The sequence below is a fragment of the Streptococcus sp. 68 genome, assembly GCF_013277415.1.
In the GTDB taxonomy this organism is placed as follows: Bacteria; Bacillota; Bacilli; order Lactobacillales; family Streptococcaceae; genus Streptococcus.
Genome location: NZ_VMMX01000010.1, coordinates 115,343 through 173,013, shown reverse-complemented (window position 1 = coordinate 173,013; position 57,671 = coordinate 115,343). Strand labels below are relative to the sequence as shown.

Annotated in this window: 33 protein-coding genes (2 of these 33 running past the window's edge); 5 read left to right on the top strand and 28 right to left on the bottom strand. The window is 39.8% G+C overall.

Going from position 1 to position 57,671, the window contains the following annotated elements; all coding sequences use genetic code 11:
• The 3 genes in view from blpA to blpC are tightly spaced (at most 56 nt apart) and all read left to right on the top strand, a layout consistent with a single transcriptional unit that may run on beyond the window.
• Positions 1-1,317, top strand: partial view of a peptide cleavage/export ABC transporter BlpA gene (gene blpA, locus HT720_RS05550; protein WP_173274928.1) — the 3' portion only. The gene continues 837 nt to the left of window position 1, outside the view; only the last 1,317 of its 2,154 coding nucleotides appear in the window; its start codon lies off the left edge, out of view; it ends in the stop codon at positions 1,315-1,317.
• 10 nt (positions 1,318-1,327) lie between these two features.
• Positions 1,328-2,689 carry a bacteriocin secretion accessory protein gene (locus HT720_RS05545; RefSeq protein ID WP_173274927.1) on the top strand — a complete coding sequence of 454 codons (1,362 nt, stop codon included), beginning with the start codon at positions 1,328-1,330 and terminating at the stop codon, positions 2,687-2,689.
• A 56-nt stretch (positions 2,690-2,745) separates the two neighbouring features.
• Positions 2,746-2,886: a quorum-sensing system pheromone BlpC gene (blpC, locus tag HT720_RS05540; protein WP_164226699.1), complete on the top strand. Its 141-nt coding sequence runs from the start codon at positions 2,746-2,748 to the stop codon at positions 2,884-2,886.
• Positions 2,887-2,992: 106 nt separating this feature from the next.
• Here the strand turns inward: blpC and HT720_RS05535 are convergent, their stop codons facing one another.
• Genes HT720_RS05535 through HT720_RS05525 form a run of 3 tightly spaced genes read right to left on the bottom strand, consistent with a single transcriptional unit; the run spans position 2,993 to position 5,424 of the window.
• Positions 2,993-4,327: a GHKL domain-containing protein gene (locus tag HT720_RS05535; protein WP_173274926.1), complete on the bottom strand. Its 1,335-nt coding sequence runs from the start codon at positions 4,325-4,327 to the stop codon at positions 2,993-2,995.
• Between the two features lie 3 nt (positions 4,328-4,330).
• The gene (locus HT720_RS05530) at positions 4,331-5,080 is read right to left on the bottom strand and encodes a response regulator transcription factor (protein WP_173274925.1); all 750 of its coding nucleotides are present in this window, start codon (positions 5,078-5,080) and stop codon (positions 4,331-4,333) included.
• The gene (locus HT720_RS05525) at positions 5,077-5,424 is read right to left on the bottom strand and encodes a LytTR family DNA-binding domain-containing protein (RefSeq protein ID WP_173273195.1); all 348 of its coding nucleotides are present in this window, start codon (positions 5,422-5,424) and stop codon (positions 5,077-5,079) included. The genes HT720_RS05530 and HT720_RS05525 overlap by 4 nt, the downstream gene beginning before the upstream one ends.
• 183 nt (positions 5,425-5,607) lie before the next feature.
• Here HT720_RS05525 and HT720_RS10225 point away from each other — a divergent pair, with 183 nt between their 5' ends.
• A complete protein-coding gene (locus tag HT720_RS10225) occupies positions 5,608-5,994 on the top strand; it encodes a hypothetical protein (protein WP_240149943.1) in 387 nt (128 codons plus the stop codon).
• A gap of 148 nt (positions 5,995-6,142) precedes the next feature.
• Here the strand turns inward: HT720_RS10225 and HT720_RS05515 are convergent, their stop codons facing one another.
• The 12 genes from HT720_RS05515 to HT720_RS05460 all read right to left on the bottom strand — a co-directional run bounded on the left by HT720_RS05515 (position 6,143) and on the right by HT720_RS05460 (position 27,180).
• Positions 6,143-7,621: an ABC transporter substrate-binding protein gene (locus tag HT720_RS05515; protein ID WP_173274924.1), complete on the bottom strand. Its 1,479-nt coding sequence runs from the start codon at positions 7,619-7,621 to the stop codon at positions 6,143-6,145.
• Between the two features lie 103 nt (positions 7,622-7,724).
• Complete coding sequence (locus HT720_RS05510) at positions 7,725-8,648, bottom strand: carbohydrate ABC transporter permease (RefSeq protein WP_023945674.1); 924 nt, start codon at positions 8,646-8,648, stop codon at positions 7,725-7,727.
• A gap of 13 nt (positions 8,649-8,661) precedes the next feature.
• Positions 8,662-9,591, bottom strand: coding sequence for a sugar ABC transporter permease (locus HT720_RS05505; RefSeq protein ID WP_173274923.1), 930 nt, complete (start codon positions 9,589-9,591; stop codon positions 8,662-8,664).
• A gap of 872 nt (positions 9,592-10,463) precedes the next feature.
• Positions 10,464-16,718, bottom strand: coding sequence for a DUF1542 domain-containing protein (locus HT720_RS05500; protein WP_173274922.1), 6,255 nt, complete (start codon positions 16,716-16,718; stop codon positions 10,464-10,466).
• A gap of 595 nt (positions 16,719-17,313) precedes the next feature.
• The gene (locus HT720_RS05495; RefSeq protein ID WP_000096818.1) at positions 17,314-17,748 is read right to left on the bottom strand and encodes a protein-export chaperone SecB; all 435 of its coding nucleotides are present in this window, start codon (positions 17,746-17,748) and stop codon (positions 17,314-17,316) included.
• The gene (locus tag HT720_RS05490; RefSeq protein WP_050252545.1) at positions 17,748-18,092 is read right to left on the bottom strand and encodes a hypothetical protein; all 345 of its coding nucleotides are present in this window, start codon (positions 18,090-18,092) and stop codon (positions 17,748-17,750) included. The genes HT720_RS05495 and HT720_RS05490 overlap by 1 nt, the downstream gene beginning before the upstream one ends.
• Positions 18,093-18,106: 14 nt before the next feature.
• Entirely contained in the window at positions 18,107-18,694 is a 588-nt protein-coding gene (locus HT720_RS05485; protein ID WP_138704746.1) for a hypothetical protein, read from the bottom strand.
• A 341-nt stretch (positions 18,695-19,035) separates the two neighbouring features.
• Positions 19,036-19,551: a hypothetical protein gene (locus tag HT720_RS05480; RefSeq protein ID WP_173274921.1), complete on the bottom strand. Its 516-nt coding sequence runs from the start codon at positions 19,549-19,551 to the stop codon at positions 19,036-19,038.
• 785 nt (positions 19,552-20,336) lie between these two features.
• On the bottom strand, positions 20,337-22,217 hold the full coding sequence (locus tag HT720_RS05475) for a beta-N-acetylhexosaminidase (protein ID WP_173274920.1): 1,881 nt from the start codon (positions 22,215-22,217) through the stop codon (positions 20,337-20,339).
• The gene (locus tag HT720_RS05470; RefSeq protein WP_173274994.1) at positions 22,211-23,080 is read right to left on the bottom strand and encodes an ROK family protein; all 870 of its coding nucleotides are present in this window, start codon (positions 23,078-23,080) and stop codon (positions 22,211-22,213) included. The genes HT720_RS05475 and HT720_RS05470 overlap by 7 nt, the downstream gene beginning before the upstream one ends.
• Before the next feature lie 83 nt (positions 23,081-23,163).
• Positions 23,164-25,809 (bottom strand): alpha-mannosidase, encoded by a 2,646-nt coding sequence (locus HT720_RS05465; RefSeq protein ID WP_173274919.1) that lies wholly within the window; start codon positions 25,807-25,809, stop codon positions 23,164-23,166.
• A 90-nt stretch (positions 25,810-25,899) separates the two neighbouring features.
• Complete coding sequence (locus tag HT720_RS05460) at positions 25,900-27,180, bottom strand: glycoside hydrolase family 125 protein (protein ID WP_173274918.1); 1,281 nt, start codon at positions 27,178-27,180, stop codon at positions 25,900-25,902.
• Positions 27,181-27,350: 170 nt separating this feature from the next.
• Here HT720_RS05460 and HT720_RS05455 point away from each other — a divergent pair, with 170 nt between their 5' ends.
• Positions 27,351-29,447, top strand: a complete 2,097-nt coding sequence (locus HT720_RS05455) for a GH92 family glycosyl hydrolase (RefSeq protein ID WP_173274917.1) — start codon at positions 27,351-27,353, stop codon at positions 29,445-29,447.
• A gap of 219 nt (positions 29,448-29,666) precedes the next feature.
• Here HT720_RS05455 and HT720_RS05450 read toward each other — a convergent pair whose 3' ends face one another.
• From HT720_RS05450 to dltB, 13 genes are all read right to left on the bottom strand, one after another.
• Complete coding sequence (locus tag HT720_RS05450) at positions 29,667-40,973, bottom strand: DUF1542 domain-containing protein (protein WP_173274880.1); 11,307 nt, start codon at positions 40,971-40,973, stop codon at positions 29,667-29,669.
• 705 nt (positions 40,974-41,678) lie between these two features.
• Positions 41,679-42,554 (bottom strand): Rpn family recombination-promoting nuclease/putative transposase, encoded by an 876-nt coding sequence (locus tag HT720_RS05445; RefSeq protein ID WP_173274916.1) that lies wholly within the window; start codon positions 42,552-42,554, stop codon positions 41,679-41,681.
• Positions 42,555-42,654: 100 nt separating this feature from the next.
• Complete coding sequence (locus HT720_RS05440) at positions 42,655-44,343, bottom strand: alpha-L-fucosidase (protein ID WP_173274915.1); 1,689 nt, start codon at positions 44,341-44,343, stop codon at positions 42,655-42,657.
• 1 nt (position 44,344) lies between these two features.
• Positions 44,345-48,133: a sugar-binding domain-containing protein gene (locus tag HT720_RS05435; RefSeq protein WP_173274914.1), complete on the bottom strand. Its 3,789-nt coding sequence runs from the start codon at positions 48,131-48,133 to the stop codon at positions 44,345-44,347.
• A 184-nt stretch (positions 48,134-48,317) separates the two neighbouring features.
• Positions 48,318-49,202, bottom strand: a complete 885-nt coding sequence (locus HT720_RS05430) for an SPFH domain-containing protein (protein ID WP_025168872.1) — start codon at positions 49,200-49,202, stop codon at positions 48,318-48,320.
• A gap of 144 nt (positions 49,203-49,346) precedes the next feature.
• Positions 49,347-50,498 (bottom strand): iron-containing alcohol dehydrogenase, encoded by a 1,152-nt coding sequence (locus tag HT720_RS05425; protein ID WP_173212883.1) that lies wholly within the window; start codon positions 50,496-50,498, stop codon positions 49,347-49,349.
• A gap of 1,561 nt (positions 50,499-52,059) precedes the next feature.
• Positions 52,060-53,565, bottom strand: a complete 1,506-nt coding sequence (adcA, locus tag HT720_RS05420) for a zinc ABC transporter substrate-binding lipoprotein AdcA (RefSeq protein ID WP_173274913.1) — start codon at positions 53,563-53,565, stop codon at positions 52,060-52,062.
• A gap of 9 nt (positions 53,566-53,574) precedes the next feature.
• Positions 53,575-54,381 carry a metal ABC transporter permease gene (locus tag HT720_RS05415; protein ID WP_173274912.1) on the bottom strand — a complete coding sequence of 269 codons (807 nt, stop codon included), beginning with the start codon at positions 54,379-54,381 and terminating at the stop codon, positions 53,575-53,577.
• Positions 54,374-55,078 (bottom strand): metal ABC transporter ATP-binding protein, encoded by a 705-nt coding sequence (locus HT720_RS05410; protein WP_001269496.1) that lies wholly within the window; start codon positions 55,076-55,078, stop codon positions 54,374-54,376. Before HT720_RS05410 ends, HT720_RS05415 begins: the two co-directional genes overlap by 8 nt.
• On the bottom strand, positions 55,078-55,518 hold the full coding sequence (gene adcR / locus HT720_RS05405; protein ID WP_049511334.1) for a zinc-dependent transcriptional regulator AdcR: 441 nt from the start codon (positions 55,516-55,518) through the stop codon (positions 55,078-55,080). The genes HT720_RS05410 and adcR overlap by 1 nt, the downstream gene beginning before the upstream one ends.
• A gap of 152 nt (positions 55,519-55,670) precedes the next feature.
• Complete coding sequence (dltD, locus tag HT720_RS05400; RefSeq protein WP_049535474.1) at positions 55,671-56,939, bottom strand: D-alanyl-lipoteichoic acid biosynthesis protein DltD; 1,269 nt, start codon at positions 56,937-56,939, stop codon at positions 55,671-55,673.
• Positions 56,932-57,171: a D-alanine--poly(phosphoribitol) ligase subunit DltC gene (gene dltC / locus HT720_RS05395; protein WP_000351967.1), complete on the bottom strand. Its 240-nt coding sequence runs from the start codon at positions 57,169-57,171 to the stop codon at positions 56,932-56,934. The genes dltD and dltC overlap by 8 nt, the downstream gene beginning before the upstream one ends.
• A 13-nt stretch (positions 57,172-57,184) precedes the next feature.
• A protein-coding gene (gene dltB / locus HT720_RS05390) for a D-alanyl-lipoteichoic acid biosynthesis protein DltB (RefSeq protein WP_049535475.1) crosses the window boundary here: on the bottom strand, positions 57,185-57,671 show its final stretch. 758 nt of this gene lie beyond the right edge of the window; only the last 487 of its 1,245 coding nucleotides appear in the window; its start codon lies beyond the right edge, outside the window; it ends in the stop codon at positions 57,185-57,187.

Genomic DNA, 57,671 nt, shown 5'->3' with positions numbered 1-57,671 from the left:
GCTTCTACCATTCTTTCTCTTTTTCTGGATGTTTCTATTCTGATTCTTGTAGGGGGCGTCTTACTGGCACAAAACCCTAATCTCTTCCTTCTTTCTCTTATTTCCATTCCTATATACATGTTCATCATCTTTTCTTTTATGAAGCCTTTCGAAAAAATGAACCATGATGTCATGCAAAGTAATTCTATGGTTAGCTCTGCCATTATCGAAGATATCAACGGGATTGAAACTATAAAGTCGCTCACGAGTGAAGAAAATCGCTATCAAAATATAGACAGCGAATTTGTAGAGTATTTGGAAAAATCCTTTAAACTCAGTAAATATTCTATTTTACAAACGAGTTTAAAGCAGGGAACAAAATTAGTTCTGAATATCCTTATCCTATGGTTTGGCGCTCAATTAGTCATGTCGAGTAAAATTTCTATCGGTCAGCTGATTACCTTTAACACACTTCTTTCTTACTTTACAACTCCTATGGAAAATATTATCAACCTCCAAACCAAACTCCAATCTGCGAAGGTTGCTAATAACCGTTTGAACGAAGTCTATCTAGTCGAATCTGAATTTCAAGTTCAAGAAAATCCTGTTCATTCACATTTTTTGATGGGCGATATTGAATTTGATGACCTTTCTTATAAGTATGGTTTTGGACGAGATACCTTAACAGATATTAATCTCACGATTAAACAAGGAGATAAGGTTAGCCTAGTTGGAGTTAGTGGTTCTGGTAAAACAACTTTAGCCAAAATGATTGTCAATTTCTTTGAACCCTACAAAGGACATATTTCCATCAATCATCAGGATATTAAAAACATTGATAAAAAAGTTTTGCGCCGTCATATCAATTACCTACCTCAACAAGCCTATATCTTTAATGGCTCTATCTTGGAAAATTTAACCTTGGGCGGTAATCATATGATTAGCCAAGAAGATATTCTAAGAGCTTGTGAATTAGCTGAAATCCGTCAAGACATTGAAAGAATGCCTATGGGCTATCAAACTCAGCTCTCTGATGGAGCTGGTCTATCAGGAGGACAAAAGCAACGAATCGCTCTCGCTCGTGCTCTTTTAACTAAAGCTCCTGTTTTAATACTAGATGAAGCTACTAGCGGTCTTGATGTCTTGACTGAGAAAAAAGTTATAGATAATCTTATGTCCCTCACTGATAAAACCATTCTCTTTGTAGCCCATCGTCTCAGTATAGCTGAACGGACTAACCGTGTCATTGTTCTTGACCAGGGGAAAATCATTGAAGTTGGTAGTCATCAAGAGTTAATGCAGACGCAAGGCTTCTACCACCATCTATTCAACAAATAAGGAGAATGTCATGAATCCTAATCTTTTTAGAAGCGTCGAGTTTTATCAGAGACGTTACCATAACTATGCGACAGTGTTAATTATACCTCTTTCATTACTGTTTACTTTCATCTTGATTTTCTCCCTTGTTGCCACAAAAGAAATTACTGTTACTTCCCAAGGGGAAATCACCCCTACAAGTGTCATTGCATCCATTCAATCGACCAGTGATAATCCTATCCTAGCTAATCATTTATTTGCAAATCAAGTAGTTGAAAAAGGTGACTTACTCATCAAATACTCTGAAACAATGGAAGAAAGTCAGAAAACTGCCTTAGAAACTCAATTACACAGACTTGAGAAGCAAAAAGAAGAACTTGGAATTTTGAGACAAAGCTTAGAAAAAGCGACTGATCTTTTTTCTGGCGAGGATGAATTTGGCTACCATAATACCTTTAGGAATTTTACTAAACAAGCTCATGATACTGAGCTAGGTATCTCAAAGACTAACACTGAAGTTTCAAATCAAGCCAATCTTACCAATAGCAGTTCATCAGCCATCGAACAAGAAATCACAAAAGTTCAACAACAAATTGGAGAATATCAAGAGCTGAGAGATGCTATCATAAATAAAAGGGCTCGCTTACCAACTGGCAATCCGCACCAGTCAATTTTGAATCGTTATCTTGTAGCCTCACAAGGACAAACACAAGGAACTGCAGAGGAGCCATTTTTATCTCAAATTAATCAAAGTATTGCAGGTCTGGAATCATCTATCGCAAGCCTCAAAATTCAGCAAGCTGGTATCGGAAGTGTAGCAACTTATGATAACAGTTTAGCAACCAAAATTGAAATACTCCGCACTCAGTTTTTACAGACAGCCTCACAGCAACAACTAACCGTGGAGAACCAATTAACAGAATTAAAAGTACAACTAGATCAAGCCACACAGCGCTTAGAAAACAATACCTTAACCGCTCCAAGTAAAGGTATCATTCACTTAAACAGTGAATTTGAAGGTAAAAATAGAATTCCAACTGGTACAGAAATTGCTCAAATATTCCCTGTCATCACAGATACAAGAGAAGTACTAATCACTTACTACGTATCTTCTGACTATCTACCTCTACTAGATAAAGGACAAACTGTAAGATTAAAACTGGAGAAAATTGGAAATCACGGCATTACCATCATCGGCCAACTTCAGACAATTGACCAAACTCCTACCAGAACAGAGCAAGGAAATCTCTTTAAATTAAGCGCTCTTGCAAAACTATCTAATGAGGATAGTAAACTTATCCAATATGGCTTACAAGGTCGCGTCACTAGTGTAACTGCAAAGAAAACATATTTTGATTATTTCAAAGATAAAATTTTAACCCATTCTGATTAATTTTCAGATAACACTCTATAACTATTTATTATCTTATAAAACAGGAGAATCATAACATGGATAAGAAGCAAAACCTAACTTCATTTCAAAAACTAACAACTACTGAACTCAACCAGATTACAGGTGGAGGATGGTGGGAAGAGCTATATGAAACTATAACAACACCATTAAAATTACGGACTACTTTCAAACCATAAAAAATCTATAGAATTATAAAAACGCATAATATCAGATTTCAAAATGACTGATACTATGCGTTTTATCATGAAAAGATTATAGAAGATACAAGTCACCCATCCCCACCTATACTTCTATCTCTAAGACTTGTTTAAATCTAAAATTAGAACTTGTAGTTTTTAGAATGATATTTGGGTATTTTGTCAAAATACTATTAACATTAGACAAACCAACTCCTCTATTCTGCCCTTTAGACGACATTCCTCTCTCAAATATTTTTGTAACATCAATCTCTCTATCTAGGGTCGGATTTTGGATAATTAAAACTTGCTTATTATTTCTCATATCTTCAAAAAAACAAACACTTAGAGGTTCCTCGACAGTGGCGCTTGCAGCGGCCTCTATCGCGTTATCTAACAATATAGAAACAACTGTTAAAAAATCAATTTCCTCAATCTTTTTGATAACGATTGGTTTTTCTATTTCTAAAGAAACTGGCACTAGTAAACTCTGAGCCTCGGATAATTTTGAGATTAATAAACTCTTCAAGGATAAATCCTCTATATTTCTCAATCTCACTACATCAAATTTTGTATCTTTTAAATTTTTCCCTGAGTCTTTCAAGACACTGTCATAAATTTGAGCAACTAAATCAATATCTTTTCGGTCTATCCCTATCTTTAAACTTGTTAAGATATTTGCATAATCATGCCTAAAGCTTCTAACCTCTTGATAAAGTCCTTCTACTTGTTTACTATAGCTCTTAAGATTTTGAAGTTGAATCTCTTTTTGAAGTACTAAATCTTTTTGCAATTCCTCACGTACATTTCTGTCCAGTATATTGACAAAATAGATAAATAAAAAGAAATAGATTGCAGTTATAGCTCCTTGATAATGATTTACAGATAAATTCAGGCTGTTTTTAATGTAACCAATAAAAGGAACCAAGATAAAATAACCCAACATTACAACATTAGCAATCCTCATTATTTGAGCTAAATGTTTATCCAACACTTTACTTCTTAGATAGCTAAAATCATACTGAAAAACTTTTATTATAAGCAAAGATAGGAGACTTGCTAAAATTGAGAAAATGGTAGCATCGTAATAAACATATATTTCTGTTAAACTAGCAAAATTAGGAATAATAAAATCAACAAAGAAATCATAGATAATCGACCAAAATGTGATAGGAAACAGAGCATAAAAAAGTGTCAATATCAGACTGTACTTCTTTTTATCCAACAAAAATGTGTAGATAATAAAAAAGATGGGATAATCTAGTACTGTAATAACAACAGGGATATAGAACGTCTTAATCAAGATTAAAAGTAAAAACTCTAATAAAAAATAGAAAAGCAATAACTCCAAAGATCTCTTTATAGTCAATTGATAGCCATAAATTTTTGCATGAAGAAATAAAAGTATGTAAAAATTCAAAGATACTAACACAAAAGACATTTACTACTCCTTACTATCATGTAAATCTTTAACTATATTCAGCAATTCCCTCATTTTTAACCTAGATACTAGGCAACTTGACCCGTTCTTCAAATAGACTAGTTTTTCTTCCTTATCTATTGAAGAGATATTATAAGGATTCACAATAAAAGAACGATGACACTGAACCAATCTGAGTTCTTGCTTCAATATATCAGAAATTTTACCGTAAAACTCTATTCTTTCTCTCATAGAATAAAGAACTAGCTTATGAGGAATCATTGACGTTTCTATATAAAGCAAATCCGAAAACGGAACCTGAACGAGTGCTTTAGAATTTGTAAACACAAAAGAATCTTCAGTCATTAGTTGATGTTTATTCTTGTGAACATAAGCGATTGCTTTTTCCACACGTTCCCTAAAAGCACTTTCAGGTAATTCCTTATCAATAAAATCTAAAGCTGATACTTGATATTGAAAACTAACAGGCATAAATTCTGAATGAGTTGTTACAAAAACAATGACTGCATTTGGATCTCTATCTCTGATTTCCAAAGCAATATCTAACCCTTTTCTAACATCGTTTTTAATTTCAATATCCAAAAAGAAAAGTTGATGACCTCCACGTTCCATCATATCTTCTAACAATTGATTTGGTTTACCATAAACACCACAGTGCTTTACTTCCCAACAATTCTTCTCTAAAATATCATACACCAGATTTTCCATCCTAGTCTGCTGTATAAAATCATCCTCTAATATAAAGATATTCATTTCTCGTCTCCTTTAGTATTTAACCATCTTTCTTTTACAGTTTTAAAATATCTTCTAGAGCAGCTAATATCCGATACTCTTTCATCCATAAATAAAATAGTCTTCGTTTCATACTTCAATCCTATTACTTTGGATAAGTTAACAAGAAACTTTCTATGACACCTGAACAATTTACCCAGACTCATTTCCTCAACTCTAGCTAGGCTCATATACTTCTCAAATACTCCATCAGCTGTAATAAAAATAACAGCATGTGCCTTCGTAGGATGTGTTGTCACATAGTAAACCTTAGAATGAGGCACTTTAACAACTGCTCTGCCTTGGCTTAAAATATATTCTTGCATATTTTTCCTCCTTACTCTCCTATATCATATCAAAACTAGTATCCTATGATGAAAAAAATCTTTAAAGGTATCTGAGTTATCATAAATGGTTATTTTTCAATATTTCATGCTAACATTTATACAATCTAAGATTTCGACATCTTCTATCGGATGTTTTTGATATGATAGAGCAAGAGGAGAAATATGGATACAATTCAAATTCTACATTTTTCATTATTAGGATATATCATCACAAGTGACATCAATTCTTATATTAAAGAAAACTTATCAACAAAAACGAGAATTATAGTTTCTAGGCGTATCATCTATTCCTATAACACTACTACCTATTTTATCATAAAATCAATGTTTTTATCTTCAGATACAATGTATTCTTATATAGAAGATATACGACTCCGTTCTGAATTTGCCAACATTATCATCATAGGAAGTCACATTGATTATGATAAACTTTTCCGTAGTCATTACAGAATATTCGGTGTCATTGATACAACTAGAAATCATTCTTTACAATCTATACGACAAGAAATTCACTCATATTTAGATGGTATTTATAACAACCTGAAATAAATTAGGTTTGGTAGTCTTTATACATTTCCTCAGCATACATGGCTTCAAAAACTTTCAAAAAACCACTGCCTTCCCCAGATAATCCTGAGGAAAGCAGTGATTCTTATTTTAGGAGTTAGGAATGAATACACGAAATCAATTTAGCTGATTATTTTTTGTTTTTCAAAAATTCATCGTATTGTTTTTGCATTTCGTTCAATACTTTTTCGTAGGCACCTTCAGATTTCAATTTTTCCATCAATTCTGGAATCGCTTTATCTGGGTCTACAGTACCAGTGTTGATAGCTGTATCAAATTGTTGCATTGTGTTAGAAATAGCTGAGATTTCAGATTTCACATTGTCAGTGTTAAAGATAAATCCAAGCGCTGGAGATTCTTTAGCTTCTGCCAATTCTTTCTTAGAATCTGCAATTTGTTGATCTGTAACGTTTTCGTTGATGTAAAGAATCCAGTTGTTACCAGTGTTCCATCCACTCATGTGAGTGTTTCCTTTGTAGCCATCAAGGACTTTAACACGGTTTTCTTTACCTGGAATTTTTTCCCAGTTCTTGCCTTCTGGACCATAAACAAGACCATTCAAGAGTTCTGGGTTAGTGTTCAAGAGGTTCAACACTTCCATTGATTTTTCTTTGTTCTTAGAGTTGTTTGAGATAACAAAGTTAGCAACTTGTGTTGTTTGGTTTTTCTTGATGAAGTTAGTGATTGGTTTGATTTGGATGTCTTTGTTTGCAACACGTGAAAGCAAGCTGTTACCGTAGTCAGCTGGTCCTACTGTTTCTTCACGAACGAACCAAGTATCTTGTTGAAGGTCAAATGAAGTATCGCTTGTTGCTACGTCTTTTGGAATGTATCCAGCTTCATAGAATTTGTGAAGAGTCTTCAAGTGTTCTTTAAAGCGAGGCACTTCGTAACGGTTTACGATCTTAGTAGTGTCCCCTTCAAGGTCGATAACGAATGGAAGTCCATTTGGAACTGGGTAGTCAAAGTTATCAGATGGGATAAAGTTCTTAGTAACCGCAAATGGCACTACATCTGGAGCTTTTTCTTTGATTTGTTTCAAGACTGGCTCAAGTGTTTCGTATGAAGTGACACCTGAAATATCGATACCGTATTTAGCAAGAAGAGTTCCATTGAAGGCGAAGTTTTGAGATGATGCAACGTTGGCTGCAACTGGAACTGCGTAAATTTTACCGTTAATGCTGTTACCTTTGATGTATGCTGGGTCAAGTGCTTTGTAAAGCTCTGCCCCTTCTTTCTTATACAAGTCAGTCAAGTCAGCATAGGCACCTTTTTGAGCATTTACAACATAGTTAGATGCAAAGGCGATATCGTAGTTTTCACCAGATGATGTGATAACTGACATTTTCTTATCATAGTCACCCCATCCAAGATATTGGATATCCAATTTAGCACCAACTTTTTCACCGATGATTTTGTTGGCATTTTCTAGCAATTCATCCAAGTTATCTGGTTTGTCACCGATTTGGTACATTTTGATAACAGTCTTATCACCTGAAGCTGAGTCAGCAGCTTTTTTGTTACCTGAAAGGTTTCCACAAGCAGCAAGACCAGCAGCCAAAGCGACGACGCTAGCAGATGCAAAAGCATATTTTTTCCAGTTTTTCATGACAAAAACTCCTTTTTTTATTTTTAAACTTATAAACAATGTAATGATCTTAACTTCACGCAAGGGAAGTTTGGAAATGAGAAAGGGTATTTCTCGACAAGTACTATTCTTTCACACCACCGATAGTCAAACCTTTTACAAAGTAGCGTTGGAAGAATGGATACAAAATCGCGATTGGAAGGGTTGCAACTACAACCATGGCCATACGTCCTGTTTCTTTTGGTAGAGCAACTCCCAGTTGACCAGATAGACCGACTGCTTTGGCGATGTAATCCATATTTTGTTGGATTTGCATGAGCAAATATTGCAATGGATACAAGTTGTCACTCTTAATGTAAAGAAGGGCATTGAACCAGTCATTCCAGAAACCAAGAGCTGTCAAGAGCGTTATGGTTGCGATACCTGGTAGTGACAATGGCAAACAGATTTGGAAGAAGATCCGGGCCTCACTAGCACCATCGATACGAGCGGATTCTAGAATAGCTTCTGGAATGGTCTTCTTGAAGAAGGATCGCATCAAGATGATGTTAAATGGTGAGAGAAGCATTGGAACAATCAAGGCCCAAACTGTATCCCCAAGTTGAAGCAAACGAGTGACCACGATATAGCCCGGTACCAAACCAGCGTTGAACAACATACTAAGAAGGGCAAAAATCGTAAAGAATCTGCGATACTTAAAGGTTGTCCGCGAGATGGCGTAAGCATAGGTTGTTGTGATAAAAACGTTTGTGATAGTCCCCACCACTGTTACAAAGACTGAGATGAAGAGGGCTTGGAGGATTTTATCCTTAAACTGTGCCAAAAATTCAAAACCGTCTAATCCAAATTGGGATGGGAAGAAGCTATATCCATTTTGGAGGATACTCTTTTCATCTGTCACCGAAATCACGATAACGAATACGAAGGGTAGGATACAAGAGAGGGCTATCAAACCAGAAATGATACTGAAGAAGATATCTGCTTTCTTACTGAAGGAGTGAATGCCGACATTATCAATTTTTTCTTTTTTAATTTTCTTTTCTGCCATATTCTCCTCCTTTCTAGAACAAGGCTGAGTTTGGATCAACTCGTCTTGCAAGTAAGTTTGATAAGATAACCAGAATCAAACCGACAACTGATTGGTAGAGACCTGCCGCTGAAGCCATCCCGATATCTGCTGTCTGAGTCAAGCCGTTATAAACATATACGTCCAAGACGTTGGTTACGTTATAAAGCTGACCAGCATTGTGGGGGATTTGGTAGAAGAGACCAAAGTCTGCACGGAAAATATTTCCGACTGCAAGGATGGTCAATACGGTTACCAATGGTGTCAACTGCGGAATGGTTACATTGCGAATTCGTTGCCATTTGCTAGCTCCGTCCACTGTTGCTGCTTCGTAGTAGGTTGGATCAATTCCCATGATTGTCGCATAGTACATGACACTGCTATATCCAAAGCCTTTCCAAATACCTAGGAAAAGTAGGAGATATGGCCAGATACCCAAGTCAGCGTAGAAATTGATTTCCTTCATTCCGATAGATTCTAGGAAATGGTTGAACACCCCTTTATCGATGTTTAGGAAGGCATCTGTAAAGAAACTGATGATAACCCAAGACAAGAAGTAAGGGAACAACATAGAAGTTTGGAAGACCTTAACCATTTGCTTAGAACGGAGTTCACTGAGGATGATGGCAATCCCTACAGACACAATCAAACCGATAAAGATAAAGCCGAGATTGTAGAGGACAGTATTTCGTGTGATAATAAAGGCGTCTTTTGAACTAAACAAGAATCTGAAGTTATCTAGTCCGACCCATTTACTATTCATGATACTATCTATGAATCCATTACTGGTCATGTGGTAGTCTTTAAAGGCAACCACGTTCCCAAATACTGGAATGTAGAAGAATAGAATCAACCAGAGTGCCCCTGGTAAAACCATCAAGAGAAAGATCCAGTTGTCTCTCAAGGTTTTTGAAAACTTATTCATAATTTCCTCCCTTTTTATTTTGATATCCATCTAAAAATTCCTTTTTAGACTTTTGATAACGATTACATTATTAGTATACTCCTATTTACAGGTTAGGTTAAACTACTAATTATAGAAAAAACTCCACAAATTATGTAGCAGATTTAAAACTTTATCACCACTATCAAACAAATATCCTAAATCAATTGTTTATTTTATCTCTATTAGCCCAGTGATGGCGTCACTCTGTTACCCTGTGCTAGCTCTCTCAAACAAAATTTTAGGAGCAATGAAGCCCACTATTTTTAGAAAACAAGCCTATTATCAAGTTCCTTAGACTTTTGACCATAGGCGTTTTTCTCTTTTTAACGTTTTTTCTCAAAACTCATCATGAGCTCTGTCTAAAAATAAAGGTACTGATTTTCTCAACTTTTTTAGAAAGCTAATACTCTTCGAAAATCTCTTCAAACTACGTCAGCTTCCATCTGCANNTGTTTTGAGCAACCTGCGACTAGCTTCCTAGTTTGCTCTTTGATTTTCATTGAGTATAAGGCAAGGCCAAATCAATTTATAACAATGTTTTTTAGAAGCGATATTGTACTAGTCCAGACTCAGTTCATTATAGTGTCTGATTTCTCCCAGACTGACTCCCTACAAAAAGTGCAAATAAGAAATCTCCAGCTTAGGAACTATCAGTGAGTTCTCGAGTCTGGAAATTTTTCAATATACTTCGTTATTGAACGGTTACGCTGGTTACCAAGTCAGCCGTCAACTTCCTGAAATGCAAAAATCTCCTAGCAGGCTTTCCTACTAGGAGATTTTCTTATGAGAGGTACTTGTTTCAGCTTTGAAAATCGGACTTATCATCTGATAATTATCAAACAATCTACCAATTAAGCTTCTTCGTCTTCTTTACAACGACGTCCTACAAGACCAAGACCAAGTAAGGCACTTGCGGCAGCTGCTACCATAGCTACAGTAGAATCTGCTGTACCTGTATTTGGCAATTCTTTAGATTCTTTAGGCGCATTTGCTTGTGCTGATGCTTCTTGGTTGGCATTCGCTGCTTGAGCAGTAGCTGGAGCTACAGCTGGTGTCTGAACACTTTGATCCTCAGCTGGAGTTACATGGTCAGCTGCTGGAGCAAGTTTCGCCATGAAGTCTTCGATACGTTTCACCATTGCATCCACTTCTGCTTGACTTGCGTTTGCATCGGCAGATACTGTTTTCGCCTCTGATAATAAGTCATTTGCTGCTTTTACAGTTTCTGCATCAAGCTTAGCTGATTCTTGGATGATTAGCTCATCTAGCTGATGAATAGCACTTTCTAACTTGGATTTATTCACTTTTGCTTGAGTGTTCGTCATTCCGTTATCGACAGAAGGGCCGTAGTTTCCACCATTATATGGAGGTATCATATCTTGATTGTTTGGTGAAATCACTTCAACTGGAACTTCAAGTTTTTGTACACTTCCATCCGCTAATCTTAATGTCACTATAGCAATTTTAGTACCGATAGTATTCGTATCAGGCAATTCCATCTTGATGACTGAGATTTCTTCTGGTAAATCTAATTTCGCTAACACATCTGCTTGGGAAAGGGCTGTACCGCGTTCAACTTTCACTACTCCATTGATTAAAGCTTTCAGGGCATCTTCTAGTTTTAATTCTGGAAGATCAGCTACAAGTGCATCTTGATCAACTTGGTATAAGAAGGTTCTGAGTGCTTTATCAAGGTCTGATTGTTTTGTGGAGTTGTCGATTGCTTGCTTAGCTGCGGCTGCGACTTTGTTTACCAACTCTTTTTTCTTATTTTTGTCTTCAAAAGTTAAATCTGTTCTCGCATCGATTTCTTTCAGCTTATCTGCCAGTACTTCTTCAACAGCTTTCTTAAATGCTGCTTTTGCACCTACTGGATCAATCTTTGCAATATTAGCTTTTCCAACTTCCGTTACTTTAGCGACATCGTCTTGACTCATTGCCTTACGAATCGCATCCTTAGCTGTTTCTGCTTCTGATTCTGCGGCTTTTTTGGCAGTAGTTTTTTCTGCTGTCAATAAATCAGTTCTTGCATCAATCGCTTTTGATTTTTCTGCTAAAGCTGTCTCAATTTCTGCTAGTGCTTTCTCTTTTCCTACTGGATTTACTGCTGATATAGCTGTTATTCCTGTTGTTTTAGCTTCATCTACTTCTGCTTGTGTTGTAGCTGATTCAATAGCTTTCTTAGCATCTTCTGCCGCTTTCTTAGCCACTGCTTTGGCTGCTGATTTTTCTGCGTCTGAAAGTTTAGCGTTGCTGTCAATTGCAGTTTCCTTAGCAGATAGGGCTGAGTCTACTGCTGCCTTAGCCTTGTCTTTTCCAACTTCTGCAACTGATGAGATAGCTTGGCTTCCTTCCGTCACTTTGGCATCTACTTCTGCTTGTGTTGTAGCTGATTCAATAGCTTTCTTAACATCTTCTGCCGCTTTCTTAGCTGCTGCTTTGGCTGCTGATTTTTCTGCGTCTGAAAGTTTAGCGTTGCTGTCAATTGCAGTTTCCTTAGCAGATAGGGCTGAGTCTACTGCTGCCTTAGCCTTGTCTTTTCCAACTTCTGCAACTGATGAGATAGCTTGGCTTCCTTCCGTCACTTTGGCATCTACTTCTGCTTGTGTTGTAGCTGATTCAATAGCTTCCACTACAGCAATTGCAGCTTTTGCAACTTCTGCTTTTGCTTTGATTTTTTCTTTTTCTGATAATTTCTCGTTCTTATCAATTGCTTCTAACTTAGCTTCTGTTACTTTTTGGATTTCATCTAATGCTTTTTCTTTTCCTACTGGATTTAGTGCATCTATAGCCTCTTTACCAGTTGTTTTTGCATTATCTACCGCTACTTGCTCTGTTGCAGCATCTATAGCTTTCTTAGCTTCATCTACAACATTCTGAACTTGTTCTTTAACGGCTTGTTTTTCGTCATCAGAAAGTTTCTCGTTACCAGCAATCACTTTTTCTTTAATCGCTTGAGCTGCTTCTAGTTCTGCTTTGGCTGCTTCCTTAGCAATTGCTAATTTACCTGCATTTTTAGCTGCTGTAACATCATCTTCCGTTGTTGCATCATCAATTGCAGCAATTGCTTTATTTGCTTCGTCGGCTATTTTTGCTTTCGCTTCTGCTTTTTTATCAGCTGGCAAATCTACATTCGCTTCAATAGTATCTGTTGCATTCTTAGCTGCTTCTTCGACTTCTTTCTTAACAGCTGATTTATCAATATCTTTTAGAAGTTTTGCTGCTGTTGCTAATTTTGATTTCAACTTGTCAATCTTAGCTTGGAGTCTGTAAGCTTCTAATTCACCAGCATTATCTCCTTTAGCTAATAAATCTTTAGCTGCTTGCTTCGCTGCTTCTAAGTCTGCACTTAATTTGCCAACTTCATCATTATAAGCTTTGATACTATCATTCGTTTTACCAGTTTTGTCTGCTAATTTAAGATCCTCATCAGCATTCGCTAACTCATCTTTTTGGTCTTGAGTTATTTTATCTACTAACGCTTCTTTGACTTTTTCTAACGCTGCTTTCTTAGTGTTAACATTCGCTAGGGCTGTTGCTACTTGTTCTGGTGTCGCATTTGGATCTGCAATTAGTGTTTCTGCATCTTTAACTGCTTGATCTGCCTCCACTTTTGCTGCATCATATTTGTCTGCTGTTTCTTTTGTTTTTCCTGCTGTGACATTTTCTGTTGCGGCTAATGCTTTTAGTGCTTCTTTTGCGTTTGTTAACTCTGTTGTATTTGCTTTGTCTTTTAGTAAGCCTTTTGCTTCTGCTAGTTTTGCTTTTAGCTCTTCTACTTTGGCTAATGCTACTGTTGCGTCTGCTTTTGTCGCATTATTATCTTTAGCTTTTTCTACTAGTTCTGCTGCTTTCGCTTTGGCTTGCGTTAAGTCTGCTTGGATTGCTGCTACAGCTTGATTATATGCTTCGATACTATTTGGTGTTTTAACTCCAGTTAGTGTATTTTCTGCAATTGGTGTTAAGGCTGCGTCTGCTCCTTCTAAGGCTGTTTTTTGCTCGTCTGTTGCTTTTTCTACTAACGCTTCTTTGGCTGTTGCTAGTTTTTCTAGCACTGTATTGACTGCTTCTTGTGCTTCAAGTGCAGCTAATTTAGTTGCATTCACTCCATCTGTTTTGATTTTATCCGCCGCAGCTTTGGCTTGATTTAGTTCTTCTGTTAGTTCTCGTATTTTTTCGTTATACGTATTAATACTGTCTTGAGTTTTTCCTTCCGTACTTGCTTCTACTAGTTTTGCTACAGTTTTTTCTAATTTTGCTTTTTGAGCTTCTGTCGCTGCGGGGACTAAATTCTTTTTAGCTGCTTCTAACGCTGCTCTTTTAACTTTAATATCAGCTAATGCATTTGCTACATCTTCAACTGTTGAATTTTCACTAGCAATTACAGCTTGTGCATCAGTTACCGCTTTATCTGCGGCAGCTTTTGCAGTAGTATAAGCATCTTGACTATCTTTTGTTTGACCTTCTGTCACCCTTGCTGTTGTTTGCTGGTTTATGAAATCATTTAAATCATTTTTAGCCTGTTCTAATTCAGTTGTTTTTCCTTTATCTTTCAATAGGGTAGCTGCTTTATCTAATTCAGCTTTGATTTTATCAACTTCAATTTGAGCATACGTTGCTTCTACTTTACCTGCGTTTACTGTTTTATCTAGTACTGTTTTTGCTTGCTCTTTTGCGGCAGTTAATGCAGCTTCTAATGTTTTATATTTATCCTCATATTCTTTTATACTCTTCGGCGTTTTACCTATCTTATCTGCTTCTTTCAACGCCTCCGAGTCATTTTGTAATTTAGTCTTTTGGTCATCAGACGCTGCAACTACTAAAAGTGCTCTAGCTGCTGTTAATTCTGCTCTTTTAGCCGTTACATTAGCCACAGCTTGGGCTACTTCATCAACAGTTGCTGTATCACTGTCTATAACTGCTTTTGCCTTTTCAGCTTCTTGTTCCGCGGCAGTTTTAGCTTGGTTATAAGCGGCAACGGTTTCTGGAGTCTTACCTGGAGTTGGATCGTCATTTACTAAATCATCTAAAGAAGCTTTTGAACTTGTTAAGGTTGATTTGTCAACTTTCAACTCTGCTTGTTTTTGCAACGTAACATTTAAGATTTTTTTATATTCTGCTGTTGACTTTAATTCTCCAGCTAACAATTGATTGATAGCATCTAATTGATGTTGATAAGCTTGTTGTGTTTCAGGGGTTTTTCCTCTTTTATCTGAATCACGAGTTTCAAGCAGTTTCTCATAAACCTTTTGTAAAAGATTTCTAGCAACATTATTTGTGTCTTGATCAATTGAAAAGTCTAACGATGAAATCGGTAATGCATATTTCAAATCCCAAGCTTGATAACTCATTCCGACTCTGGAATTATCCGCTGAACTAATTCTAACTTTGTACGAATCGACACCTTTTTCTAATTCAATATCTCTACTTGTAAAAGTACCTTCTGTACCATTAGGTAAATTAGCAGGGGTTGCTAAACGTTTTTCTACCTCATCTCTCCCTATATAACCTCTTCGTGTATCACTGGGCTTTGTAGCATCACTTCCTGTATTTGACACTCTAGTTGATACGGCATTTGTTCCGTCTTTTGCTGCTATCACCGTTTTATCTGCATCTTTAACAGATTTATCTGGATAAAACTCAGTGGAATATATTTTCTTCTCCACCCCTTCTTTTATACTAAATACCTCTACTTTATATTTAGCTTTTTTACCATCAATATCTCCTGTATATCCAGGTTTAAAGCTTACCTTTACCCTCGAACCATCTTCAGATGAGTAAGCTTTAAAAGTCTTCTCAATCCCATCAAAACCTTTAACTGCTTTAGCAATTTCAAGTCCTTCATCTTTGTACTTATATGCACTTCCATCAAAAGCTTCTTCATTTGAGTTTGCTCTTGTTCTAGCCTTTGTTAAGAAAAGCATATAGTCTTGCGTCTTATCAAAAGACTGTTCTCTAAGATAGATAGTATCATTCAATAATGAATTAATAGTTTCTATAGGAAATGTTCCATACTTAGTTTTTCTACCAATCGCAAATTTCCCATCTCCGACTGCTTTCCAGCCGCCAAAATCATTAATTTCTTTTACATGACCTACTTCAACATTTTTTTCAGCTCCTAATTTATTAATAGCACCATCTTTTATACTATCATTATTTTGAATTCTTTCCGGTAAATTTAATAATTTTTCTGTTAATTCATCTAATCCTGCTTTTACTCTTGGCGCTGTGTAAGTCTGATTCGCAGCTGGATCAGTATCAGTTGTTGCCCCATCCGTACGGAATGGATTATTTCTATCTAGGGCTTGTCTATTACGTGGATCATGTTGTCCTGAGTTTGCGATAGAGTTGGTTCCTGTAGCTTTCTCAGTATTGCTAGCTTTCTTACCGACAGTCGCTTTTCCTTCTGTGGTATCTAGTTTAGGACTTTCCACTTGGGCTTTAGGCTTACTACGTAAACCGCTGCTCGCTGTCATAAAGAGTCTTCTATAAGCTTTTGTCAACTCGTCTTGACTTGTGGCTGTTGTTAGGGCAAGTTTTGCTAATTCTAAATGTTCTTTAAGGGTTGCGACACTTTCATCTGTCTTAGTCGCATAGCTACCTGAGGCTAATTTAGCATCAATTTCTGCTACGTAATCTTCCAGCTGTTTTTTATCCAAGTCAGATGTAGCTTTTTCTTCTGCTTTTTCTGTTGCTGAAGCAGTCGATGATGCTACTGGCGCTGGAGTGGCAGCAGTAGATGTTTCTTCTTTCTCTTTTGAAACAGTAGGTGATTCGACTGATGATGCGCTTGCATCAGTAGATGTTGGAGTAGTTGTTTCTTCTTGATCTTTCGGAGCAGTAGTCTCACTGCCACCAGAATTTCCATCCAACTGACTGACTACTGGAGTCGCCCCGTAGGTTCCATTCTGGACATCTGGGTCTTTCAGTGGTGAGTCTTGTCTTCCCTCATTAGTTGGGGTTACACCTTGCTCTGTAGCAGACACTGTCCCATTTCCTGGAAACATGAACAAGGCTGCTACTGCAACACTAGCAGCTCCAAAACTAACCTTACGAATCGAAAACCGCAAGCGTTTTTCTCTATCTTCATTACCTTTATAAAACATATATCATTTTGCTCCTTTTCCGATAATTATCGGTTAATATATAATGGAAGGACAAATAAAAAGCCCCCCCCCTAAAATTTTTATGTAAATTTTAGACTGGCATAATTCATTATACTCTTTTTTGTTTTATAAATCAAATGTTATGAACTAAGCTTGATATGATGCATCTTAGCCAATTCTTCTGTTTCACGCGAAACACCCTGCGCCAGGCAAGGTGTTCTTGCTTTTATACTCAATGAAAATCAAAGAGCAAACTAGGAAGCTAGCCGCAGGTTACTCAAAACACTGTTTTGAGGTTGCAAATGGAAGCTGACGTGGTTTGAAGAGATTTTCGAAGAATATTAAACCCCCAATTATTCATATCTCACACTAACCAAACAATTCAAAAACCACCAGAAGAGCCTTAAAATACTGCCCTTCTGGTGATTTTCATTGATAGCTGAGTCTCGAAGAAGGTAGAGTTTAAATTGAAACTACTATCATACAAAACTCTTTGATCCTATTTATTTTATCACAATTTTGATTTATAGTTCTCCGAATACCTTTTAAATGTGAAAGCATTTCATTGGAGCTTTGAAAAATACATACACTGTTTTTATTCGTATGTTAACTTGATAGAATCTTTGTCTTCAAGCATTTTTTTAATGTTAACGACAGGCAATATGAAGTTGGGGAACTCATTACCCCGAGTAATCATATCAGATACGATAGGCCGAATATAGGACCAAAGAATTGCTAAACCATTCTCTTTAAGAAAAGTTTCAAAATCAATATCAAATTCTGTCTCGTCATATATAAATGAAAATTCTCCAACAATATCTACAATAAGCTCAAAAGCAGAATCATCTGAATCTATATTTCCTTGCTTTGTTATCAAGTTAACATAAGCAAGGTTTTCAGATTTTCTTATTAAAATCTGTGCAGACAATTCAGGCTGTAAATTAATAGTACTATTTGTTTGGTCAAAACTAGGATTTCTTCGATACGATACTTCATTTAAAAAGTAATCTTTAAATTGTAAAGAGGACATTAAGCTGCCACCTCACTATTTTCTTTTGTTGTAATTAAGTTTTCAGAATCTATTGGTAAATATGAAAAACATGACTTCTTGTTTTTTATATTATATTCAGGCATTGCATTTACTTTAGTTACAGAATTCAAATCATCAAACTCTTTTTGATTATTTAATTGAGGAGTAAAATGGATTTCATCTTTATATTTTTTAAGACTTCCTGATATATTCAAATCATAATCAAATTCATTGTTTACTGAATAAATTTTGTTGGCCTTAATATTTTCAACTAATTCTTGGAACATTGGAGAATCCATCAAAGAAAATTCTTCAGTTCCTAAAAAGTTTGACAATAAACTCATAAAAGCCTCCTTATTTATAAAATGTTTGTAATACAATTTAAATCACGGATACAAATTTCCTCTCCATTCTTTCCGTCAATTACTGGTAAAGATGGAATAGCAGTATATGTTTTGGACTGCACTGCTTCATAATTCTTCCCATGCTGAGACGCTAAATCAAGCAACAGTTCAATAATTAATCCTTGATTTTGGTTAAGAAGAGTAGCTCTATTTTTGGCTCCGCTACCTGAAATACCTGCAATCTCACGTTCAATTTGAATAGATGCCGCTTGTCGATATTCCTCTAATAACCTTTGGTTTTTTGGGTTATCTAAAATAAAAATCTTATCTATAGATTTTAGGGTGATTTTAGCATGAATTAACTCAGGCCTAACCCCAGGTTTGCTTAGTTCAAATGACTTATACTTTGCGACATAAGCAGAAGCAATCGTTTTACCAGTATCTTTGTTAAAAGGTAGAAAAAAGTAAATACCATTACCCAAATCGTTCGGATGTCTCTGTTTATGAATACCAGGTTTATATTTCTCATAAGAAAACCCAGCAGATAGAATCTTTTCTTTCCTTTTATTGGTGGTGCCGTGCCACCCACTATATTGTAGCATAGAACCTCCTGATGAAGCTACTAGCTTAATTATACTGTTAAAGCTTAGATAATTCAACTATTACGGGCTTTTTTGAAAAAATTCTAGCGATTTCCAGAACGTAACTGAGCATTAAGACAATAACTACCTCACCTTATCATGCCGAAATTATCGGATTTTATCAGAATTAAAACCCCATAAAATCGGGCTTTTTTGAAGAATAGAGTGAATTGGAACTAGAACAGTACACTTCGACTACTAAAACATTGCTAGAAATTAATTTGACTTTCCTAATCAATTTGTTCAAATCTTATTTCAATCTACTATAAAAAAACACAAGCCTAAGCCTGCGGAAACATTATCTATTCTAAATAGTCTTTTTCTGTTATGACTCTTAATCTAGTAGAATAATTCTGGAATGTTGAGAATTTAAAGCGTTTAGGATCTTCAAGTTTGTTTCTATCGTTCATTTCTAAAGCACGGTTATAGTCTATAATAGCTTTCACTAACTTATTGATTATAGTTTTATCATTATCCATTACTTTATAATAATCTTCGACTTTCCGAAGGCGAAAAGTGGTATTTAGTAAATAACTTTTATCTTCTAAAATCAATGTTTTACCAATATCTAATCCTTCAACATATCCTTCTTTTGCTGAATTTCTAAGCTTATACTTCAATTGATACTTTTTAGGAATGTAACTTCTAAATGGAATCAAGAAAGTTAGCCCCTGTATTTTGACAACAGTTACCGCAAATCCCCTTCCTTTATTCATTACTTCCTTCGTCTTAAAGTCATAGTCCATCGCTTGAATAAGGTCGTAATCCTTGCACATTTTTAAATCAATTTGACCTAATTTTAATTTTTTGCTTTTCATTTCTATTCCCTAGATAAAAAGCTCACTAAAAAGTGAGCAACATTTCCAATGAGATACTTCTGTTGACGAGCGCGTCTCTCCGCCCCCTCATTGCCTCACGAAAAGGCTAGACGAATCGAAAGGAGGTGAGTTTTCCTGTTTTCAATTCTACTTATTCTTACACATTTTTTTAATTTTGTCAAACAAAAAAACGCAAGCCTAAGCCTGCGGTGAGTGTAATCTATTTTGAAATTTTTAAATAAAAAAGGAGCATTTAAGCCCCTCCTTTGAAATAACGGATCCTTTGGCTGGTCGGTGTACCCAGCATCTCAGATACCCTTTTGCAAGGTGTGGCAGGAACCTTTCTGCCCTCAAATGTCTTTCGTTAATGTTATTCTAGCACTATCTAATTTTTTGTCAAGTTTTCTCAATCTACCAGACTTGATACGTATTAGCTACACCCTCAACAAACTTAAAAAAGTTCTCTTATCTGAAACCATCACAAAAAAACACTTGTTTTACTAATTTTAAGTGTACCACAATACCTCCAATTGCTAATCGATAGAATTGCTCTTAGGAAACATTCCCTTTCTGCTATTCTAGCATAAGTTTGTCTAACTGTGGCATTTGAAACTAGATAATTCTTCTGTTTCACGCGAAACACCCTGCGCCAAGCAAGGTGTTCTTGTATTTATACTCAATGAAAATCAAAGAGCAAACTAAGAAGCTAGCCGCAGGTTACTCAAAACACTGTTTTGAGGTTGCAGATGGAAGCTGACGTGGTTTGAAGAGATTTTCGAAGAGTATTAAGTTGTATAAATCGTTGAAGCTGTCGCAATGGTATGCCATTGGTTGGCTGTTGTAGCTGAGAAGCCCTTGTCTGCGTAGAAGTCGTTAAATGGCAGAATTTCTACTTCCAGCTCGTCGATGCGGTCAATCTGACCAGCCAGATAAGCCTCGATGCGGCTTTCTGCTCGCTTGATGCGTTGCAAGAGTCCGCCCATACGGATGTCAACTGTATCCAAGCCAAAGACCTTGTTTTCTTTCAGCCATTGGTGGCTAAAGAGGGCATGGAAGTGTTCGATCGCGCTTCTGAGTTCTGGTAATTCTTGTCTGGCGATTTCTTGCAGACTTTCTTTATCATCCGCTTGATAGACCTGACGAATACGTCGTCCCACATCCACTTTGCTATTTAAAATCTGGTTCAACTGGGCCTGAGTTTCAAAGAGGTAGGCATAGTTGCCAGCTTTTTCTTTAATGTCAGCAAGCGCCTCAGCAGCCTGAGCGAAGTGCGGTTTGTCCTGTTCAGGTGTCATGTGTCGGTCAAGGATCGGACAGAGAACATCCTGATAAAAGACATAGCGGTTAGGATTGATCCCACTGAGATTGCCTGGTAGATCTGGCAAGAGGTTGGCTAGGTCAATCTGCATGAAATCCTCAACTGATAAACCTGTATTGGTCTGAAAGTGAGCAGACAAACGGTCTAGGTCATTGCGATAGCTTAGTTCGGCCCAAATTTGCAAGCTTGGGAGAATAGAAAACTGGGCAGTTTCACCACCATTGTCTCCCCAACCAGTTACGATGACTTCTTTAATCTGATTGGCACGGCAGGCTTTATTAGCCTCGATAGCCACTAGACGGCTAAAATGGTTGTGAGGTGTAAATCCAATCCACTTCCAAGCACCTCCTGCGAAGGCAAGATCATGGCTAATCTTGTGGTGGTTGCGGAAATTGCGATTGTATTTTTCCTCGCTATCCTGATAATAGTCCCAGTAAACCAGAGTCACACGGTCTTTGAGACGGTCTAGGTAGACACGAGTTTCCTCTGGAATTTCCACATCACGGTCGTACTGGCCATCCGCTGACATAAGTTTAAAGAACATATCGCTCCACATCTGGCAGTGAAAACCATATTTGTCAGCAATATCCAGCACGCGCTCCAAGTGTTGACACATTAGGAGACTACGATCCACCACACCGTTCAATATCAAATAACGTCCCAAGCCAACCAAGTGGGCTTCGTCCATCCCGATATTGACCTTGCGAGTTTGTAGTTTAGATAGAGTAGCAAACATGCCATCAATCAGGTTATAAACCTTTTCTTCGCCAATGAGAAGAATATCCTCCACATCACGAAGCTCCTGGACTTCTTTGACACCCCATTTGACGAAGGCTGACAAGTGGGCCAAGGTCTGGATACAAGGCACAAAAGTCATGTCAAACTGCTGGGCATAGGCTTCGATTTCCTGTAATTCCTCTGCTGAATAAGCTCCACGGAAATAGCCAAAGTAAGGCTGCCCCTCAATCTGGTAAGTGTCTTCCATGTAAAGTTCAAAGGTTGAATAGCCCATGAGAGCTAAGAGTTCAATCATCTGCTTGGCAGAAGCGACATTCAGCACCGCATTGCGCGAACAGTCAGCCATATAGGCTAAATCTTCGTAAGCTGCTTGTTCCTCAATCTCTACCTTGTCACCTTCTGCTAGAGCTGTTGCCAACAAGGACAAGGCACGATAAAGTTGGTGAGGTTTGCGGTAGGTCAATTGATAGTGACCATCCTCACCCTTGATAGAGATAGAAGCTTGATCAGACTGAGTGACTAACACCTCAACATCTGGTAAAGAAATATGCTTTGTCAGCAAGTCGATAGCCTGAGTTTGTTTGGGACTAAGTCCTGTAAATCTTACCATTGATTTTCCTCCTGTAGCCAGTTGACAAGGGCACCGTAGAGATTAGCATCTGCATGATAGGTGCAGGCTTGGATAACGGGTGCGACCGTATATTCTTCGTAGGTATCGACAAAGTCTTCAACAGCTTCCTTGACACCTTGGATAAAATCTGGATTTTGACTGATAGAACCTCCCAGACTAATGACATCTGGATCAATCAGATACTGGATATTGAGCAAGCCTTGCGCCAAATTGCGGTTCATGCGCTCAATGGCTTCTTGGCAAATGGCATTCCCAGCTGCAGCTTCTTGGTAAATCTTGCGACCGTCCCAATCAGTCTGACCAGATTTTTCAATCACGTAGCGAACCATATTCCCAGTTGACGCTAGTTGCGACCAGTTGTTGAGCTTTTCAGCAGGGGCAAGGGTGGTCATGTAGCCAAATTCTCCACCCAGACCGTGGCGACCTCGATGAAGTCTGCCATTGATAATCATAGCTCCGCCAATCCCTGTTCCAATCACGACACAGGCTGCATTTTCAAGTTCTGGATGAGCCAGTAATTCACTGAGTCCAACGCAGTTGGCATCATTTTCCAGATGGACAGGAATCTGATAAGAACTAAGCGCCTCATACCAAGAAAAGCCGTGAATGTAGGGCACCGCACTGAAGCCATCAATCACACCTGTCTCTTGATTGACCGCACCTGGAACGCTCATAGCAATCCCACTGTAATCCTGATCTGACAAGCGCTGGTCTAGCCACGCTAGTAAATCCTCCAAACTTTCAGGCGTTGGAATGCTTGTCTTATCTAGTATTTTCCCATCAGGAGTCAGACTAGCAAACTTAATCCCAGTCCCTCCGATATCAATCGTTGCAATGGTCATTGTTTTTACCATAAAAAGGGGCAAATCAGCAGTTAGTTCTTACCTTTTCGCCCCTCCTTTCTTTTGATGTTTACTTTTTGAAATTAAATTTCTTCTTTTTTAATCAATTCTGTACGAATCTCTTGTGGAGCCAATAGTCCTGAATGAACTGGGTATGGTCGTTCAAGTAGGTCCAGGAAGAGATGTTGACTTTCCGGTACACGCACATTTTCACTACACATATTGTAGTAACGAAGTACATAGCCTTCTTCATTTTCAGCTACCTTAAAGGCTGTTGGACAGATTTGCGGTATGCTGAGAACAGAATGGCTCAAGAGGCTACCAGTCGCAGCCACGCTTCCTTCTTGTCTAGCAAGCTGAAGGCTGGTAAATGGTGTCTGCAAGGCTTTAGCACGACGATAGGCTGAGAAGCGTTCTTGGGCTTGGTGGCATTCAAGCGCAAACTCAACTTCAAACTCACGCAAGCATTGAGCTTCTGGTGTTGGGAAATAACCCCAGTCACCTAGCTCACCTGATGCACGCAAAATAGTCACTGCAATGGTGTCGTCTCCAAGGATTTCATATTCATTCAATCCCTTGTTGGATACAGTCACCCCTTTTTCATCGTCATACAGACTAACAAAGGCTTGTTGGTGTTGAGGATTTTCAGGATTTTCCCATGAAGCTGCTGGTTTGTTTGGTCGTGTCACCACCTCATAGATGCTTTCAGAATCATTGCTTGGACGCGTGTTGTGAGTCTTAACCAAAAGACGGATACGGTGGTCTTTGGCAGTGTTAGTAAAGCGAGTCTTGCAACGGATTTGTGGATTATCAACGAAGACAGTCATCTCTGTTTCAAGAGGAATGCTTGTCAATTCTTCTGAACGTCCAGCTTCACGCTTCATAAACTCGATGATACCTTTTTGCTCTTCTTCTAGCTTTTCATCTGCACTGACAGGCACGGTCAATTCATGTTTGAGCAAAATCTTAGCGTAGCGAGCTGTGTTTTCCAAGACCTCGTAGCCCTTAAGCTCTGCATAGATTGGCTCTGTTCCTTTTGGTTGGAAATAGATATACTCGTTTCCGATGTCACCACGGTCTTCGAAGCGGATAAAATCTTCATAGGCTTCGTGAGTTGTCTTGTCATAGACTGTGATATTGTCATCTACACTCACCGTTACAAATGGCGTATCAATCACTCCGTTTTGGTAAATGCCTTCGCGGTGTTCTTGTTCTCCTTCCAGCAATTGGAAAGTTGTCCAAGAAAGTGGCGCTAGGTGAACTGGAATGGTTACGCGCACTTGTCGAGCGATACGAGCTTGGCGAAACTTATCTTTTGGTAAATCGTACTCAAAATTAGCTCCGAGATCTTCGATTTTAGCCTCTACAGGACGCCCATCCAAGTCCTCCACACGGTAGCTTGGCAAGGTAAGAGCTGCCATCTTCTTATAGCCTTCTGTTGGATGCAATTCCTTGAAATCACAAGTCGCAACATCAATCACTGTGCTGACAGTATCAACCTTATCATGCAAACCTGTGTTAATAACCGTAAAGAGATAGTCACTTTGAGCCTTAGCTGTAGCGATTTTGCCCTTCCATTCGTTAAGAAGATTGGTCTTAACAAAGTTTCCTACCTGATTGACCTTGGCAAAACGGGTTTCCATCTCACGGTGAACTTCGTCCACGCTACAGCCACAGATGCTATCATGCGGCGCATTCTGCAAAAGTGTTTTCCAAGCATAGGTCAACTGGTCCTTGTGGTTATGACCCCCAGTGATAATCGTCAAGGGTTCTACCACTTGCTCTAGGAGGTTGCTATTTTCTTGGAAAGATTGTTTGAGATAAATACGAGATGAAGAAGTGTTGGCAAGTGTGTACCAACCATCAGTTTCCTGACTGGTCAACTCGCCTGTAACCGTTGATAACTGCTCTGGTAGAGCACCTTCCACGGCTTGGACATACTCATCAAAAGAACTATGAAGAAAGGTTACATCTGGGAAGAGTTCATTTGCCACACGAATGGCTTCACTCAAATTTTTCTGGACAGGTTGATGGTCACAGCCGTTCATCATCAACCACTGGTTGGTCGAAGCGTAGGCACGCACGTCTGCCAGTTTTTGTTTCCAGAAGGTCAAGGCCTCATCTTTATCAACTGGAATTTCATTCCCATTACTATACCAGTTGGCAAAGAGGATACCGAGGACACGACTACCATCCGCACCCTGCCAGTACATTTCTGAAAACTGGGAAGTAAACTGCTCATCTTCGAGGACTTGGTTATCAAATCCAATCGGTTTCACACCACGCCCAAAGGCTGCCACGTGAATACCTGATTTTTGAAGAATTTGAGGCGCTTGTCCCATATTTCCAAAGGTATCTGGGAAGTAACCAATCTGGGTTGATTTGCCCCATTTTGCACATTCTGCTTGACCAATCAAGGTATTGCGGACGTTGGCTTCACTTGAAATCAAGTAGTCATCTTGCAAGATGTAAAAAGGACCAATTTTAAGTTTGCCTTCGTCGATGTATCGTTGGACTTTGTCGCGATTTTCAGGGCGAATTTGCAAGTAGTCATCAAGGACAATAGTTTGTCCATCTAAATGGAAACTCTTGAACTCAGGATCATTTTCAAAAAGATCAAAGAGATTGTCAAACAATTCCACCAACTGCATACGGTGGCTTTCAAAAGGCAAGTACCACTCACGGTCCCAGTGACTATGTGAGATAATATGTACGACAACATTTTCCATGAAGTAAAACCTCATTCTAAATTAAATTTTTAATGTTTTAAATGTAAATTTGTGATTCTGACAAGAATCGGTGAAACTAAAGCGCACTCCTTAGCGGATATCCAAGTAATCCAAGACCAATTCACAGAACATCATGTTGGCCCAAGAGAACCATTCACGAGAATAGAGAGTTGGGTCGTCCACGTGGAAGCTTTCGTGCATAACACCTGTGCCCCCATCGCAAGCAACCAGCTGATCTAGCAAGAATTTCTTCTCTGCCTTATCCCTTGTTGTCAAGCCTTGGATAGACAGAGCAATGGGCCAGATATAGCGATAGAAGGTATGAGAACTTCCGAGACCGCTAGCGTATTCTCCTTGGTAGAAGTAGGGATTTTCAGGGCTCAGAATGGTACGACGAGTGGCTTGATACACTTCATCGTCAATATCGCAATAGCCCAGATAAGGCGCAGCCAACAAACTTGGTACGTTTGGATCATCCATGATGCTGGCATTTCCTAGACCATCCACTTCGAAGGCATAAATCTTTTCGCCCTTGCTGTTGCTTGTATAGGCGTAATTTTCGATTCCTTCTTGGATTTCAGCACGAAGACGCTTAGCATCAGCAATAATGCTCTCGCTATCAGCTAGTTTTAATGCTGCAAAGATTTCTTGCACATAACCCAAGACTACTACAGCAAACATATTGGACGGAATCAAGTAACTATACTGACAGCAATCATCACTCGGACGAAAGGCTGACCAAGTCATACCTGTCACTGCAAAATCAGGTCCAAAGCCATCATTTACCAGTGTATCTTCCTTACGATCGGTATCTCGGACAAAACGATAAGGAGAGTTCTTGTGGTCTTGTTCCATTGTCCAAAGATGGAGAATTTCCTTAGTCGCTGCGACAAAAGTCTCATCAAACTGACTAGTCTCGTCAGTCTCTTTCCAGAGGAGATAAGCCAGCTGCAAAGGATAGCAAAGCGAGTCCACCTCATACTTGCGTTCCCAAATCCAGCCATTAAGGTCTGTATGGTCAGTCTCGTGGTGCCCCTTCCAGTTTTCCTCAATGTTGAAGGAATTGGCATAAGGATCCTTGAGTATCAAGGTCATCTGACGTTTGACCAAACCTGCAATGGTCTGACGCAGGAGGGCATCTCTTTTAGCCACATGCAAGTAGGGTCTGAGTTGAGCTGTCGAATCCCGAAGCCACATAGCAGGAATATCACCAGTCAAAACAAAAGTTGAACCATCTTCTAGGATTTCAACCGTATTATCCAAGGTGTCGGTGTAGCAACGCTCAAAAACATCCACCCACTCTGGATGGTCCTTAGCCCGCTCTGCCACTTCATCTAGCCATTCTCTAACAATTTCTTTTGAATAAATCATCGTGCAGTATCCTCTTTCAAACAAGTTTCATTTTCAGTATATAGCTTTTGAGACAGAAAATACATACACAAATGATAGTCATTTTTCTACAAAATAGTTATCTTTGAAACTCCTTTTCTAAAGGTTATCTTTTTCTGATATAATGTAGAAAAACAGCTAAAGGAAAGACTATGAAACCACTACTTGAAACCATCGATACCCGCTTTGGAACTGCCAGCAAGCATGCCTTTTCTCGGGGAAATACCCTGCCATACACAGGCGTGCCTTTTGGGATGAATTACTTTGTGCCCCAGACCAGTGACCAGGAGGGAGCTTGGTTTTTCGATCCACATCTACCTATCTTTCAGGGGATTCGTTTAACCCACCAGCCCAGTCCTTGGATTGGCGACTACTCTTGGCTCCTTCTGACACCTGTCACCGGTCAACTGGGTGGAGACAGCCTCTTCCATCATCAGTCTTCCTATGATATGGATAAGGCCTCTTTCCAACCTCATTATCTGAAGATTTTCTCCCTGCGCTATCAGATTGAAAGCCAGCTCACACCGACTTGCTACGGTGCTTCTATTCGTTTGGAACAAAAGCAAGGCAAAGCCCTCTCCCTCTATCTTCACGCAGCAGATGAACTGACCGTGGAGCAAGTAGATAAGCGAACTCTTGCCCTGCGACAAGAAGGTAAAACTGAAACCAACAAAAATCCACTAACGATGTTCACTGCCCTGCAAATGAACACGGATATTCTTGCTATCAGCCAAGAAGGTGGTGACTGGCGAATTGACCTGGCAGATAGTCATGCTGAAATTCAGCTAGCGACTTCTTTCATCTCTCACTCTCAGGCTCTGCTTAATCTACCTCAAGAAGATTTTGATAACTGTAAAACAAATGCCCAAGCGGATTGGAAAAATCTCCTCCATCGTTTTGACGTTATAGAGACAGGAGAGACTGACCGAACCTTCTTTGACCACTGTCTCTACAGACTCTTCCTCTTTCCTCAGACTTTTTATGAGGTTGATGAATCAGGGCAAGCCATCCATATGGATCTGGCTACTGGAACTGTCAAGCCTGGTGTCCTCTTTAGCAACAATGGTTTCTGGGATACCTTCCGCACCACCTTCCCCCTCTTTGCCCTTATCATACCAGAGTATTATCGTTTCTTTTTAGAAGGTTTTCTCAATAGCTACCGCGATACTGGTTTCCTTCCAAAATGGCTGGCTCCAGATGAACGGGGTATGATGCCAGGTACCCTTTTAGACGGCATTATCGCAGATAGCGCCTGCAAGGACATGGCCCCCGACCTAGAAGTAGAACTCTTCCAAGCCATGCTCGAAACAGCCAACAAGTCCGACCCTCTCGGTATCAATGGTCGTCACGGACTAGCCCAATACCAAGAACTTGGCTACCTCTCTACCGACCACCACGAAAGCGTCAGCCACACTCTTGACTATGCCTATAGCGACTTTTGTATCGCCAGCTGTGCCAAAAAACTTGGTCAGAATGACATCGCTGAAACCTACAAGACTGCTTCACAAAATTACCGCCATCTATTTGATGCTGAGACAGGTTACATACGAGCACGAGACAATCGAGGCAACTTTCGCCCTGACTTCTCTCCTTATAGTTGGGGACGTGATTATGCCGAATGTTCAGCCATCCAAGCAACTTTAGGCGTTCTCCACGACATCCCAGGCTTGATTCAGCTTATGGGTGGAAAAGAAGCCTTAAGCAACTATCTTTTGAAAGCCTGTCAAGATGCTCCCCTCTTTGAGACAACAGGCTATGGTTACGAGATTCACGAAATGAGCGAAATGGCTACTGCTCCTTTTGGACAACTCGCTATTTCCAACCAGCCTAGTTTCCACATTCCTTATCTCTTCCGCTACAGCAATTACCCTGACTACACTGCCCTTCTTATCAAGACCTTACGTCAGAAAGCCTTTCACCCAAGTTGGCAAGCCTATCCTGGAGATGAAGACAATGGCAGTCTCTCCGCTTGGTACATCTGGTCAGCTCTCGGATTTTATCCTACCTGTCCAGGAAAACTAAGCTATGATCTCGGAATCCCTCTCTTTGACCACCTCCGAGTCTACCTGGCTAAAGAAGATAAATGGCTAGATATTCATACTGAGCAAAACCACAGCCACTTCAACTTTGTCAAAGAATGCCGACTGGACAAAAACCTAGTATCAACTATTCAACACCAAGACCTCCTAAAAGCTGAGCAACTAACCTTTACACTTAGCTGGTTGCCAAGTCACTCATCCACTTCCTGAAATGCAAAAATCTCCTAGCAGACTTTCCTGCTAGGAGATTTTCTTATGAGAGGTACTTGTTTGATACTCAATGAAAATCAAAGAGCAAACTAGGAAGCTAGCCGTAGACTGTACTTGAGTACGTCAAGGCGAAGCTAACGCGGTTTGAATTTGATTTTCGAAGAGTTTAAGCTTTGAAAATCGGATTTATTATTCGATAATTATCAAACAATCTACCAATTAAGCTTCTTCGTCTTCTTTACGACGACGGCCTGCAAGACCAAGACCAAGTAAGGCACTTGCGGCAGCTGCTACCATAGCTACAGTAGAATCTGCTGTACCTGTATTTGGCAATTCTTTAGCTGCTTTACGCGCGTTTGCTGCTGCTTGGTTGGCATTCGCTGCTTGAGCAGTAGCTGGAGCTACATCTGATGTTTGAGCAGCTTGGTCCTTAGCTGGGCTTGTAGGGTCAGTTGATGGAGCCACTTTCGCCATAAAGTCTTCGATACGTTTCACCATTGCATCCACTTCATCTTGGCTTGCTTTCGGATCTGCAAATACTTTCTTAGCGTCTGCCAATAAGTCAGTCGCTTCTTTTGCAGTTTCTGCATCAAGCTTAGCTGATTCTTGGATGAACAATTCATCTAATTGATGGATAGCACCTTCCAACTTCGCTTTATCCACTTTTGCGTCAGTGTTAGTAGCTCCGTTATTACCAGAAGTTCCGTTACCGTTACCACTGTTATTGCCTCCACCATTTGATGGTACATATGGACGTTGTTTGAACGCATCATCTCTTGGAATTGCTAATACTTGACCTTCTTTGGTTACAATCGTTACATTTCCTTCTTCGTCAATGTTAACCACTAAATCAGTCTTACCATCTTTAGTAACTTTCATATTACCATCTTTGTCGATTGTAATTGTTACGTTAGAATCTTTAGATGTGTAAACTGTGTTTCCATCTTTATCTGTTGATTTAATGTAAGCATCAAGATCAAATTCTTCTACATCAGTGATAGCACCTAGAACTTTGAATTGGAATTTCGCTTTTTCTGCAGGAGTAATATTAGCAAGGTTTGCTACCGTTACTTTACTCAAGTCGAAATCAAGATTATTACCACCGTTTTTAGCTTTCGCTTCTTCTGCATTCTTCACTAGTTGTTCTTTAGAAATTGTTGCTGTAGAACCGTCTGGCATTGTGACTGTCGCGTTTCCTTTACCGTCCACTACCACAGTTGATCCTGGGTTGACTGCTTCAATTGCTTTCTTAACAGCTGCTTTTTCAGTATCTGTTAAGCTATCTTTGTTTCCAACTAATGTACGGATAGCTGGTGTTTTCACTTTAGCAGTCTTAGCTTCGTCAGCAAATTTTTCTGCTGGGATGACTAAGTCTGAAGCTGGGATGTTAAGAACTGTTCCGTCACCTTTGGTTACTGTTGCGTTTCCTTTATCGTCTACGACTACAGTTGAATCTGGGTTGACTGCTTCAACAGCTTTCTTAACAGCTTCTTTCTCTTTGTCTGTAAGTTTAGTTGAATCTGCTACTACAGTCTTAGCTGCTGGTGTGTTCGCATCGTTACCACCATTAGCTTTATTAGCATCGTCTTCTACTTTAACTAAGTCTGTTGATGGGATAACTGAAACATTACCATCTTTCACTACTGTTGCATTTCCTTTTTCGTCTACTACAACAGTTGCGCCTGGATTTGCTGCTTTAACTTTATCTTCGATGGCTTTCTTCTCAGCTTCAGTTAAGGCATTTGGATTTGCGACTTTTGTCTTAGAGGCTGGTGTAACTGCATTGTCTTTAGCTTTTCCATCGTTCACATCTTTTTCAGATTTTGTTAAATCTGATGCTGGGATAACTGCTGTATTTCCGTTTGGAAGAGTTACTGTCGCATTTCCTTGGTCGTCTACGACTACAGTTGAACCTGGATTGACGGCTGCTACTTTAGCTGCAATTGCATCTTTCTCATCTTGTGTTAATGAGTCTGGATTTGCAACTTTTGTCTTAGAAGCTGGTTTAACAATGTCATTTCCTGCGTTTGGTGCTTTTTCTGCATCTGCATTCTTCGTTAAGTCTGCCGCTGGAATGACCGCTGTCTTACCTTCTGGTGTTGTTACTGTTGCGTTTCCTTGGTCATCCACTACAACTTCAGCACCTGGATTTACTGCTTTAACTTTAGCAACAATTGCATCTTTTTCGTCTTTTGTTAACGATTCTGGATTTGCTACTACAGTTTTATCTGCTGGTTTAACGATGTCATTTCCTGCGTTTGGTTTAGCTGCGTCTGCTGCTGATTTAGTTAAGTCCGCTGCTGGAATTACAACTGGTTTTCCATCTTTAGGTGTAACTGTTGCATTTCCTTGGTCGTCTACTACTACAGTCGCATCTGAATTTACTGCTTTAACTTTAGCAACAATTGCATCTTTCTCATCTTGTGTTAATGAGTCTGGATTTGCTACTACAGTCTTATCGGCTGGTTTAACTACGTCGTTTCCTGCGTTTGGCTCTTTAGCTGAATCTGCTGTCTTAGTTAAATCTTTCGCTGGAATGACTGCTACTTTACCATCTTTAGTTGTTACTGTTGCGTTTCCTTTGTCGTCTACTGCTACAGTTGCACCTGGATTTACAGCTTTAACTTTGTCTTCGATTGCTTTCTTAGATGCTTCTAAGTCATTTGGATCCAAGACTGTCTTATCGGCTGGTGTGTTGACATCGTTTCCTGCGTTTGGCTTAGCTACGTCTGCTGCTGTTTTCACTAAATCTTTCGCTGGGATAACCACGGTCTTACCATCTTTAGTTGTTACTGTTGCATTTCCTTGGTCATCAACAACTACAGTTTTAGCTTCTGGATTTACTTCTGCTACTTTAGTTGCGATTGCATCTTGCTCGTCTTTTGTTAATGATTCTGGATCTTCTACAACTGTCTTGTCAGCTGGTTTAACTACGTCGTTTCCTGCGTTTGGTTCTTTAGCTGAATCTGCTGTCTTAGTTAATGCCGCCGCTGGAATGACCGCTGTCTTACCATTCACTGTTACTGTTGCGTTTCCTTTGTCGTCTACTGCTACAGTTGCACCAGGGTTAACTTCTGCTACTTTAGCTGCGATTGCTTTTTTATCATCTTCTGTTAATGGTTTAGTAGAATCAACCGCTACTTTATCAGCTGGTGTGTTGACATTGTTTCCTGCATTTGGTTTCGCTGCTTCTTCTGCTGATTTCACTAAATCAGCTGCTGGAATTGTTGCAACTTCTCCATCTTTAGTTGTTACCGTTGCATTTCCTTTATCGTCAAATGCCACCTTAGCTTCTGGATTTACCGCTTTGATTGCTTCTGTAATCTTAGCTTTATCTTGGTCTGATAAATGATCTGGATCACTTACAACTACTTTATCAGCTGGTGTGTTAACTTTGTTTCCTGCATTTGGTTGTTTAGCTTCTTCTGGACTTGTTACTAAATCTGCCGCTGGAATTGTTGCTGTTTCCGTATTACCATCTTTATCTTCTATAGTTACCGTTGCATTTCCTTTATCATCTACGAAGATCGCTTTTGCATCTGGATTAACTTCTTTAATCTTAGCTTCAATCGCTTTTTTCTCTTCTTGAGATAATGGTTTAGTTGGATCAGCTACTACTACTTTATCAGCTGGTTTGTTAATGTTATTTCCAGCTTTTGCATTTTTAGCTTCTTCTGCAGTTTTCACTAAATCTTTTGCTGGAATTACAAAGCTTCTACCATCTTCTGTAGTTATCGTTGCATTTCCATTGTCATCAACAACAACCGTTGAACCTGGGTTCACTTCCTCAACAGCTTTCTTAATAGCTTCTTTATCCACGTTAGCTGGATCTGTTACTAATACCTTATCAACAGGTTTCTTAATTAAATCTTGTTTCTCAGGTTTTAATAGATCTGCTTTTGGTTTCGCTAAAGCTTCTACAGGGATTGTTGCGATGTCTCCATTTGCATTCTTAACAGTCGCATTTCCTTTTGCGTCAAATACTACTGTTGCTCCTGGGTTAACTTCTAAAATGTTTTTCTCAATTTCTTGAATATCTTCCGCTGTTAATTTATCTCTATCTTTCACTAACACTCTGTCTGCTGGTGAATTGATTTTATTTCCTGCATTCACTTTATCTTTATCAGCGTCAGTCTTCGTTAAATCAGCTACTGGAATTGTTGCAGTTTTACCTTCTGGTGTTGTTACTGTCGCATTTCCTTTGTCATCTACGAATACTGTTGCTCCTGGATTTATACGTTGAACTTTAGCAGCGATTTTCGCTTTAACATCATCCGTAATTTGTCCATCTTTAACAAACACTCGATCTGCTGGTTTGTTGATAAGGTTACCTGCTTTTGCATCGCTTAATACTTCATCATTAGTTTTCACTAAATCATCCGCTGCGATTACAGCTGTCTTACCATCTTTAGTTGTTACTGTCGCATTTCCTTTTTCATCAACTACTACAGTTGCATCTGGGTTAACTTCTGCAACTTTAGCTTTAATAGCATCTAAATCTGCTTTAGTTAAGGCATCTTTATCAGCAACTACTGTTTGATCGATAGGTTTCTTAACCGCATCTTGTTTCGCTGCATTTTCCAAGTCTTCTTTAGCATTTGATTTCACTAAATCACTTACAGGGATTGTTGCTGTAGCTGTAGTACCGTCTTGATTTGCTACTGTTACTGTTGCATTTCCTGCTTCGTCGAATACAACTTTAGTCCCTTCAGGGTTTACCGCTTGAATCGCTGCAGTAATCTTAGCTTTTTCAGCATCAGTTAATTCAGCTGGATTTGCTACTACTGTTCTTTCAGCTGGAGTATTTACTTTGTTTCCTGCTGATGGAGTTTCTTTAGCTGCTGGATCTTTCAATAAGTCTTCAACTGGGATTGTTGCTGTCTTACCGTCTGGTGTTGTGACTGTTGCGTTTCCTTTGTCGTCAACGAATACAGTTGCACCTGGGTTTACTGCTTCAACCGCTTTTTGGATTTTAGCTTTAACTTCATCTTTCTTATCTCCAGTTAAATCTGCTGGTGTTGCTGAAACTTTATCCGCTGGTTTGTTGATGTTATTCCCTGCATTTGGACCATCAACTTCTTGGGCAGTTTTCACTAGGTCAGATGCTGGGATTACTTCAGTTTTACCTTCTGGTGTTGTGACTGTTGCATTTCCTTTTTCATCTACAACTACTGTTGTATTTTCTGGATTTACTTTTTCTACAGCTGCTTTGATTGCATCTTTTTCAGCTTGAGTTAATTTACCTGCTTTCTTAACAAGTGTTTTATCTGCTGGTTTCTTAACTGCATCTTGCTTGTCTGGGTTCCTTAAGTCAGCTGCATCTTTTGCTAAATCAGATGCTGGAATTGTTGCCACAGCTCCATCTTTCGTTGTTACTGTTGCGTTTCCTTTTTCGTCAAATGCAACTGTTGCACCTGGGTTAACTTTCAGGATTTCTGCTTTGATCTTATCTTCATCAGCCTTGATATTAGCAGGATCTGTTACAACAACCTTAGTTGCTGGAGTGTTTACTTTGTTTCCTGCATTTACTTCATCTTTAGCTGCTGGATCTTTTACTAAGTCTTCAACAGGAATTGTTGCTGTTTTACCATCTGGAGTAGATACTGTTGCATTTCCTTTGTCGTCAACGAATACTTTAGCATCTGGGTTAACTGCTTTAACTTTAGCTTCGATTGCTTTAATGTCTTCAGGAGTTAACGCATCTTTGTTTGCAGGTACTTTATCAGCTGGTTTGTTTACGTTGTTTCCTGCTTTAGCATCTTTAGCTTCTTCTGGAGATTTCACTAAGTCAGTTACTGGAATTGTTGCTGTTTGTCCATCTGGTGTAACTACAGTTGCGTTTCCTTTGTCGTCTACTACTACTGTTGCACCTGGGTTTACTGCTTGAACTTTAGCTTTGATTGCTTCAATATTTTCAGGAGTTAAGGCATCTTTATCAGCAACTACTTTGTCTGCTGGTTTGTTGATGTTGTTTCCTGCTTTAGCAGTTTCTTTGTCAGCTTCTTTCTTCACTAAGTCAGCTTTTGGAATAACGACAGTTTTACCTTCTGGTGTTGTTACTGTTGCGTTTCCTTTGTCATCAACTACTACAGTAGAATCTGGATTTACTGCTTCTACAGCTGCTTTAATAGCATCTTTAGCGGCACTTAAATCTGCATTTGGATCATCTACTAAAGCTGGATCCACTACTACTTTGTCTGCTGGTTTGTTGACAGCATCTTGTTTCGCTGGATCCGCTAAGTCAGCTTTAGCTTTTACTAAATCGCTCGCTGGGATTGTTGCCACAGCTCCGTCTTTCGTTGTTACTGTTGCATTTCCTTTTTCATCTACAACAACTGTTGCATCTGGATTTACTGCTTGAATTTTAGCTTTAATAGCGTCTGTAACTTCTTGTGGTAATGGTGCATCTGTACTGTCCACCACTACTCTATCAGCTGGAGTGTTTACTTGGTTTCCACCGTTAACATTCTCTTTATCCGCATCTGATTTGACTAAATCTGCCACTGGAATTGTTGCAGTTTTACCATCTTTAGTTGTTACAGTCGCATTTCCTTGGTCATCGACTACTACTGTAGCATCTGGGTTCACTGCTTCAACTGCTGCTTTAATTCTAGCAAGTTCAGGGTCTGTTAATTGCGTACTATCAGCAACACGTACTCTGTCAGCTGGGTTGTTGATGTTGTTACCAGCTTTGGCAGTTGATGTTTCATTAGGTTTTTTAATTAAATCATCTGCGTCAATAACTGCTGTTTTACCTGCTGGTGTTGTTACAACTGCATTTCCTTGGTCGTCTACTACTACAACTGCACCTGGGTTTACTGCTTCTACTTTCGCCTTAATCACGTCTTTTACTTTAGTACGTTCTTCTGGGCTTAATGCTGCAATATCTTCTACAACTGTTTGAGCATTCGGTTTATTGATGTCATCTCCACCGTTTGCTTTCTTAGCGTCTTCTTCTGTCTTGAATAAGTCACCTGCTGGAATTGTCGCAATTGTTCCGTCTTTAAGAACTACTGTTGCATTTCCTTCATCGTCATATTTAACAGCTTTAACTTTTTCGTCGCCACCATTTAATTTTTTCAGTTTTTCAGTTACTTCAGCTTGTGCTGCCGGGTCTGTCGCTAGTCCAACTTTTTTATCTGCTGGCTTACGAACACCTGCATTACCTGAATCAGGATTTGCTGCATCAGCTAAAGTACGCACCAATTCTTTGGCTGTAAATCCTGCTGTATTTCCTTCTGGTGTTGAAACCGTTACTGTACCATTGTCATCAATTGTCACAACAGCATTAGGATTTACTTCACGAACAGCTTTTTTGATGTTTTCTTTATCTGCATCTGTCAAACTTTCAGGATTTCCAACAATCACTTTATCCGTTGGACGGTTGATGTTGTTGCCACCACCTGCAGTATCTAAAGCATTTACATCTTTTGTTAGGTCTGTTTGTTTTAATGTTTCAGGTGCTTGCTTCCCTGGTAAGGTTACTTCAGCACTTCCATCATCCTTAACAACTACCGTCGTTCCAGGAGGGTTTACTGCTTTAATAGCATCTTCTAGTTTTTTCCGTTCATCCTCATTTAAGGCTGTTGGATTTTCAGCAATTACCTTGTTCGCTGGTAAACGAGCAGAGTTGATGGCTTTAATCGCTGCTTCTGCTGATTTCTTAGCGTTATCAACATCGGCATTTTTCTTAGCACCATCGATTGCCTCTTCCGAAGCTTTCTTAACAGCATCTACCTCAGCTTGAAGTTTTGCTCTAGCTTCTTCAGTCAAGGCTGCGTCTTGAGCAATTTCTTGCTTTTTAGCAGCGGCTGTAGTTTCTACCGCTGTTTTAGCTGCTGGTTTTTTAGCAGCAGGTTTAGTAACACCCTCTACCTGTGTTTTTCCAGTATCGCCTGCTGTATCGATTTTACCTTGCTCTTGTGTAGCTGCTTCAGGCGTTTCTGCATTATCATTTTTATCCTTAATTTCAGCTTTCTTAGCATCAGCAAGTTTTTTAGCTTCTGCCTTCGCTTCTGCCTTTTCTTCCTCTGTTAGGTCCGTGCGGGCATCCATTTCTGCTTCTTTAGCTTTTAAAGCTTCATCGATTTTGTCTAATGCTGCTTGTTTACCGATTGGGTTGATTTTAGCAACTTCTTTGGTTCCTTCAGCTTGTTTTTCATTTACAGTAGTTTGAGCTGCTGTTGCCGCAGCTGCTGTTTCTGCTGTTGCTGGTTGTTTTTCGATTTCAGCAAGGGCGGCGGCTGCCTTGTCTTCAGCATCTTTTTTAGCTTTTTCCTTCTCGGCTTGTGTTAAGCTATCATTGTTCGCAATAGCATCCTTCTTAGCTTCCAAAGTCTTAGCGATTTCTTCTTTAGCTTTTTCTTTACCGATTGGATTTACTTTCGCTACAGCACCAGTACCTTCATCTTTACCTGCAGTTATATCTGCTGCATTTGTTGCGTCATCGATTTTTTCTAACGCTGCTGCTTTATCTTTTTCTACATCAGCAATAGCTTTATCTTTTTCAGCTTGTGATAAGTTATCATTACCATTGATAGCTGCGATTTGATCTGTTGCTTTGTTAGTAACTGCATCGATTGCTGGTTGTTTATCTAATTTCACAACTTTATCGACAGGGATAGTATCTTTAGAACCATCTTGGTAAGTTACTACTAAGTTTTCACCGTCTTGAACAAGATCTCTTACAACCTTCTTAGCATTTTCTGCTTCGACTGCTTTTCCTTTTTTATCTTCTAAGTTCTTATCTTCATTTTTCTTAGAGTATTCTAATGGAAGACTTTCTTTAATCTTAGCTAATTCAGCCTCTGGAATATGAGCGATATCTGTTACCACTGTCTTATCAGCATCAGCTACTTCTCTAATGTCATATTTTTTCGTTTGAGATTTTAATACGATACTGAATGAACCTGGGTCAGTTGCATATGAAGAACCTTTAGCAACATTATGGATTTCTTTACCATCTGTGTCAGTTGCTGTTGCGTAACGAGTGACTAAACGATATTCATCATTATCACCTTTAGGGAATTTAGCCGCGTCAAGTTTAGGTGTCTCTTTCGTTACCTTACCACCAATTTTCACAATTGCAGGATTTTCAGCTGTCGCTACTGTTTCTGCAGTAATTGGCGTTAAAGTCATATCATATTCGTTATCTAAAACTGCAGGATTCGCAGTTGCACTTAAATCATTGTTTCCACCTTTTTTAACTGTTGCAGATTTAATCTTACCTAAATCATCTGTATATTTAATATCGATATTGATATCTTCATTAGCATAAATATAGACATCTTTTTTACCATTTGCAGTTGTAGAGTAAGGGATTGTTACTTCTGGAGCATTGTTCGTACGTGCAAAATCAGTCAATGGTCTAGTGTCTGTTGAACCATCTTTATAGGTTACAACTACATTGTTATCAACTTTTTTAATGCTTGTGATACGGTCTGCTTGATTTTCTACAGCTTGACCTTTTTTATCAGCTAGACGAGCATCGATGTTATTTTTAGAGTATTCAATCTTAATCTTATCTTTGATTTTATTAAATTCTGCTTCACTCACATCTGACGCGTCATCCACTGCTACTTTATCAGCTTCTGCTGGTGTTTGGATGTCATACTTTTGAGTTTGAGGTTTAAGCATAACTCTAAGTGACATGTTATTAGCAGTTTCTTTTCCAGACCCTACAAATTCTTTTCCTTCAGAATCGACTACTTTTAAGTAACGCCATCCTAAAGCTACGCCTGGAGGGTTCTCTCCTTTGGTTGCAGCCTCTAATTTAGCTTGTGTAAATGACCCTTCTGGAGCTGGGGTACCTGAGTATGTAATAACTGCTGGCTTAGCTTCTGTGGCTGTTGTTTCAGAAGAAATAACATTAGCTGTATATCCATATTGTGTATTGACTTTATCTGTTTCACCTGCTACAGGTTTAAACGGATTACTTCCCCATTGTAATAAAGTCGCACTTTTAATCTTATCCGCATCGTCTTTAATTTTGATGTCGAATGAGTTTTCTTCTGCTCCATACACATAGATTTCTCTTTTTGGTGCATCAGAGAATGGGAACTCTACTGTCGGATCTAGATCTGTACGTGCCACATCAGAAATTGAAGCTGTGTCTGTTGAATCATCGTTATAGGTTACAGTGATAGTTTGTCCATTTACGTCAATACTTTTCACTACAGAAGCTTGATTATCTAAATCTTGACCTTTTTTAGATTCAAATCTAGCATCTTGGCTTGTTTTAGAATATCCAATTTTGATTTGGTCTTTAATTTTCTGAATATCAGTTTCCGTTAAGTTGTTAATATCTGAAACAGCAATTTTATTCGCATTGTTTTCTGGTTGTTGGATGTTGTATTTATATGTTTGAGGTTTAACGACAACATAAAGAGCGCCTGGTTTGTCATCTCTTTCATCTATCGCTCTTAAACCATTCCCTGCTTTATCTGTCGCCTTAACATAACGCCAACCTAGATTTAATCCTGTAGTTCTAGCATCTTCTAATTGTTTTTGATTTAATGTACCACCAGGAAGACCTGTATAATGAATAACAGCTGGATTAGACTCACTCGCTGGAGTTTCTGTTGAAAAGACATTTGCTTTATAACCAAATTCCACGTCAAGTATATCTGTTTCACCTGAAACAGCAGTAAATGGCTGATTACCTCCTCGTACAATAGTGGCATTTGCAACAACTCCAGAATTATCTTTGATTTTTATATCAAACCCTTCTGATTCTCCACCATATACATATACATTCCTACCCTCGGAATATGGTATTTCTGCCACTGGACCTTCCGTATCAGTCGCTTCTGTTCTAAACGGATTATCTTTACTAATCTCTTTCTCATTACGTGGGTCGTTTGAACCTGTGTTTTCGATTGCGTTAGATTCTGATTTTTTCTCAGTGTTTTCGGCTTTTTTACCTACAGTTGGTTGTCCGTTAGTAGTGTCTACTTTCGGAGCGTCTTTTGAATCTTTTGGTTTGTTTTTTAACCCTGAACTAACAAACGTCACTAGTTTCTGATAAGCCTTTGTCAATTCATCTTGACTAGTTGCAGAAGCGAGTGTAGACTCAGCAGAAGCCAATTCACCATTCAAAAGAGCAAGGCTCTCCTCTGTTTTATTAGCATACTTACCTGCAGAAAGTTTTGATTTAACTTCTGAAATGTAGTTTTCAAGTTGCTTTTTGTCCAAAGCTGGAGTTGTTACTTCTGGTGCAGCTGGTTTTGCTGGTTCTTCTACAACTGGTTGTGCTGCTGGAGTTGATGGGGCATCAGAAGCTGGTGCTACTACCGAAGCACTTTCTGCTTCTTGTGGTCCCTCATGTTCAGAGGCTAGCCCTGGAGCTGCTAGAGATGTCTCTTGTTTGCTTAGCTCATTAGCTGATACAGCTCCATTTCCCAAGAACATGAACAGGGCAGCAACTGCTACACTGGCTGCTCCAAAACTATATTTACGGATTGAGTAACGTGTGACCTTTTCACGGTGCAAGCGTTCAACACGACTCATAGGCGATTTTTTCTCCACTTATTGTGTTCTCCTTAAAAATATTTTTTTATGTCCATATCTACATGCAAAGATTCCTCGCCATGGGCGAGGTTTTGCATATGATACTTTACTTCTTCATTGTACATGATAAGTGATATATATGCAAACTAAATGCTCATCAAATTTACTAAAAAAAAAAAACATTTTCAGACAATTTTCACAATTTGTTCGTTTTTATAACCAAAATTATGAATTTTTTAACTTTAAAATCAGGAAAATATTTTGGTTTTCTGCATGTTATTATATTGTGTTAAAACCTGAAATTCGGAAATGAATTTGGATAAAATCTTTTTATTTTGAAAAGCAGATAACTTTGATACCTAAAAGGAACTATTCTACTATTTTTAAACAAAACATTCGTAAAATAAATATACAAAAATTTTTAGGTTTTTAGCTTTTTTTCTTCCAAAAAAGAGAACCTATCAGTTAAATGCCCAGATTCTCTAATAGCTTTCTAGCAGAGCCCAACAGAACCAGACCCTATCTCTCATATGCACTATTCTCTTAAAATTCAAAGGCTAAACACGCCAGAGGCGCCTCACCGTAGAAATATGATTGACTTCCACATCCTAATTACGACCTAAAAGTGTTAGCAGTCTCTTGATCGTCTGCCTGTTGCAACTAACAACTAAAGCTAAAATAAAACATGCTACCTCATTTTGGCAACATGTCATCTGTTCCTATTTACAGCAATGCCTCAAACTCAGCGACAGTCATGCCTAATTGCTGACTGGCAATCTCAGGTGTCAGAAGACCTTGACGAACTAGATTTGCTAACATCGCGAAACCACCTTCAGCTCGACCACGCTCCTCCGCTTGTTCCAAGGCATAGTCCTGTGCTAACAAGGCTTGTTCTTCACGCATACGTAGTTGACTAAACATTTTCCTGTCCTCCTCGGACCAGCTCTTGTAGTCTAGCAGTTGGTCTGCTTGGCTGATAGCTCGCTCAGGTTGTTGGGTAAAGGGCTTGTTGCCGAAAAACTCTAACCACGGCTTGCGAACCTCATCTTTGCTGGTTTCTCTGTATTTTTTTAATTCCAAGAATGCCATCTTGACTAGATGGTTTTCCTGTCCGTTATTTGTGATAGTTAAGACCTCACCTGTCGTATCCTCTCGCATACTAAAGCTATGAAAAGCTAAGTCATCTGAAAAGTAATTGCTGTCCACGATTGCGATAGCGTATACTGGTGCGATGTGTTTATAGCTCTGGTGAGTATCACCTTCGCGTTGGCGAATTTTTTCAAGGTTTTGATTGACCTGACTGCACAGGTAAGCCCATAAACGATTAATGAAAAAATTCTGATGATGTACTTGTATTTCAATAATTACTTGCGTTCCATTATCCAACTCCGCCAAGACATCTATACTAGTGTAAAAATCCTGAGCTGAGTAAGGTAGGGAAGGCAAGACATGAATATTACTTCCCTCCAAAATGGTCACATTTTTTGCTGGTAAATCCAGCATATCGCGAATAAATTGACAAGTGATTTCTGGGTTACTAAAAATCTTCTTAGCAACCAAGTCGTTGGTTGGGCTAATGCCCGGATGTCTTAGAATCATCCTTTTCCTCCTTTTATTATACCACAGTTTTAAATCTAGGTTTGCTAGATTTACTGCTACTATCTATTTATTCGGAAAAGAAATGAATTATAAAGATATTTTATCTCGTTTCAACTAAAATATGAGCTTGATCCATCAGTTGTCCATCAACAGTCAGATTTAGATAAAAATCTAAAGTCTTATCAGCAGCAAAATACAGGGTTGGTATGCTCAAGTCTTTTTTGCTTTCCCCTGCTTGGAATTGAAGGACTTGAATCTCATCCTGATAGGCGACACCATGGACACCTGTCCCCGGTTGAATCGAAATCTTAGCCTCCAAAGGAGTGTCACTTTCGCTACGTTCAACCCTAAAATGAAGAGTCTCTCCCTTTGCTACAGCTAGACTTTTTTCTACAAATGCTAGTCCCTGAACAACTTCTTTTTGTGATAAGCTAGGAGTTTTATAGAGGGAAATCTTGGTCAATACAGGCATAGATTGTGCCTCGGTAATTATCACGCGCACCTTCTGTGCCTCTACTAGCGGACCTCGCAAGAGACGCTTATGACCAACGGTAAAGCCCATGCCAAATTCTTGCCAGACACCATCCACCTCTACTTGCACATGAAAAGCAGCGATTCGTTGCCCCAGCTTCAAATCTTCTCTTAACTCAAGCACATCGAAAGTTTTAGGCGCCCCTAAGTCTAGTTCTAGCTGGATGGGCAAGTCTGCAGCGCTTGCCCAAGAGCTAGTTTCAAGGCCGTCTGTCAAATGGCGACAAGCAAAGTCTGCGGAAAGAGCAGGACCAGATACCTCAGCTCCCAGAGCCAAATCTTCTTTATAGAGCTCATTGCGATAGGCCGCAAATTCATAGAGGCGTTCAATATCCTTTGCATCAAATAGCCCAGCTTGATTCGGCGGAATATTAAGCAAGAGTGGAGTTCCCCGACCCACCGAGTGAAAGTAGATTTCGATCAACTCCTCAAGTGACTTAGGATCCTGCTCTTCATGGTAAAACCAACCCGGCCGGATGGAAACATCTGCCTCACCGATTGAAAAAATAGTGCCTGAAGAATCTCCATGCTGAAGATAATCCAGCTCTGCTTCTGTTCCTAGTTTGTCAGGATTCACCTTTTGCCACAGTGGATCACCTGCATACCCTCGTTCATTGCCAATCCAGCGTATACTGGTGCCTTCTGTTGAAAAAATTAAGCAATCTCCCTGTAGTTCACGAATGGTTTCAAACCATTTTTCAAATTCATAATTGACCTTTTGAGCGCCCTCTCCTCTGGCACCATCCATCCAGACCTCAGCAAATTTCCCTCCATTTCCATAGGCAGGATTTGATAAGATTTCCTTCAGCTGAGCCAGATAATAGGCATTATAGTCCGCTTCTCGGTCCACATGATAGAGAGGACTGTGGGCATCCCAGGGTGATAGGTAAACCCCCATATCCATATCAAACTCTGTGGCAGCTTGGGATACTTCAAGGAGCAAGTCTCCCTCTCCATTCCTCCAAGGACTGGCCTTGACCGAATAATCTGTGTGAACTGTCGGATAAAGGACAAAGCCATCGTGGTGTTTGACCACCAAAATCAACTTCTTAAAGCCCGTTTCCTTGAGCACGCGAACCCATTCACGCGCGTCTAACCTTGTCGAGTTAAAGCGTTCAGGATCCTCCTGACCTGTCCCCCATTCCTGGTCATAAAAGGTATTGGGCCCAAAATGTATAAATGCTGCTAGTTCATCCTCTAAATAAGCTAGCTGGGCCTGACTAGGCAAGGGGCCATGCGGTTTTATTTCTCTTACCATATTACTTCCTATCTACATTTTTCTTTACTTTTTTGGCATGTACTTGCAATTCTGTTAACGCTAGAGGACTGCTCAAGCCTTCAAATCGAAGACGAAGGGCATAAGTCTCCACCTTGTCAAATTCAAAACGAAGCTCCTCATCCTTGTCGCTTGACACTTTTCGGATAGCTGATACAGGGCACCAATTCTCCTCTTGCTTGAGCAGGGAATCCTTATCCAAATGGTTGGGAGTCCGAGGCAAGCTAGGTTCATTCCCCACATAATAATCAATAAAGGCCGGCTCAACAGCCACATATTCTTGATTCTCAACATAATACAAGGTCAGGTTATCCACAAATCGTGGTTTTAAAATCCCTGCATCTCCAAAAAGAATGCCGACACTAGCTTGCTCTGACTTGGCAATCCAAGTATTGGCTGTCGATTTCTTCCGAGTAATAACCTTGTCATTGAGATATGAGGCTGGGTGATTCGGCTCTGAATGGGAAGCAAAGACCAGAGGCAGGTTAGACCCTGTCCATTGATTGGAAATAACTTCCCCATCTACACTGGCACCTGTCACATGAATGGTGACTGTTGCTGGCAACTCACAGCCCGCTACCTGTCCTGTGAGAACGCATTCTCCTACCTGAGCATAGACTTGAGAATCAAGCTCATCCCAAGTCACCTTGGCCGTATCTCGTCTACCATCTGATAAGACTAGCTTAACTCTGTCTGGTAAGTGTGGGGCTTCCTTAACAAGCGTCCAGACCCTTTCAGGCTCAATAGCGCAAATCCCTTGAACACAAACCTGAGCCGAAGCCTTTAGATCCAGCCCCTCAAGCTGACCAGATACCATAAATTCATGAAATTTTTCCAAATCTTCTTTAGGAATTTCCTCCCAGACAACCTTGACTCGTTTTGCATCGCCTGACTCATAGTCCACCAAGACCGAGGACGGAAGCTGTGGATAAGTTCCCTTAGCTGTATACAAGCGAAGTGGTCGCACAGAAACTGCCTGCCCTAGTGAGGTATTTTCTGCGACCTGCAAGTGAGTTTGATAGGTTTTCCCTTGATAAATGGCACGGATAGCCAAGTCACCTGCAGACATGCAATGAAGCACTCCCTGCTTGATAATGGCGTGGGCACTGCCACTCGTCTCCCAAATCACTTCACTATTCCCCACCTTGTTCACAGGGTTATCCACAGTTTGTGGATAAAGTCCAATGGCTGAGGAATCCCCTTCTTGTAATCCTGCCTGCTTGTTCACTCGAATCTCAAACAAGCGCTGATTTTTCACTGGCTGGCAATCAAAAGCCTCTCCCACTAAGAGATCAAAACTTGCTGGCTCTAGTCCTCTGGCACTGGCCTTTACTCTTACTTGGCCTGCCTGCTCCAAGCTCTGAACCAAAAGGACACCTCTGCCATGAAAGGCTTTCCTCTGAAACCGACCATTTTTCTGGGCTTGGTAACGTTCACGACTGGCCTGCCTGCCATTATCCACACCTACAATGCGAGCAGGGCCTTCAATTTCAAAATGAAGCTGATTGGAAGCAGTCGGCACCCAATTTCCAGCTTGGTCCAATACATCAAAATAAAGATAGAGGAGATCTTGCCCATCTGGCTCCAGTTGTGTTTTCTCGGCATGTAACCCGATTTTGGCTGGCTTACCTGCAGTCACTACCCTATCTTCTGCCACAATCTGACCTTGATGATCATAGGCTACAACATGCAATTCTCCTGGTTGATAAGCCAAGCGCCATTCGAGATAGAGTTGGTCAGAACCTTGTCCCTCTTGGTATTTTCTGCCATCTGAAGTCCATTTTTCCTGAAAAGTCTTCCTGCCTTGAGATTTTCCATTGAGAAATAGCTCTACAGAACCAGCATTTGAATACACTCGAACAGGGATATCCCCATACTTATCCACAACTTGTTGATAACTCTTGTGGATTTCCCAATTCCAGTGGGGCAGGATATGAACCATGGGATGCTGATTTACGTCCACCCACTGACTTTGATAGAGATAATAATCATTTTTAGGAATCCCTGCTGTGTCCACAAGCCCAAAATAGGAACTCTTGACAGGCGTATCATTTTGGTTGTGCCAAGGAGTCGGCTCACCGATATAGTCCACTCCTGTCCAGATAAACTGACCTGCATAGTCTAGCCGATTTCTATCTGCTATCCAAGAAGCCGTCGCTGTCTTCCCCCAAGGAACCCGATCATTGCCATAGTCTGACTGTTCAAAATTCCGCACGCGGCGATTATCCCCAACCCATTCCTTAGCTGGGCGAAAATAGCTATCACGCGTTCGGGTAGCCGATGAGGTTTCAGACCCGTAAAGTCGCCACTTGGGATGTCTTTTACGAATCCTATCAATATTATCTTCCGAGTAATTCAAGCCTACCACATCCAGCAAATCAGCAATCTTTTCATGACCTCCAGAACCATCTCCAAAGCGGAACTGGTCCATTCCCATGGTCACAAAACGGCTATCATCAATCTCATTGACCCTTTCCAGCAAGCGTTTAATAGTTTTCAATGAATGGGCATCGCCATTTGCTTCGCTGACTTCATTTCCCAAGGACCACATAAAAATCGCTGGATTGTTCTTGCCACGCTCAATCATAGTGCGCAAGTCGTAATCTGACCAGAAATCGCCTGCTTTCGCTTCTGGATGAGTCGCTTCTTCCTCAAAAAAGCGACCATAGTCATATTCTTTCTTGCCTCCATACCAGGTATCAAATGCTTCTTCTTGAATAAGTAGCCCCATTTTAGCAGCCACATCTAGCAAGATACTACTAGCTGGATTATGGGTGATTCGAATCGCATTGACGCCCATTTCCTTCATCTGGCGCAATCGTCTCTCGGCAGCTGACCTGTTTTCCACAGCTCCCAGAGATCCATAGTCATGGTGCAGACAAACTCCATGAATCTTCAACCAGCGACCATTTAGAAAGAAGCCCTTATCCGCTTGCCAATCTATATAGCGGTAACCAAAGCTCTCCTCTTCTTCATCAACCAAAATGCCATTTTTATAAAGGCGAGTCTTCAACTGATAGAGATGAGGATGGTCAATATCCCAAAGCAAAGGTTGGAAAATTGATATGGCTTGTTGGAAAGAATATTTGTCCCCAGACTCAATCACTAGAGAGTCTGTCGCCTGCCAGTCTGACAGCTGTTGTCCATCATACCAGATACTCTGTTCTAAATATACCGACACAGACTGAGGCCCATCATTTGAAACTTTACTTTCAAGCTGAGTTTCCACCCATCCATCTCTTTGCTCCTTGAGCTTGGGACTTTCTATCTTAATCCCATATAAATCCAGATGCACCAAATCTCTAATCAATAATTTTACTTCTCGGTAAACACCACTGCCCGAATACCAACGACTGCTAGGTTGCTTATTTTCCACAAAAACCGCAAGCTGGTTGGCTGTCCCATCGTTTCTTAGATAAGAGGTGATATCATAAGAAAAGGGTGTATAGCCATTGGGATAATAGCCCAGCACTTGCCCGTTAATATAGACTTGGGCATTCATGTAAACCCCGTCAAACAACAAACGCACCGATACAAGACTGGCATCTTCTTCCAAGTAAAACTGCGTCCGGTACCAAGCCTGACCCCCATTTAACTGACCACCCTCATTTTGCGCTGGCGAATAATGGTCAAAATCATTGTAAATACTCCAGTCATGTGGCACTTGAATGGCCTGCCAATTTCCCCTCTGAAAATCCGGTGCCAAGGCCTCTTCCTTCCCCATCTCTTGGCTAAAAAACCAGTGATTTCGTAAAACTTCTTCTCTTCTCATACAAGCATTCCTCTTTAAACGACTCGATTTACTTGACTATAGCACAAAACAAAAGCGCTTTCAAGACTTCCTCTATCACTCCCTAAATCCTCAGAAAAGATTCTATAATTTGTGGAGGAGGATTTTAATCCTCAAAGCTACAAGGGTAATGCAAAAAGAGCCTGTTGCCAAGCTCTTTGGTCTATTATTTCTTCTCAGCACGGAGGGCTGACAAGATTTGTGTACGGATATCATCCACACCATTTGGCGTATTTGGTAAAAAGATGGTTTGATTTCCTTTAGAGGCAAAAGTATTCAAGGTATCCAAATACTGGTTGGTCAAGAGGATGGACATGATTTGTTCTTCTGTCATGCCAACATTGGCTTCCTTGAGTTCGGTGATAGACTCTGCTAAGCCATCCACAATTGCCTTACGTTGTTGGGCAATCCCCACACCATGAAGGCGGTCTTTTTCTGCTTCGGCTTCAGCTGCAGTGACAATTTTAATTTTATCGGCTTCTGCCAATTCTTGCGCTGCGACCCGCTTGCGTTGCGCTGCATTGATTTCATTCATGGATTGCTTAACTTCTGCATCAGGTTCGACCTTGGTAATCAAGGTTTTCACAATAATATAGCCGTAAGTGGTCATTTCTTCTGCTACTTGGTGTTGAACTTCAAGGGCAATCTCATCTTTTTTCTCAAACAATTCATCCAAGGTTAATTTTGGAACAGAAGAGCGAAGGGCGTCTTCGATATAAGATTTAATCTGAGATTCTGGACGCATGAGTTTATAGTAGGCATCTGTCACGCTCTGCTCATTGACACGGTACTGAGTCGCCACATTCATCATAACGAACACATTGTCCTTGGTCTTAGTCTCAACCACAATATCGCTTTGCAACAAGCGCAACTGAATGCGTGCTGCAATCGAGTCAATCCCAAAAGGCAAGCGAATGTGAATACCGCTATTGGCAACCTTTTGGTATTTCCCAAAGCGTTCAATAATCGCCACCGACTGCTGACGAACCACATAAACCGTACTCAGTGTGACTATCACCAATAGGAGCACACAAACAATCAGAAAAATCATGAAAAATATTGCCATGATGGAACCTCCACAAGTATTTTTCTAGTATTATAGCACATTTAAAGAAGGCTGTACCGTTTTTACTGCGATTTTTCCTGAAATGTCAATAATTAGAGGTGAATTGTCACATTGTCGTCAAATCTCTTGCTAAAACAACTCTTTATAAAAAGCAATCGTTTCTTCTAAGGTTGGCATAAATGGATTTCCTGGTGCGCAGGCATCAATCAAGGCGTTCTTAGAAAGGTATTCAAAGTCGAAATCTTTTTCTTCAATACCAAGTTCAGTCAATTTCTTAGGAATACCTACTGTCTCAGAAAGCTTCTCAATCTCAGCAATTGCATAATCGGCACATTCTTGATCTGATTTACCTTCTACATGAAGGCCCAAGGCTTTAGCAACATTGCGAAAAGCTTCTGGTACACGTTTAGCATTTTCACGTTCTATAACTGGTAGTAGCATGGCACAGCACACGCCATGAGGCAAGTTATATACTGCGCCGAGTTGGTGAGCCATTGAGTGAACATACCCCAGACCTGCATTGTTAAAACTCATACCACCAAGGAAGATGGCATTGACCATACCTTCACGCGCTTCAATATCGTGTCCATTTGCTACAGCGCGAGGAAGGTATTCCTTGATAAGTTCAATAGCACCAATAGACAGTTTCTTGGTCACATCATAAGCACCAGGTGTTACCAAAGCTTCAACTGCGTGGGTCAGAGCATCCATACCTGTCGCTGCAGTCAAAGCTTGAGGTTTTGAAATCATCAATTCAGGGTCATTGATAGAGATAAGAGCAAGGCTATTCTTGTCAACCATTACCATCTTAACCTTGCGTTCTTCATCGGTAATCACATAGTTAATGGTAATTTCTGCTGATGTACCTGCAGTAGTATTGATAGCTACAACAGGAAGGCCTTTTTTAGCAGACTTATGAAGCCCTTCATAATCCTGTGGTTTTCCACCATTTGTAGCCATGATAGAGATACAACTAGCTGCATCCTGTGGAGACCCCCCACCAAGACTGATGATAAAATCACATCCATGTTCTTCCAAAGCAGCTACCCCATCTGTGACATTCTTACAAGTAGGGTTTGGCTCCACATCGCTAAAGATGACATATTCGATTCCTTCTGTATCCAGTGGTTTTAAAACCTTAGGTAAAATGTCACTTCCTTCGATGAACTTATCTGTCACCAAAAGTGCCTTTTTATAGCCAAGTTCCTTGATATAAGGACCCACTTCATTTACAACACCTTTACCAATAAGGTTGACTGCCGGAACATAAAATGTAGCCATATAATTTTCCTCCTGCGCCTTCGCGCTATCTATTTAACATCATTATATTACTTTTTGTATTCGTTTTCAATTATTTGTGAATTATTTAACAAATCTTTTTAAAAGGAGTGGATTTTGACTATTATTTATGAGATCCTTTTCCATCAGCAAACAAAACAAGTAGAACAGATTTTGAAATTATAATATACGAGGGCTTGCGAAAACCCTCTGTCTTCGCCCCTCAATTTAATAAAGGAAGTGTTACATATGCCAGAAACTTTACTTACAGTATTTCTAGCTTCGTTGCTTATCAACGTACTATATGAGCTTTTAAAGCCGTGGACAAAGAAACGAAACAAGTAATGGGTAATCCTTTAAGAGAGTAACAAAAAACATCATTACAGTGAACCGCACTCCAATAGTTCAAGCATTAAGCAATGTTGATGATCTGAATGTAGTGTGGTATAATATTTTTGTCATCGGTTACCGATTACGTTCCTATGGGTTCGTGAGAGGAGGTGAAACTAATGAGCCTTATCATAGAGCTCGCTCTTACTATTATAGCGGATGTTATAGCTGGAATTATCTTGTATTTCGTCTGCAGATGGCTAGATAGTAAGTAGTAGACCGAGTGACTAGCCTATCAACACCCGTTAAATCGCTAAGATACGTCAAAAAAGCCCTTAACTATGGCAGTAGTTAGGGGCTTTGGTGTTCTAATGAACCTTATCAATTAACTATATTCTAGCATATAAGTCCTAATATTTCAAGCATTAAGCAATGTTGATGATATAAATTTAATGTGATATACTATTTTTGTCATCGGTTACCGATTACGTTCCTTACGGTTCGTGAGAGGAGGTGAAACTAATGAACCTTGCCCCAGAGCTCGTTCTTACTATTGTAGCGGACGTCATAGCAGGAATTATCTTGTATTTCGTCTGCAAATGGCTAGATGGTAAGAAGTAGACCGAATGACTAGCCTGTAAACACCCGTTAAATCGCTAAGATACGTCAAAAAATCCCTTAACTACTGCAATAGTTAAGGGATTTGGTGTTCTAATGAACCTTGCCTATCGATTTTATTCTAACATACAGGTCCAGATATTTCAAGAGTTTTATTTATTATTTAAAATTCCTTAGTTCTGAAAGGTATTTGATTTTTCATCAATTCATTTAAAAATACTATACAAATTTCTTACATTTTCCATAAGTGTGATATAATGGACTCAATAAGATAACTTGTGAAGGATAAACGCTGGGTCCCAGAATGGGGTAGACTGAAAGGTTGAGCATTCCTATGTGCCTGGGGTTATCTTTTTATTTTGATTTTTTAAGGCTCTCTACAAAGTTTAGAGGGTCTTTTTCTATTCCTGTAGAATATACCAAAACACCCCTTAACTATGGCAGTAGTTAGGGGGTAGTATTCTAATGAACCTTATCCGATAAAATTATTCTAACATACAGATCCAGATATTTCAAGAGTTTTATTTATTTTTTAAAGTTCTGGAAAGGTCTATAATAAAATTAGTCATCTAGTATCAAAAAACCGACTAGCTCCTATGAACTAGTCGGTTTCTCATCAATGCGCCAACATTTCTTGGGCGATTTCTTGTCCAGATAGATTATCTGGGTAATAGGTTGGCCAGTTGTCCATTTCTTCAAATAGAGCTTCTTGGCTTGTGCCTCCAAAGAAGATATGGAAATGTTCTGCCTTAACTGGGGCAATATTGTGGTCACTAAACTGAACATACTTGAACTGTCCAGCGTCCGCATCCGTTGCTTCAAAGAGGAAGCGCACGCCACGATTGCCTTTCTTGTAAGTCAAGATTTTCTTACCCACATACTTGTAAGTGTATTTCTTGCTTTGTCCACCTTGAACAAATTCCATAGTATTATCAGTAATGTTAATCTTAGTGACATCTGTCTGATAGCCTTTTGTATAGTAGGCCTTGTACTCAGCCTGAGTCATCTTACCAGTCAACTTAGCCTTGTAGTCAAAGACTTGGTCAAACGTGCCATCTTCAAGGAAAGGATAAACTGATTGCCAGTTACCTGCATAGTCACTCAAGGTGCGGTCCTTGACATCTGCATCCTCAAAGTAACCATTTTGAACTGTCTTGGTATCCTCTGCCTTTTCAGGTTCGATAGCTGGACCTTCTTGGTCTGTTGTTTGTTTCAAAGCCTTGAGGTTTTTCTCCATGATAGAGATATAATTTTCTCCCGCCTTGGTATCTTCTTCTGTCAGACTTTCTAAAGGATTAAGGACATCTGTTTTGACACCTGCCTCTTTTGAAAGTGTGTTAGCAAGGGCTTGTGAAGCATTTTCCTCAAAGTAGATATAGGCAATTTTATTTTTCTTGACATACTCTGTCAATTCTGCCAAGCGAGCTGCTGATGGCTCTGCATCTGGAGAGAGGCCTGAGATTGCGACTTGTTTGAGCCCATAGTCTAAGGCAAGGTAGTTAAAGGCTGCGTGTTGCGTTACAAAGCTCTTTTGTTTGGCTTGAGACAAGCCTTCTGCATAAGACTTATCCAAGGCTTGCAATTTTTCGATATAGGCAGCAGCATTCTTCTCAAAGGTCTCTTTTTTATCCGGATAATCTGCTGATAAGCTGTCACGGATGTGCTCTACTAGTTTAATGGCACGAACTGGTGATAACCAAACATGGGGGTCAAACTCATGGTGATGGCCTTCTTCTCCATGGTCATGGTCTCCCTCTTCTTCCTCGCCACCTGGCAAAAGCAACATATCACCTGTCGCCTTGATGGTTTTCACCTTTTTCTTATCCAAAGTATCTAGCAATTTAGGGACCCATGTTTCCATGTTTTCATTTTCATAAACGAAGGTATCTGCGTCTTGGATTTTGGCAACTGCCTTGGCAGACGGTTCGTATTCATGGGGTTCTGTACCAGCACCGATGAGGAGTTCTACATTAGCAGTATCTCCTGCGACTTGCTTGGTAAATTCATAGACAGGGTAAAAGGTTGTCACAATATTTAGTTTGCCATCTGCCTGCTTTTGATTGGAACAAGCCACTAAAAACAAGGCACATAGACTGGCTAGTAATAAGCTAATTTTTTTCATCTTAGTCTCCTATTTGATAAAACGTCTTACTAAACTAATTAGCAAGAAAACAGTTACAAAAATAATGGTAATACTTGCGCTTGCAGGTGTTTCTGCATAGTAGGAAATGTAGAGTCCTGCCACCATTCCCAAAAAGCCAATCGCACTGGCAAGCAGCATAACCGATTTAAAGTTTTTCCCCAGACGCAGGGCAATACTAGCTGGCAAGACCATAATGGTCGATACCAGAAGAGCTCCTGCTGCAGGAATCATAAGGGCAATGGCAACCCCCGTAACCATGTTAAAAAGAATGGACATGGTACGAACTGGCAAGCCATCCACAAAGGCCGTATCCTCATCAAAGGTCAAAATGTACATCGGACGAAGGAAGAGGAAGGTCAAAATCAAAACAACCGCCGCAATGACAAAAAGGGAAATGACCTGTTCTTCGCTGATAGTCACGATGGAACCAAAAAGATACTGGTCCAAACTCATAGAACTAGAAGTTTTGCCCTTGCTCATAACAATCAGAGAAACAGCCAGACCCGTTGACATGAGGATTGCTGTCCCGATTTCCATAAAACTCTTGTAAACCGTACGGAGATACTCCAGAAAGACCGCCGCAATCAAGACAATAGCAATCGTAGAAATAGTCGGAGAAATCCCTAGTACCAGACCAAATGCTACACCTGAAAGCGAGACGTGGCTGAGGGTATCACTCATCAAACTCTGACGGCGCAAGATAAGGAAGGTCCCCAATACCGGCGAGAAAAGACTCATGGCAATAACGGCCAGAAAGGCACGTTGCATAAAGTCATAAGATAACAAACTAAGCATGGCCCACCTCCTGATCATTCTCATGAACGTTGAAACAACGCCATGGCGAGTCTTGGTTACGGACTAGATGAATATTGCGGTCCGCATAGTCCTTAACTTCTTCAGGGTCATGAGTAATCATCAAAACAGCCTTGCCATGATGATGGGCGCTGTGGTGCATGAGTTCGTAAAATTCGTTTTTACTTCCTGCATCCATCCCCGTTGTCGGCTCATCTAGGATAAACACATCTGGATCCGAAGCAAACATACGCGCAATCACCGCTCGCTGCTTTTGTCCTCCAGATAGAGACCCCAAGCGTTTGTCTCGGTGTTCCCACATGCCAACTGAGTCCAAACTGGCCTTGATATGCTCCTCATCATGAGCATTCAAACGACGGAACCAGCCTTTTCGCGGATAGCGACCCGACTTGACAAATTCGTAAACCGTACTTGGAAAACCTGCATTAAAACTAGCAATCTGTTGAGGAAGGTAAGCTATTCTCAATTTCTTACCCTGCGTATTTGTCTTTGAAATGGTTACCTTACCAATGCGTGGTTGGAGAATTCCAAGACTGGCCTTGATGAGTGTCGTCTTAGCTGCTCCATTTTCCCCTGTCAAGGTAACAAATTCCCCACTATCAACACTATAATTGATATGTTCAAGAACGGGCTCCTTATCATAATAGAAGGATAAATCCTCTACCGTAATGTATCTCATTATTTGATTTCTCCTACTAAAGCAGTCAAAAACCGCTGAATCACTTTTTGTTCATTTGGAGTAAACTGAGTCGCCACTTGTTCATAGGTTAAAAGTGTATGCTCATGGTGGTGATGATGCTCCTCAGCGATTGGACGAGCCAAATCAGTCAACTGATAAAAAATCACACGCGCATCTTTAGGATCCTTGGATGTTTCCAACATCCCTTCCTTGACCAAAGACTTAATGGCCTTGGTAACTGCAGCCTGACTGACATTGAGACGACGGGCCAATTCTGAATTTGTTAAAGATTCCTCTGACAAAAGCATGAGGATATGCTCCTGAGTATTGGTCAGGGCCACCTCGCTAGTGCAATGACCTATTAGGATTTCATGCTGATTTTCAGCTCTTAAAATAACCTCATTTAAAAATGTGTCGATTTCCTGTGCAAGCTGTCTCATGTATTACTCCTTTCCCATCCCTTCTTCTCTATTTCTAAGAGAAAACCAATTTATTAACCGGTCATTTACTGGTTCATTATATCATAATCTAAAAAAGAGTCAAGAAAAAACGTAAAAATCAGCTTCATTCTTGAACTCTTCTATATTATGATCTATTGAAATTCCTTGACATCTCCATCGTATGTCGCCCAGTCTTTGCTGAAAAAGCGCTCATTCAGATGGTAAGTCGGAGCTGGTGTGGGATTGGATAGGAAAGGATCAACTGCCTTGTCAAAAGCCAACCAGCCCAACCAACCAAGGTGAATGGTGTCCTTCATAAAGAAAGGCTCCCCACCGTCCTTAGAAAAATCTGCTATATTGGTAAAACCTTGACTTTCTAACTGGTAGCGAATCTTCTGCACCGTTTGTTGGTACATGTCCTCTCGTAAACCAGCGTAGTCCATCCATTTTTTATTAACAGGTGGAATGATAAAAATCGGGTTTACCTTAGATTTAGAAAACTGTGTTAAAACCAACTGCAAGTCATTATACTCTGGCGACTTGAGATAGGTAAAGCTTTTCTGAGAGTCCTTTAATTTCTTCAAATCTTTCTTGATCTGCGTATTATAGAAATAATTTTCCATTCCCAGATCATTATTGGAAGTATTCTTTTCAGCATCTGCTTTAACAATATCTTCTATAGTTTGATAAGAAAACTGGTCTGGCAAGGTCTTTAAATACTTAACGACATATTTATCATAATTGACATAGCCTCTAACTGAAAACTGACCAAAAAAGGAAGCTTGGCGTTCATTAAACCGAGCCAATAATTCAATCATTTCATTGTCTGCCGTCGACAATTCTTCTTTACTTGCCAACTTCTGAACTAAATCCTTCATAGCTACGTTTGGGAACTGCTGCAGTAAGCGAGTCGCTGCATATTGACTAGCCTGATCTCCAGATTGATGTTCCAGAAAACTGGTCAACTGGTCTCCATTAAAATACTGCTGGAAAGCTGCTGGCTCATAGCCATTTTTACTGAACCACTGAGGTGAGATAACATACACAACTTGTTTATTCTCCAGTTGTGGCAACATCTGTTGCATTCCAAAATACTGGTTAAGCGATGCAGCTCCCCTCTGTCCTAAAAGATAAGGACGGTAGGAGCGATTGTATTTCTCAGCTAATACCGCAGGATGAGCACCGTCAAAACGAAGCCATTCACTAGAGCCAAAGAAGGGAACAAAACGCATATTTGGATCAGATAGTGCTCTGACCTTTTGACTTCGCTCCTTAAAACTATCGATAGTAGTAGCCACTGCTGAACGCTTTTCAGCTCCTAGATTATGACGCATCTCAGTAGGATAAAAGAAAATGAGCAGAAAAACCAACAAACCAGCTATCAAGACCGGTCCGAAGATCATCCATAAGCGTTTAAGCATTTTGTAGCTCCACAATACCAGCTATGATTTTATTAGCTGTATTCCAGTCATCACGACCAAACTCTGTTACAGGGACACGAATGTCAAAACGGTTTTCAATCTCCACAATCAATTCAACCGTTCCCATACTATCCAAGACACCTGCATCAAAAAGATCTTCATCCATCATGTCAGAAACATCTTCCATAAACAACTCATCAATAATTTCGATAACTTCTGATTTGATATCCATATTTTACTTCCTTTTATTTTTTAAACCATAGATCATTCAAGAATCCAGAAAAGATTAAGAATGACAGCATGACGACATGGAAGGTGATAACCATGCCAAGCAACTGAATCCAGCGATTCTCAGGTAGAGCAGCTTTCCCTGCTTTTTTCCGTTCCTTATTAAGCGTTTTTTTCTTACGAATCCAAGCGTCATTAATGACCAAGCCCAGTCCATGAAAGAGGCCATAGGCGATATAATACCAGGTCACTCCATGCCAAAATCCCATAACCAGCATATTTACAATGTAGGCCACACTTGAGGTTACATTACGATTTTTAAAGACCTTCTTTCTGGTCAATACCATCACCATTCGCATAAAGACAAAGTCACGGAACCAGAAAGAGAGACTCATATGCCAGCGATTCCAAAATTCCTTTAAATCCCTTGATAAAAAGGGCTTGTTAAAGTTGATAGGGCTACGGATTCCCATTAAGTTTGAGATGGCCAAGGCAAACATAGAG

Coding starts and splice junctions, on each gene's coding strand:
- HT720_RS05545 (WP_173274927.1), top strand. CDS start 1,328: ATGAATCCTAATCTTTTTAGAAGCGTCGAGTTTTATCAGAGACGTTAC.
- blpC (WP_164226699.1), top strand. CDS start 2,746: ATGGATAAGAAGCAAAACCTAACTTCATTTCAAAAACTAACAACTACT.
- HT720_RS05535 (WP_173274926.1), bottom strand. CDS start 4,327: ATGTCTTTTGTGTTAGTATCTTTGAATTTTTACATACTTTTATTTCTT.
- HT720_RS05530 (WP_173274925.1), bottom strand. CDS start 5,080: ATGAATATCTTTATATTAGAGGATGATTTTATACAGCAGACTAGGATG.
- HT720_RS05525 (WP_173273195.1), bottom strand. CDS start 5,424: ATGCAAGAATATATTTTAAGCCAAGGCAGAGCAGTTGTTAAAGTGCCT.
- HT720_RS10225 (WP_240149943.1), top strand. CDS start 5,608: ATGGATACAATTCAAATTCTACATTTTTCATTATTAGGATATATCATC.
- HT720_RS05515 (WP_173274924.1), bottom strand. CDS start 7,621: ATGAAAAACTGGAAAAAATATGCTTTTGCATCTGCTAGCGTCGTCGCT.
- HT720_RS05510 (WP_023945674.1), bottom strand. CDS start 8,648: ATGGCAGAAAAGAAAATTAAAAAAGAAAAAATTGATAATGTCGGCATT.
- HT720_RS05505 (WP_173274923.1), bottom strand. CDS start 9,591: ATGAATAAGTTTTCAAAAACCTTGAGAGACAACTGGATCTTTCTCTTG.
- HT720_RS05500 (WP_173274922.1), bottom strand. CDS start 16,718: ATGTTTTATAAAGGTAATGAAGATAGAGAAAAACGCTTGCGGTTTTCG.
- HT720_RS05495 (WP_000096818.1), bottom strand. CDS start 17,748: ATGTCCTCTTTACAATTTAAAGATTACTTTTTAAATGAAGTATCGTAT.
- HT720_RS05490 (WP_050252545.1), bottom strand. CDS start 18,092: ATGAGTTTATTGTCAAACTTTTTAGGAACTGAAGAATTTTCTTTGATG.
- HT720_RS05485 (WP_138704746.1), bottom strand. CDS start 18,694: ATGCTACAATATAGTGGGTGGCACGGCACCACCAATAAAAGGAAAGAA.
- HT720_RS05480 (WP_173274921.1), bottom strand. CDS start 19,551: ATGAAAAGCAAAAAATTAAAATTAGGTCAAATTGATTTAAAAATGTGC.
- HT720_RS05475 (WP_173274920.1), bottom strand. CDS start 22,217: ATGGTAAGATTTACAGGACTTAGTCCCAAACAAACTCAGGCTATCGAC.
- HT720_RS05470 (WP_173274994.1), bottom strand. CDS start 23,080: ATGACCATTGCAACGATTGATATCGGAGGGACTGGGATTAAGTTTGCT.
- HT720_RS05465 (WP_173274919.1), bottom strand. CDS start 25,809: ATGGAAAATGTTGTCGTACATATTATCTCACATAGTCACTGGGACCGT.
- HT720_RS05460 (WP_173274918.1), bottom strand. CDS start 27,180: ATGATTTATTCAAAAGAAATTGTTAGAGAATGGCTAGATGAAGTGGCA.
- HT720_RS05455 (WP_173274917.1), top strand. CDS start 27,351: ATGAAACCACTACTTGAAACCATCGATACCCGCTTTGGAACTGCCAGC.
- HT720_RS05445 (WP_173274916.1), bottom strand. CDS start 42,554: ATGATTCTAAGACATCCGGGCATTAGCCCAACCAACGACTTGGTTGCT.
- HT720_RS05440 (WP_173274915.1), bottom strand. CDS start 44,343: ATGGTAAGAGAAATAAAACCGCATGGCCCCTTGCCTAGTCAGGCCCAG.
- HT720_RS05435 (WP_173274914.1), bottom strand. CDS start 48,133: ATGAGAAGAGAAGAAGTTTTACGAAATCACTGGTTTTTTAGCCAAGAG.
- HT720_RS05430 (WP_025168872.1), bottom strand. CDS start 49,202: ATGATTTTTCTGATTGTTTGTGTGCTCCTATTGGTGATAGTCACACTG.
- HT720_RS05425 (WP_173212883.1), bottom strand. CDS start 50,498: ATGGCTACATTTTATGTTCCGGCAGTCAACCTTATTGGTAAAGGTGTT.
- adcA (WP_173274913.1), bottom strand. CDS start 53,565: ATGAAAAAAATTAGCTTATTACTAGCCAGTCTATGTGCCTTGTTTTTA.
- HT720_RS05415 (WP_173274912.1), bottom strand. CDS start 54,381: ATGCTTAGTTTGTTATCTTATGACTTTATGCAACGTGCCTTTCTGGCC.
- HT720_RS05410 (WP_001269496.1), bottom strand. CDS start 55,078: ATGAGATACATTACGGTAGAGGATTTATCCTTCTATTATGATAAGGAG.
- adcR (WP_049511334.1), bottom strand. CDS start 55,518: ATGAGACAGCTTGCACAGGAAATCGACACATTTTTAAATGAGGTTATT.
- dltD (WP_049535474.1), bottom strand. CDS start 56,939: ATGCTTAAACGCTTATGGATGATCTTCGGACCGGTCTTGATAGCTGGT.
- dltC (WP_000351967.1), bottom strand. CDS start 57,171: ATGGATATCAAATCAGAAGTTATCGAAATTATTGATGAGTTGTTTATG.